Genomic DNA, 57,671 nt, shown 5'->3' with positions numbered 1-57,671 from the left:
ACATTTTCACAAGGAAGATGAGGTCCGTTTCTTCGTTGCTGGCTCGGGATTATTCACCGTGCACAGCGGCAACAAAGTCTATGAAATCGAATGCGTTAAAAACGATCTGATCGCAATACCCGATGGCACCCTGCACTGGTTTGATATGGGTGCCGCGCCCTACTTCGTCGCTATCCGCTTTTTTACCGAACCGGATGGCTGGGTTGGCCATTTCACCGGCACTGACATTGCACAACGCTTCCCCCGCTATATCCCCGAGGGCTGCCAAAGCGCGCACTGACAATGAGCATGCCTCAAGCAATTCTCACGGATATTGAAGGAACCACAAGCAGTCTTTCTTTCGTCAAAGAAGTGCTGTTTCCTTATGCACGCCGCGCCCTCCCCGACTTTGTCCGGGAACACCGTGAACACCCGGACGTGATGCCTTGGTTAGATCAAGTCGCCAACGAAACCGGCACAGCGTTCTCTGAAGAAGCTCTTGTAGCCACCTTGCAAACGTGGATCGACACGGATAGTAAGCACACCGCACTCAAAGCATTGCAAGGCATGATCTGGACATCCGGCTACCAGAACGGCGATTTCACCGCCCACCTCTACCCGGATGCAGTCCAACGGCTGCGCGCCTGGCATGCGGCCAACGTGCCGCTGTACGTGTACTCATCCGGCTCGGTACCGGCACAGCAACTGTTCTTCCGCCACAGTCATGCAGGCGATCTGAGCGGACTGTTCTCAGGTTGGTTCGATACCCAAATCGGTGGCAAGCGTGAGTCCACCAGCTATCAACGCATTGCGCAACACATTGGGATTGCGCCCGCCGGGATCGTCTTTCTATCGGATGTGATCGAAGAATTAAACGCCGCAGCACAAATCGGATTGAACACGGTATTGATTGATCGGCGTGACGATTATCCAACGCCACGTCATCTTAAAGACACCGACCGCCATCTGCATTTGGATAGCTTTGCCCAACTGCCCTTTTAAATCGGCGCGTTATTACCGTCATCCCGGCACCTCAATCCGCAACGACCGCCCAGCAGAACAACAATACCGCTGGCCCGTTGCATCCTGATAACGCGCTCAAAAAAAACAGCCGCATCTGGAAGCACTTCATCAACCCTCTGCAACGGCCCTGCTCGTCCTCATTGATTGTCCCGCCGGATGCATATAAGAAAAAAGACAACTGATGGATGCGCTCTTCGTGACCGATGCACTTGCAACCATAAAGCTGTACAACACGCTGGCATCAATGGGGCAATGGACTGCCCCCCTCACCAAACAACGCTGGCACCCATCAGTGAGATGACACATCAAGCACTCAGCCACGGCAACACTCCGCGCTGCGGGCAACACGCCATCGGCATTAACGATGCCGTGCCTCTAATACGGTAACGGCATCGGCAAGCGATAAACCACGGGCACGCAACAACACAATCAGGTGGTAAAGCAGGTCTGCTGATTCATCAAGGAGTGCATCATCAGCCTGGACCACGCCAGCCAATGCGGTCTCCACCCCTTCCTCACCGACCTTCTGCGCGATGCGGCGGACGCCCTGCTCAAACAATGCGGTGGTGTAACTGTCTTGTGGCCGCTCACGTTCGCGCTCCGCCACCAGCGCATCCAGCGCACCAAGAAACTGTCCAGGGGCTGCAGGAAAACAACTGGTCCTGCCCAGATGACACGTGGGTCCACGGGGTCGGGCCTGCACTAATAACGTATCGGCATCGCAATCGGCATCAATGGCCACCAGATGCAGCACATGCCCAGAACGCTCCCCCTTGGTCCATAAACGCTGCTTACTGCGGCTGTAAAACGTCACCAAGCGGCTGCGCTGCGTGACCTCTAATGCCTGGCTGTTCATATAGCCAAGCATCAGCACACGCAGCGTATCGGCGTCCTGCACGATCACGGGCAACAAGCCATCACCCTTGGCCCAATCCAGATCAGGCAATGCAACATCGCTCGTCGCAGGCTCATTACACATCGCGGACCTCAATTTGCTGCTCACGCAGAAACTGTTTTAAACCCGGAATCGAAATCGCGCCGCTATGGAATACGCTGGCCGCCAATGCACCATCAACATCAGCCTTGTGAAATACATCCGCAAAGTGCTGCATGTCCCCGGCGCCGCCAGAAGCCACCAAGGGCACCTGACACAATGCCCGCGCCTGAGACAGCTGTGCAATGTCATAACCACAGCGCACCCCGTCGCTGTCCATGCAATTTAATACGATCTCCCCTGCCCCTAGGCGCTGCGCCTCAACAATCCAATCCAGGGTGCGCAGCGGCAAGGCCTGGGTTTTGTCCGGATCACCGGTATTGCAGCGGACGCGCCACTGACCATCAGCCTCACGGATCGAGTCAATACCGACGACGACGCATTGCACCCCAAAGGCTTCGGCTAAGGCGCTAATCAGCGCAGGTTGGCGCAGTGCCGGTGAGTTGATCGAAATCTTATCGGCACCGGCATGCAAGACAGCACGGGCAGTCTCAACCTCGCCGATACCACCGGCCACACAGAATGGAATGTCGATCAGGCGCGCAACGCGTTCAACCCAACGGTAATCCACAGAACGCCCTTGTGGACTGGCGCCGATGTCATAAAACACCAACTCATCAGCGCCATGATCACGGTAACGCAAGGCCAGTTCGACGATATCGCCCATATCCACGTGGTCACGAAACTTCACGCCTTTCACCACACGTCCATCACGCACGTCCAAGCATGGAATAATGCGACGGCTCAACATGACCGCCTCTGCGCCTCTTGCTGCAAGTGGTCACGGTGTAGTGTGCAACGGCGATAGGGCCGCATCCGCCCATTGGCACATGGCGTCCCCGGCGGGAGATACACCGCAAGCATCACACTGATCTGTAGCGACATACTGGCTCCGTTAGTTCCCCGCAAGGCAAGGGATCGCCGGGATCGGCAACACTGCCATGCTGCACTGCCTCCTTGAGTGCAAGGCGGCCCTCCAACAGCGCTTTACCGAGGACAATACCCGCACAACCGGCCATCTTGGCGGCGACGACATCGGCCACATCCCGCGCCCCACCAGACACTTGGATCTGCACTGCAGGGACCAAGGCCCGCAGGTACGCATATACATCCATGTTGGGACCGGACAACATGCCGTCACGGGCAATGTCCGTACACAACAGATGGCGCAACCCGGCTGCTGCATACTGCTGCGCCAGCGCCTCCAACGTTGCCTCGGCAACCTCGGTCCAGCCATGAACCGGCAAGCGCCACACGCCACCGGCATCTTGACGCGTGTCCAATGCAACGGTGATCCGTTCAGGGCCGAAGGCCTGCAACCACTCAATGACACACGTCATCTGGCGCACCGCCAATGAACCGATCACCACACGTGCCGCGCCTGCGTCGAGAATCCGCGCAACATCATCACGGGAACGCACCCCGCCGCCGGTCTGCACCTGGAGTCCTGTTGCACGGGTAATCTGGCGCAACAAGGGTGCCAAGGTATACCCGCCCGCTTTGGCGGCATCCAGATCAACCAGATGCATCCACGTGGCGCCACTGTCGGCAAACGCCTGTGCGCGCGGCAATACCTGATCGTCATAGCGCGTCTGGCGCGCGTAATCCCCCTGCTGGAGACGCACCACAGCACCGTTACGGATGTCCAAGGCTGGATAGACAATGAAATTCATGCGGCATCCATTTCAAGAAAATTACGCAGGATACGTGCGCCTGTTTCGGCCGAACGCTCTGGATGGAATTGCGCGCCACAACGCACTCCCTGCTGCACAATCGCGGTAAACATGCCGCCGTGATCGCAGGCGGCCACCGCTGCCGTGGTCAAGGGCACTGCATAGCTATGCACAAAATAAGCGTTCGCCCCCTCGGGCACCTCCGCCAGCAATGGCGAAGCGCGCAGCGGCAACAAGCGATTCCAGCCCATGTGCGGCACACGGATGCTAGGAGCCGGCGTCAGGCGGCGGACGCGGCCAGGCAGCAATCCCAAGCAGGGCACATCGCCTTCCTCAGAGTGCTCAAACAACAATTGCATGCCCAGGCAGATCCCAATCAGCGGCACCTGTAGCCGGAGCAATGGCTCAATCAAGCCTTGATTGTTGAGCCGTGCCATCGCTTCAGGTGCGCTCCCGACCCCGGGGAGAATCACCCGCGCAGCCCCCTCCAGTCCGCGGGCATCGCACACTAAGCGCGGTTCTACCCCCAAACGCTGCAAGGCGTAGCGCACCGAACCAAGATTGGCACCACCGGCATCAATCAAAGCAACCTCGGTCATAACGCCCCCTTGGTAGAAGGAAGCACGTGGCCGTGGCGTTGTAACGCCTGACGCAATGCACGCGCCAGCGCCTTGAAACACGCTTCTACTTTGTGATGGTCGTTGTCGCCATGCACGCTCAAGTGCAAGTTCATCCCAGAGGCATCACACAGGGAGCGGAAAAAGTGCGGTACCAGTTCGGTGGGCATATCGCCGACACGCTCACGGACGAAGGTTCCTTCAAAGACAAAATACGGGCGGCCGCTGAAGTCCAACACAGCGCTGGCTTGGGTCTCATCCATCGGTAGGGTAAAGCCACCGTGTGCCGCCGCGCCGCTCACCTGCCACGGCAGCTGGGGCGGATCGAATCCATAGCGGCCAATACCGCGTTTATCCCCCAAGGCTTGGCGCACTGCCTGACCTAGCGCCAAGCCGGTATCTTCTATTGTGTGATGTTCGTCGATATGCAGATCCCCAACAGCGCTGATGTGTAGGGAAATGCCAGCATGTTTGGCGATCTGCTCGAGCATATGATCAAAAAACGGTAATCCGGTAGTGATCCGCGCCTGGGGTGCGCCATCCAAATCAATCTCGACACGGATGTTTGTCTCCTTGGTGTGACGCTGTACCACGGCGCGGCGCGGCGCATCGGCCAAGGTGTGAGCAATGCCGTCCCAATCCCAGTCACCACCAAATTGCGGGGTACGTAATTGGAATCCGCGAATGTTGAGATTCTCGGCAAATTGCAGATCTGTGGGGCGATCGCCCACCATTGCCGAGCGCGCCCAATCAATGTCGCGATCTTGAAGGTAGGCGACCATCAAGCCGATGCCTGGTTTACGAGTGGGCGCGTTGTCGGCCGGCCAGCTACGATCGATCAGCACATCGCGGAAGACGATGCCTTGGCTACTAAAAATCTGCAGCATCAACGCATTGGGGCCATCAAAGCTGGCTTGGGGATACGTGGGGCTGCCCAATCCATCTTGGTTGGTGACGATCACAAAGTGATAGCCGGCATCACGGAGCTTCAGCAATGCCGGGATCACGCCGTTGACAAGGCGCAGTTTTTCGTAGGCATCAATCTGAAAATCAGGCGGCTCTTCAATGAGCGTGCCGTCACGGTCAATAAACACGATGGGGGTCATGCGGGCACCGCCTGGATGTCACGCAACACGGCCAGGAGACGTGTGTTTTGTTCGGGGGTTCCCACGGTCAGCCGCAAGGCATCATGCAACTGCGGTGCGGCACGCTGGTCGCGCACGACGACGCCAGCGGCGTACAGCGCCTGAAACGCGGCCTCGGCATCATCAAAGCGCACCAGGAGGAAGTTCCCTTGGGAGGGATAGACGCGGCGCACGCCAGACAGACAGGCCAGGGCGGCACGCAGGCGCTCACGCTCAGCACGGATCTCGGCCACACGCTGCGCAGTGATCTGTAACGCGGCGGCTGACAGCCCCTGCTCAGCCAAGCTCACGCAGGGGGTGGGCAAGGGATACGGTGCTTGGCAGCGACGTAATACCGCGACTAAATGGGCATCGGCGATCACGCTGCCGATACGCACGGCAGCCAGGGCATGGGCTTTGGACAAGGTACGCAGCACGACAAGATGTGGGTAGCGGGCCAGCAGGGGCACCACGGAAGGGACATCGGAGAATTCTCCGTAAGCTTCATCCACCACGACAAGAGCAGTGCCGGCAAGTGTCTGCAAGATGGTCTCAATCTGCTGTAGCGGGATCGCGACACCGACCGGATTGGAGGGTGAGCACAAGAACACGAGTTTGGCGCGGGAAGTCTGTGCGGCAGTGATGATCGCAGGCACGTCGGCATGGAAGCCCGCGGCGTCATCAACCAAAGGGACTTGGATCAATGGGGCATTCTGCAACTGTGCGGAAACGGCATACATGCCGAACACCGGGGGGTGACCAGGACGGGATCACGTCTCGGTTCGCACACGGTACGCACCAGTAAATCGATCCCTTCATCACTGCCACGACCAATCAATAGTTGCTCGGGAAGACAGCCGTAGAGTGCCGCCAGCATCTGGCGCAACGTGGGCGGTTGCGGTTCTGGATAACGTCGCATGGTGGCGTGGGAGTCAGCGGGATTGGGCCAGGCCGATTCGTTGGCATTGAGCCAGAGGTCACCGGTCAAAGCGACACTGCGCGCGGAGGAATAGCCAGCAAAGTTGCGTAGTTCTTGACGTACCAGGTCAAGGACCGTAGGGGTCTGTGCGTTCATGGGGCTGTTGCCATCCGTAAGGCGACAGCATTGGCGTGTGCATCCAATCCTTCGGCACGCGCCAAGGTCAATGCACAGTCGCCAATTTCAGCAATACCGCTACGGCTAGCCGCTTGGACGCTGATCATGTTTTGGAAGCTGGAGACGCTCACGCCGCTATAGGCGCGGGCTGCACCACCGGTGGGCAAGACGTGGTTAGTACCGCTGCAATAGTCACCCAGGGCTTCGGGGGTGTAGTCGCCAAGGAAGACGGAACCGGCGGCTGCAACGCGGTGCAGCCAGGCACGCGGTTGGCGCAATGCCAAAATCAAATGTTCGGGCGCATAGCGGTTGCTGATGTCAAAGGCAGTCTCCAGGGTGGCCACTTTAATGAACCTGGAGTGCGCTAAGGCCTGACGCGCTATCTCGGCACGGGATAGCTGCTGCAATTGGAGAGCAAGGGCAGTCTGTACCGCTGTCATTAGTGCATCACTGTCAGACAACAGGAGGACTTGGGAATCCGGGCCGTGTTCTGCTTGGGAGAGGAGATCAGCAGCGATAAACGCAGGATTGGCGGCGGCATCAGCGATCACCAGGACCTCCGAGGGGCCTGCCGGCATGTCGATTGCGACGACGCCTGCTTGTGCAAGCTGTTGTTTGGCTTCGGTGACAAAGCTATTTCCAGGGCCAAACACTTTGTCACAGGTGGGAACGCTTGCGGTACCGTAAGCCATCGCCGCAATGGCCTGGGCGCCGCCCAGTGTGAAGACGCGTGTGACTCCGGTGAGACGTGCGGCCAGCAGGACCGCCGGATTGGCGCGGCCATCTTTAGAGGGTGGGGTACACAAGACGATTTCACGGCACCCCGCCAGGCGTGCGGGGACACCCAGCATTAAGGCCGTTGAAAATAACGGGGCGCTGCCGGCAGGGACGTACAAGCCCACGCGGGCGATCGGACGTACCAGGCGTTCACACACCACGCCGGGCGCCGTTTCCACACGATAGCCGTTGGTCATTCCGGCACGGTGGAAGGCTTCGATCCGGGCTGCGGCTGTCTGCATGGCGTGCTGTAGTTCTGGGGCAACGGCCGTGGCCGCAGCGGCCAGCTCGGCCGCAGTAACCTCAAACGTGGCCAGGTCAACACCATCAAAGCGGGCGGTGATGTCACGCAAGGCAGTATCACCGCCGCGACGCACTTGTTCAATTAAGGCGGTAACGGCCTCACGGGTTTGTGTGGCGATGGTCTGCGCGGGACGGGTCAGTGTCTGGGCCTGGGCCGCAGTATCAAGTTGGTTCCAATCAATGATTTTCATGCGAGGGATCGCTCTACTGTCAATACCATCAAGCCCTGAGCACCAGCACGTTCCAGTTCTTCCAAACGCTGCCAGGTGATGGTGCCATGACACATGGTCTGCACGCGTAGGGTGCCGCTGCCGTCATCGGGGAGCTGTACCAATGGGTCGGCATCGGGCAGTAAGCGGGTCAAGGCGTCCAGGTGTTCTTGGAAGGCACGGAACATCAGTAAGTTGCTGTCACACAGGTTGACCATGCCATCAATGCGCCGCAGCAGCATGGCCAAGAGTCCGGCACGGGCATCGGCAGGTTGGCAGATCATGCCGGCAAGCACGGCTTGGCTCTCCATGATCTGGATGACGGGTTTGAGTTGGTGAGCAGCCAATGTGGCGCCGGAGGACACTAAATCACAGATGAGGTCAGCGGTACCCAGGCGTGGGGCGATTTCGACCGAGCCGGAGAGTTCGACGATCTGTGCAGCAATGTGATGTGTCTGTAGCCAGTCGGCCAAGATGGCGGGGTAGCTGGTGGCGATGCGCTTGCCTGTTAATTGCGATATGTCTTGCCACTCCCATTCTTCAGGCACCGCAAGCATGAGTCGGCATTGGCCAAAGTGCAGTCCACGTAGGGTTTGGTAGGGAACGGGGAGGCCGTTGCGGCGCCGTGAGGCTGCCTGTTCATCCAGTTCATTACGACCCACGATGCCAAGGTCGCACACGCCCTGGGCAATCAAGCCGGGGATGTCGTCATCGCGCACCAACAATAGATCCACCGGCAGCGATTCACCGTAGCAAAACAGTTTGTCGCGGCTCTGACGCCAGCTCAGTCCGCAAGCCGTCAGGAGGCGGCGGGCCGGTTCTGTCAAACGCCCACTTTTTTGAATCGCAATACGCAGTCGATCGCGTACCGGTAATGCGGTGGACGCACTCATTGTGGTTTCTCAATGGAGCTGGCAGGAGGCATGGCCTGGGCCTGCAATACCGCTGCATAGCCGCCGGTACCGTGTTCAAGGCAACGCGCGACACGGCCGATGGTGGTGACGCTGATGCCGGTGTGGTCGTGGATGTCACGGTAGGGCCGGCCTTGGAGCAGCAAGGGCACGACGCGCCAGCGGTCGGCCAGCGCTTCCAACTCGGCTGGGGTACACAGGTCACGGAGAAAGGCAAGGACTGTGGCGCTGTTTCTAAGGCAGGCAAGGGCGTCGGCTAATGCCTGTAATGCAGCGGTGGTATCGGTTTGGGGACGGGGGATTGGACGTTGTTTCATCGGGGAATGGTATAGCGAACTATTACATTAGTACACAGGGGGATGGAGAGGATCCCATGAAATACGATGCGGGATAGATAACAGCAGGCTCCATGCTCTGCCCCGCTTGAACGTTGCGCCGCCAGGTCATATGGAGAACACGAGGGCACCCAGGCAGGTTCAGGGGAGGTGCGGTCGGGCCTGAGGCAAGGCGATGGATTCAGCAGTAGCCCAATACGCTGCACGTCAGTGATTGGGATCGTCTCTCATGCACCGCTTGGCCATGCGTCACAGGAGGACGATAGAAGCTCGTATGACGTGTTCGGCACTGCAGCCAGCAATGGCTGCGCTCCGGATCTCCTAGGGACGTGGTAGGAGCAGTGCATCATCGGCACTGTAAAGCCGATCTGCCCAGGGAGGCGGTGCACGCCGTGGACACATGTCAAGCTGGGGATGAGGGTTGAGCCAGTGGAAGCAGCACTCGGTGGCAGGCCTGCTGCGGCTCAAAGAGGGGCGGGTGTTCTCTGGGGGGGGCATGGGATGGGCTTGCCGCAGCGCGGAGGCGGTCACATAACCTTGGCTTGCTCCAGTTCGACTTGCAGGGTGCTCGCTAACTCTTCTCGTGGGATCTCAAATTGCTGTTCACGGGTCAGGTCTTTGACGGCAACCACGCCACGCGCGCGCTCATCGTCACCGGCCAGGACGACGAAACGGATCCCCGCACGGGAGGCATATTGGAATTGTTTGCTGAGCTTTTTTGCTTCCATCTGTACTTCGGTATTGATTCCGCCGATGCGCAGGCGACGGGCAATGTCCAAGGCATCGTCCAGTGTGGCTTCATCCATCAATACCACCATGGCTTGGACGCTGCTTTCTGCAATGCCATCTATCAAACCAGCATCACGCAGTTGCCAGAACAGGCGGGTTAAACCAATCGAGATGCCCACACCAGGCAATTTCGATTGGGTGTAATGATTGGCGAGGTTTTCGTAGCGCCCCCCGGAGCAGATGGAACCAATCTGGGGGTGATTGATCAGCGCGGTTTCGTACACCGTGCCGGTGTAGTAATCCAAACCGCGGGCAATGGAGAAGTTCAGGCGGTAGGCGTGTTCGGGGACACCCAGGACGTTGACCAGAGTCAGCACTTCACGCAATTCGGCAACACCTTGGCGCAGCATGTCGTGTGCCTCTGGCCCTGAGTCTTGGATCAGTGCATCCAGACGGGCCAATGCATCGGCATGGCTGGTGGAACGGGTGGCAACAAAAGTCAGGATATTTTCGACCTGCGCGGCAGGAATACCGAAGCCCTGCCCTATCAATGTATCTCTCACGTCAAGGACACCGCGTTTATCGAGCTTATCCACCTCGCGCAATACAGCCAATTGCAATTCGCCGTCACGCACTCCCTGGCTCTCAAGGAAGCCCCGCAATACTTTGCGGTTGTTTAACTGGACTTGGAAATCTCCGATCCCCAACTCAGAAAACACGGCATGGATGACCGCCAGGACCTCGGCATCGTAGCGAATGCTCAGGGTCTGTTTGCCAATGACATCAATATCGCATTGATAAAATTCACGGAAGCGGCCACGCTGGGCGCGCTCGCCGCGATAGACGCGCTGGATTTGGTAGCGTCGGAACGGAAAGGCCAAGACGTGCTCATATTCGGCGACATAGCGCGCCAGGGGCACGGTCAAATCAAAGCGCAATGCCAGTTCCGGTAGGCGGGTCGCTCCAGATTCAGCGGCATTGGCTAGGGTGCCGGTGGATTGCACGAAATAGACTTGACGCTCTGTCTCACCACCAGATTTGGTCAATAAGACATCAGACAGTTCAAACACCGGGGTTTCTACTGGTAAAAACCCGAAACGCTCATAGTTGCGGCGGATGACATCTAGCATGCGCTGGAAGGCAATCTGTTCGCGAGGTAGCAGTTCCAAGACGCCAGGCGGCGTGCGAGGTTTGATCACAAACGCAACTCCAAAGTAAACAGATAAAAGCAGGGCGCCATTCTACCGGCTGCAATCGCTTCCGGTGGCATGGCATCTGCGGGAAAACTCGAAATATCGCAACAATTTCGCAGCAACACTCGCAAACGGGGCCAGTCTCTGTCACGTGAAGTACGCCTGGGCAGCGTCTGTGGAAACACCGCTGCGGCGGCACTGGGGCATCTCAGGAGGACGGCACGGCACACGGCAATAGGCGCAGCGTTAGCGCTCTAGCCACTCAATAGGATCAGGGATCGGCTCAGATCCGCACTCATGCAGTGGCACACACATGCTGCGTTAGGTGGCCAGTAGCATGTGCCGCAATGCCGGGTACTCTGGGGCAAGCGGTTCGTCGCGCGCGGGACGTTGCAGGAGGCTATCCAGGGCCGCCGGCACGGGCACGGTGGTACCGATCAACGGTTCTACCACCTGCTCAAATTTGGCTGGATGCGCGGTCGCCACAACGGCCCAATCCCCAGCGACGCCCTGTGCACGCAAGTGCTCAAGCACAAACACCGCCGTAGCGGTATGGGGACAAAATATCTCGTCGTAGCGACGATGCCGTGCGGTGATGGTCTGGCGGATCGCGGTGTCGTCGACGGAATAGGCGGTAAAGGCGGCACGCAATGCGGCGTCATCGCCGCGATACAACCAGCGCAATCGTTCAAAATTACTGGGCGCTCCAACGTCCATTGCATTGGCCAACGTCGCCACACTGGGCTGGGGGCGGTAATGTGCTCCGGAAAAGTAATCAGGGAGTACGTGGTTGGCGTTTGTCGCCAACACAATCTGTCCTAAGGGTACTCCCAGGGCGCGCGCCAGAATCGCGGCCAAGGCATTGCCGAGGTTGCCGGTGGGCACAATGAGGTTCAGAGGGCGGCCCGTGCTGGCACGGTGGGTCAAGGCTGCATGGGCGTAGTAGCTCATCTGCGGCAGCAAGCGGCCCAGGCTGATGCTGTTGGCCGAACTCAGCGGCACGGCTGTTTGGAGGCTGGTATCGTTCAGGGCCTGCTTGACCATGGCTTGGCAGTCATCGAACACGCCAGCCACACGCAGTGTATGTATGTTGTCGCCAAAACAACCCAATTGGTGGGCCTGACGTGGCGATACACGGCCATCCGGGTACAGAACGACGACACGTAATCCGGGTTGCCGATGAAATGCCGCCGCCACCGCAGCACCCGTATCACCGGAGGTCGCCACCAGAATCGTCAAGGGACGTTCGACATCACGTCGTAGCCGGGTCAGGCAGGCCGCTAGAAAACGTGCGCCGAAATCCTTGAAGGCAGCAGTGGGGCCGTGAAATAACTCAAGGGCATAATCTTCAGGGGTGGCCAAGGGCAGCAGTGGTGCGGGGAGATCCAGCGCTTCGGCACAGATCGACGGCACATGCACTTCCAGCGGATCGCCCGCAAAGAAGGGGGTCAGTAGTGCGGTGGCGGTGTTGATGAAATCTGCGCTGTGGTCCAAGTCACCAAGGGGTGGCAAGCACTCGGGGACATATAAGCCGCCATCCGGTGCTAAGCCTGCAGCGATTGCCTGGCTGAGGGTGGTCGCCGGGGCTGTGGTGCGGGTGGAATGGAAGTTCATTTGAATAATAGATGGTGGAAAGAGAAAAAAATCGAAGGAGGCAACGGTCTCATAGCAGGCGCGCGCCTGGGCTGGTGAGTGGTGTCACCCAGGCTTGGCTATCAAAACCAGCCGCAGTGAAAGCAGCACGCACGGCTGGTGCGGCGGCTTCGGCGGCACTGCGTGTCTGGAACCAGGCAAATACGCTGGGTCCGGCACCAGAGATGCTTGCCCCCATCGCATCAGCCTGCAGTGCCGCCTGTTGGGCGGCAGTAAAGCCAGCAATCAGCGGGGCGCGGCGTGGTTCGATCAGTACATCACGCAGACCAGCACGCACCAGTTCGGCATCACCGTGGTAACACCCTGCCAAGACCAAGGCTAGGTTAGCGCTCTGGGTGACAATGTCGGGCAGTAGGTAAGGCTCTTTCAGAACCTCGCGTGCACGGCGGGTTTCTAGCAAGGTATCTGGATGGACAAGCAGGCTGTGCCAGGCAGCCGGTACGGCCACCGGCACCAGGCGTTCCAAGGTACACAGGACGAGGCCGCCCAGAAATAGGGGTCCCAGATTGTCGCCATGACGGCTACCGCTGGCGACCGCTTCGCCATCCAATGCATAGCGATACAGGTGTTCACGACGCAATGGTTCATCCAACAGTGCGTTGGCGGCCAGCAGTGCAGCAACGCAAGAGGCGGCCGAGCCGCCCATTCCGGAACTCAGCGGGATGCCTTTGTCGATCTCCAATTCAAAGCCAAAGGGCAGAGCTAAGTCACGATGCATGGAGAGTAAGGCGGCACCGGCTGTATTGCGTTCGGTCTGTAGTGGCAGCGGCTGGGCAATCCCACGGATTGCGGCAATACGTACCTGCGGGGTATCAATGCGCCGCACTGTCACGGTGTCGCCAACCTGGTCCATGGGGTAGCCGAGTAAGTCAAAACCAACGGCAACGTTCGCCACTGATGCCGGTGCGAAGGCGCGTGCCTGATGCGCTGTGGGCGCTGTTTGAGATGCACAGCTGTCTGGTTGCAAGGTCCGATTCACAAGCGTGCGCCCTCGCCCGCTGCAACTCGAAGTAAATCCGCAAAGACACCGGCTGCGGTGACCTCTGGACCGGCGCCCGGCCCCTGGACGACCAAGGGGTTTTCGGAATAACGGCGTGTTGTAAATTGCACTACGTTATCGGTCAAACGAAGGTTGACGAAGGCATGGTCAGAAGGCAATTCAATCAAGCTGACACTCGGGACGTGTCCAGGGGACAGTTGTGCGACGTAACGCAATACGCAACCGCGCTGTTTGGCCGCAGCCAAACGCTCTGCAAAGGTGGCATCAATTTCATTGAGTCGTTCCATGAAATCGGCAACGCTGAGTTGACACAATGTCTCCGGCACCAGGCTTTCTACCGCAACATCTTCTAGGCTGATATCACGCCCCGCATCGCGCGCCAGAATCACCAGCTTACGCGCCACGTCAACCCCAGACAGGTCATCGCGTGGATCCGGCTCGGTATATCCCATCGCTCGCGCCTGGGCGATCAATTGGGAGAATGGGACGCTGCCATCATATTTATTGAATAGCCACGCCAGAGTTCCGGAAAAGATCCCTTCAATTGAGGTGACGCTATCACCGGTATCCATCAAGTCACGCAATGTCGTAATCACCGGTAAGCCTGCGCCCACTGTGGCTTCATAGCGAAAGCGTGCGCCGCTGGCATCTGCTGCTGCACGAATCGCGTGGTAGCGATGCAGGGGGCCGGAGCCAGCCTGTTTATTCGGTGTCACGACATGGATACCGGCTGCCAGCCAGTCGGCATAGCGATCAGCCACCTCAGCACTGCCGCTACAGTCAATGATGACTGCATGAGGCAGATGGGCGGCCTGTAAGTGTGCGGTAAAGGCATCCAGATCGACCGCCTCTGGTGCGGCGGCGAAGGCGTGGCGCCAGTCACTCCCCAGGCCACGCTCATCCAATAACATACGCCGCCGTGAAACGATCGCACGCAAACGCAGATCCAGATTTGCCTTGGACAGTAATTGCTGCTGTGCAGCACATAGCTGGTCCAACAGGGCCTCACCAACGTGACCCGGACCAATCACACCAATCGAAAATGTCTGGGGTGATAACCAGAAAGCAGCGTGTGCAGCGCGCAGTGCCTTCGTCGCCTGCTGACTGTCGATTGCCACCGAAATATTGCGCTCTGAAGACCCCTGGGCAATGGCCAGGATGTTGACATGGGCGCGCCTTAAGGATTCAAACAAGCGCGCCGCTACACCCAGGTGACCAGCCATGCCGTCGCCAACCGCCGCCAATACGCTGATATTGTTGGTCAGTTGTACGCGCTGGACATGCCCTATGGCCAATTCATGGGCAAAGGCATACAACAACGCATCACGTGCACGCTCGGCCTCGGTTTGGTGCACGAGGCAGCAAATGGAATGCTCCGAAGATCCCTGTGAGATCATCACGACAGACAAACGTGCATTACGCAGGGCGGCAAACACGCGTTCAGCGGTACCAGGGACTCCGATCAGCCCCGTGCCTTCCAGGTTCAGCACGGCCAGTCCTGGACTCAGGGTCAGGCCTTTAACAGATCCACTCACCACGCTATCAGCGGTGATCCGAGTCCCTGGATGTCCGGGTTGGAAGGTGTTTCGAATGATGATCGGCACTCCGCGTTTCATCACCGGCGACATGGTTTGTGGATGCACTACCTTGGCGCCGAAATAGGCCAATTCACATGCTTCGTCGTAACTCAAGGCATCCAGTTGCACCGCATCCGGGACGACCCGGGGGTCGGCGGACATGACTCCATCAACATCTGTCCAGATGTGAAGCTCATCGGCCTCAAACAACGCCGCGAAGATGGCACCGGAATAATCACTGCCGTTGCGACCCAGGGTGATGGCGCGTCCAGTACGATCAGAGGCAACGAAACCGGTGACCACCACACGCCGCTGTGGATGCTGCATACGCCAATGGGCCAAGTGCTGGGCACTGGTTGCCCAATCGACTTCGGCGCCAAACTCACCAGGACTCACCACAAGGACTTGGCGGGCATCCAGAACGACACAATCCTCACCCTGGGATTGCAAATAATGCCCAAGCAACTGTGCGGAGTAGACCTCGCCCAAGCCTTGTAAGCGGTCCAGCACTTCAGATGGAAGCATCCCGATGACGGACAAGGCCACCAGCATTTCATGCAGTTCATTAAAACGGGTATTCAACCAATCTTGCAGCGTAGCGGCATGCTCTCCAAGCAATGCCTGAGCGGCGTCGCAATGACGCGTGCGGGTTTGCTGCCACAACACCTGCCAGTCGGGAGAATGATTGGCTGCCTGTTCGGCCAGTGCAATCAACGTATCAGTCACCCCTTTCATCGCAGAAACGATGGTGACCTGCACAGTCTCTTCGCGTGCTAATAGGAGACGCGTGACATGGCGATAGCAATCCGCATCGGCAACCGAAGTCCCACCGAATTTGTGAACGACGGTACGCGGAACGTAGACAGGAGTTTCAACGGTGGACAACCGGACAGCAGACGATGACATCAACAGACCTCATGATGGAGGCCCCATTCTCATCAGGCTGAGGGTTTGACCCGCAACCTGGAGTTCTGGTGCGGGGCCTTAGTATTCGGAAGTTACGCGAAGACGAAGGATCGCACTGGGCACAGGATGTTAGTGCGGATCGTGGCAATCATGCCGACTCTCCCAGCAACAGCAATGCGCCGCCAAACCACAGGCGTAGTAAGAATCAAATAACAGCCATACTTAAACATGAGGTGAAGAAACCGCAGCAACACTATCGCTGTCAAGAGGCGCTCCATATTTACCCCATATCACACGATCAGTGGCAGCATAAATCACAATCAGATCAATGAATTAAAATCCAGATTGCGAGCATAACCGTTACAATCGGAATCAAATACAGGCACAGGCAACGACACGGTTGCGCGGACACAGGCGGCTTACCATGCTCACAACGCCTAGAGATTGGCTATCTCAACCTCACACACGACGAAACTACGCAATACTTTCAGGCTCAACCCAGTAACGTCTCCAGCACGGCCATACGGACCATCACGCCATTGCTGGCTTGACGCAGGATCCATGACTGCGGGCCATCGGCCACCTCATCGGTAATCTCCACGCCGCGGTTGATTGGCCCAGGATGTAATACCACCGCATCCGGAGCTGCACGCGCCAGGCGCGCTGCGGTCAAACCATAGTTGGCATGGTAGTGCTCCAACGAGGGCACCAATCCTTCCTCCATACGCTCACGCTGTAGACGCAGCATCATCAGTACATCCACACCTTCAAGCATGGCATCAAAATCTTGACTGACAACACAACCAGAGAGGAGGCCGTCATGGGGCAATAATGCAGTCGGACCGCACACCCGGATCTGTCCTGCACCCAGGGTGCGCAACGCATGCAGGTTGGAGCGTGCAACGCGTGAATGTTTGATGTCACCGACAAAGAGTAGCTTTAGCTTGGAAAAATCGTTGCCCTTGGCCTGACATAAGGTCAGCATATCCAGCAGCCCCTGCGTCGGATGGGTACTACGGCCAGCACCGGCATTGATCAGCACGGTACCCTCACCAACGACTGCAGCCAACTGTGCGATGACGATCTCTTCAGGATGGCGCACTATAAAACCGCGCACCCCCATTGCCTCCAAATTCTTCAATGTGTCGCAGGCACTCTCACCCTTGCTCGTAGACGACATCGAAGCATCGAAATTTAATACATCCGCTCCCAAACGCTGCGCGGCCAGGTGGAATGAATGACGGGTACGCGTGGATGGTTCAAAAAAGAGTGTGCATACTGCCATACCAGCTAACACGTTGCGCTTGCCCATAGGGTCAACCCCGAGTGCACAGTTCTGGGCAGCACAGTCAAGTAACTGCAGCAGTGTGTGACGCGACAGTCCTTCCAAAGTGAGCAGGTGACGCAAACGTCCATTTGAATCAAATTGCATAAGAGTGATCGCTTTAAGGTTCAAAAAATCAAGGAAGTGATGTCGCCTGCATAGGATCGGCAAGCCAACGCTCAAGGATGACTGCGGCCGCTATCGCATCCAGGGTGTCAGCATCGCGGCGGCGCTTGTACCCAGCTGCACGGGCACCAGCGAAACGGCTTGCGGCTTCAACTGAACTGGAACGCTCGTCAACCAGTACCACAGGTAATCGATAGCGCTCACGTAACTGACACGCAAACGCATGGGCTTGTTTACGGATCGGCTGGTCATGGCCTTCCAAGGTGAGCGGATCACCGACCACCAAACCAACAGGCAGCCAATTGCGCTTCACACGATCCAGGGCATTCCAGTCCACGGCCACACCATGCACATCAATCACCGCCACCGCACGCGCGCCAGCCCCCAAGGCGCTACCCACAGCTACGCCAATCCGACGTGTGCCGACATCAAATCCAAGCACAATACCATCGGGGAAGGGGGAGGATGCCTCAGGCATGCCCGGTATAGTCTGTCAACCGAAACAAATCCACGCCAATGCGTCCAGCCGCACGCTGCCAACGCTGCTCTAGCGCAGTATCAAACAGCAATGAGGCATCAGCCGGCACCATCAACCAATTATTTTCGACCAACTCCAACTCCAGTTGTCCGGCAGCCCAACCCGCACAACCAAGCGCCACCAAAGCACGGGAAGGACCAGAGCCTTCCGCCATTGCTGCAAGGACGTCACGCGAGGTGGTCAGATACAAACCATCGCCAATCAGCAGACTTGGACCCCACACATGTTCGCTGTCATAAATGACAAAACCACGGTCTGGATGCACTGGGCCACCCGCCAACACCACCTGTTCCCGCAGTGTCTCAGAAGCGGTTTCAATCCCCATTTGAAATAACACCTCACCAAGCGTGTATTCAGAGGGCCGATTAAGCACCACCCCCATTGCCCCATTGCTGTCATGCTGGCAGATCAACGCGACGCCGCGCGCGAAATGCGGATCCGGCATCGACGGCAACGCAATCAACAATTGATTGACTAAGGTCATAGTCGGCATGGACATGAGCGCATTCTATCGTTCTTGCCGCAGCAGTGCCTCAGAAAATCATTCCGCATCTTACTCACACTGATTTTTATGCCTACACACATCAGATACTGATCTCCATGTGCGCTGCAATAGCTTCATGATCCACGGGGACACCCCATTAGGAGACGCCAAGAACTGTCACCGGGTATTCGATCATTCTGAACCTGTTCATTCCTGGCTTAGCGATGATGCGGCGATCCATGCGGATGAGATGATGGAGATGAACGGATCACGAATCCAACGCTCGTTAAATCAATTTTGGCAATCACCTACACCCGCGCTGCAACAAGCGCTAACAAACACAGTTACCTATAAATAGGCTGAGCCATTTCATCTTTCAGCCAAATACAATGAACCTGTCACACACACCATAAGCCGCTGATGGTGTGACAGGGAAAAGCGATGACATTATTTTGATCGCCAGGTCTGTTGATGTCGGTGTTTCTCACCGCGCAGGTCACTTAAGCTCCCACCACATCCAGAAGGCGTCCCATAGCCGCTTAAAGAATCCTCCCTTCTCGGCACCAGCCATTGCTGTCAACGGTGCCTGTGCGACGACCTTACCATCCAGTGTGACTTTCACCTTACCCACCGACTGTCCAGGTTTAATCGGTGCTTCAAGGTTACGTGGCACTTCGATACTGGGTTTAAGGTCGTTATAGCGACCACGCTGTACAGTGACAAATAGCGGACGAGGCACCCCTAACTGCACTTCGGAAACTTGCCCCTTCCATATCTTATGTTTGGTCACCACCTTGCCAGGCTCATAGAGGGTGTGAGTCTCGAAAAAGCGAAAGCCCCAGTTCAACAAGGCCAGGCTATCCTCAGCACGCTTTTTCTCGGAAACATCGCCCATCACAACGGTCAGGATGCGCTGATCACCACGCTTGGCCGAATTAATAATGCAATAGCCTGCCTCGGAAGTATGGCCTGTTTTAATACCATCCACAGAGGGATCTCGCCACAGGAGCAAATTGCGGTTGGACTGCTTGATTCCATTAACCACCAACTCCTTCACTTTGTTATAGGCGTAGGTTTCTGGGAAATCTCGAATCAACGCGCGACCAAGCAGTGCCATGTCATACGCACTGGAGTAATGCCCCTCAGCACTCAAGCCTGTCGCATCGACAAAGTGCGAGTTCTTCATTCCAATGCGCTGAGCGTAGCTATTCATCAACGAAGCAAATGCCTCCTCGCTACCAGCCACATGCTGAGCCAGCGCGATCGCAGCATCATTCCCCGACTGCACAATCATGCCCTGCTCCATATCCTCCAAGCGCGCAGTCTTGTTGACAGGAAAGCCACTATAACTGCCATCGGTGCCAGCGCCTCCCTTGCGCCAAGCATTTTCGGTCATCATCACCTGATCATCACGATGCACTTTGCCGTTCTTGATCTCAGCGGCAATCACATAGGAAGTCATCACCTTGGTCAGGCTGGCCGGAGCAAGATGCGTATGGATGTTCTCCCCTGCAAGCACCTGACCGGACGCATAGTCCATCACAACCCATGCTTTGGCTGAAGCAGGCGCTGGCGCCTTGGGAATGGGTATTGCAGGAGCTGGAGCAGGGACAGGCTGCGGAACCTGCGCAACAGCCGAACTCACCGCACACATGAAAGTAGCAACAGTCGCAAACAGGAATTTCACCGAGATATTCCCCCTGAGACACCTAACCGTGGTAACTGTAAAATTGTAATAGACTTCACTTAATTTCTGAGGCGTTTATTGAAGGAAGATTCATTCTTCTCGAAGATGTTTCCACGAGCAAATATAAAACTGTCTATAGGCTGAATAATCAACGGGGGACACCTGCATCACCTCCGATGAAGTGATGCCATCCATTCTCTATGATCTGTATACCATCGGAATACTTAAAAACTCGGAATGTCACTGGATGAATCACAAAATTGACCTTTACCCCTCCCCCTTCGTTCAATGATGTGCCGCATCACACCAACAAACTTCCCGTGCCAATAACACAAGCGCTGTAAGAAAAAAGAAGCGCTGCCAGCAGCAGCGACCATGCTGCAAAACCCACCCAAGTTGGATAGCCACTACTCCACAGACCAAGACGGAATGAAAACGACAGTACAACCCATGCTGTTGTCCCAAAATGCGCGCGCAACAACACATGTCAGCGTGAACACCATTGCTGTACTGGTCAAAGAGACCAACCAATGGCCGTCATTGCACATCATCGGGCAGTAGGGATAGATACGTTGGGCGTACGCGATGTAACACCGCGCACGCCAGGATCATCACACCAAATCAAAGCGATCCAAATGCATAACTTTACTCCAAGCTGCGACAAAATCGCGTACAAACTTCTCTTGAGCATCCACCGCGGCATAGACTTCTGCTAGCGCACGTAACAGTGAATTGGAGCCAAAGACCAGATCAACACGGGTACCCGTCCATTTCAGCGCACCGGTGCGACGATCACGTCCTTCGAACAAATGACGCTCTTTGGAAACGGGAGCCCACTCCGTCCCCATGTCGAGTAGATTGATAAAGAAATCGTTACTCAACGTCCCCAGACGATCTGTAAACACACCGTGCTTCACACCGCCAACGTTGGCACCCAAGACCCGCAAACCGCCGATCAATACCGTCATCTCCGGTGCAGTCAATGTCAGTAACTGGGCACGATCAATCAAAAGATGCTCAGACGGAACAACACAACCTTCCTTGACATAGTTCCGGAATCCATCAGCAAACGGCTCCAGAGGAGCAAATGAACTGACATCAGTTTGCTCCTGCAAAGCGTCGGTACGTCCCGGCACAAAAGGGACCTCCAGCACGATACCGGCACGCTTCGCCGCCTGCTCCACGCCTACACCGCCAGCCAATACAATCAAATCTGCCAAAGAAATGCGTTTGTCTCCCGCTTGCGCGTTAAATTCAGCCTGGACACGCCGCAATGTTTCCAGCACCACACTCAGTTGCTGCGGCTGATTGACCTCCCACTGGCTTTGCGGAGCCAAGCAAAGACGCCCCCCATTGGCGCCGCCGCGCTTATCCGAGCCACGGAACGTGGAGGCCGATGCCCAAGCCGTCGAAACGAGCTGAGAGATTCCTAACCCAGAAGCAGAAATTTTCTGCTTCAACGCAAGAAGGTCCTGCGCATCAACTAACACATGGCTGACCTTAGGAACTGGGTCCTGCCAAATCAATTCTTCAGCCGGAACCTCTGGGCCAAGGTAACGGACACGCGGCCCCATATCACGGTGCGTCAACTTAAACCAAGCCCGAGCAAACGCATCGGCGAACTGGTCTGGATGCGCATGGAAATGCCGCGAAATCTTTTCGTAGACTGGATCAAAACGCAACGCTAAATCCGATGTCAGCATCATCGGCAGTAATTTCTTCGACGGATCGTGCGCATGCGGGATCGTCGCTGCAGCATTCTTAGCCACCCACTGATAGGCGCCAGCAGGACTTTTGGTCAACTCCCATTCGTAACCAAACAAGTGCTCAAAAAAATCGTTGCTCCATTGTGTTGGAGTCTTAGTCCATGTCACCTCCAAACCGCTTGTAATCGTATCCCCCGCCTTGCCACTACCGAAGCGGTTGTGCCACCCCAAGCCCTGCTGCTCCAACTCCCCGGCTTCCGGCTCAGGACCGACGTTGTCTGCTGGAGCCGCACCGTGTGTTTTACCGAAGGTGTGGCCACCGGCGATCAACGCCACAGTCTCCTCATCATTCATTGCCATGCGAGCAAACGTTTCGCGAATGTCGCGAGCAGAAGCGAGCGGATCTGGACAGCCATCCGGACCTTCAGGATTGACATAAATCAATCCCATCTGCACAGCAGCCAACGGATTTTCCAACACACGCAAGTCGCTATTCTTGGCAGCCTTCTCCTTTGCTCCCCTGTGTTCATCTGGATGGTTTACACCTTCCGAGACAGCTCCATAACGAACATCCCCACCAAGCCAGGTCGTCTCCCGGCCCCAATACACATCCTGATCAGGTTCCCAAGTATCCACACGACCACCAGCGAAACCAAAGGTTTTAAACCCCATTGATTCCAACGCAACGTTACCGGCAAGCACAATCAGATCGGCCCAAGAAATCTGCTGACCATACTTTTTCTTGATCGGCCAAAGCAGACGACGTGCCTTGTCCAAGCTGACATTATCCGGCCAGCTATTGAGCGGCGCGAAGCGCTGCTGGCCACGACCAGCACCACCACGACCATCACCGATACGATAGGTGCCGGCACTATGCCAAGCCATACGGATAAACAAACCGCCGTAATGACCAAAGTCAGCAGGCCACCAATCCTGCGAATCAGTCATCAATGCATGTAAATCACGCTTCAACGCAGCGTAATCGAGTTTCTGGAACTCTTTGGCGTAATCGAACGTTTCACCCAGTGGATTGGACTTATTCGAATGCTGATGCAGTAAATCCACACGTAACTGATTGGGCCACCAATCTTTATTGTGAGTCCCTTCAACCGCTGTCCTATTGAAAGGACACTTCACGGCAGAAGTCGTTTCTGGAGATGATGCACGCATATCACGCATATAAGGACAACCTTTATAAATAAGGGATACAAACAGTGTATGGAAAAATAATGATTTATATAAATAATATATATATAAAAATACGATAGTTATTCACTATGAATCTTATGCCGTACCCAATCGCCATTCATTGCGGTACAAATCAATGAAATATATTTCGCTACAACAATTGCCAGGCCATCACCGTCCTAACGTATACCACTCTTGGCTTGCCATTAGACACACAAAGATCCGATGAACCGTACAAGCCAAATCACTTTCACCACACAAGATGCAAGCATATTGACGGCAGGTGCGGGTTTTCCATCCGCTCTGAAAAAGAATGCAACACCTGCCCTCAATATCCGGAAGAAAATCCTAAAACAAGTATTTACTGCGTGAGTGCACTTCGGAAAATGACTATCAAGGGAACTATTCTCCAATGATCGTTAAAAAACCCCTGAAATAATCCGAGGCCTCCTGTTCAATGCCCCTCATTCGAACAGACCCACAGATGGTATGTTCAAACCTTCTCGCCAAACGCTTTGGCAAGCGCCCGATATGCCTTGCGCTGTGTCTCGTTTGTAGCTAAAGGAGCAGTGATTTCCAACTCAACGATCTGGTCTCCTGGCGGAGGACCAGGCAAACCACGACCGCGCAGACGCAACTTGCGTCCCGCATCGGAATCCGGTGGCACCTTCAGCTCCACAGATCCACCGAGAGTCGGCACGCTGATCGAAGTCCCCAATGCAGCCTGCCATGGCGTCACTTGCACAGTGTGCAGAATATTGTGCCCATCAACTTCAAATTGCGGATGCGGAGCATATTCGATCTCTAACAAGAGATGACGAGCGTAGCTCCCCTGTCCGTTCAACCGAATCACCTTGCCAGGTTGGATACCTTTAGGCACACGCACATCAAGCTGACGCCCATTGACCGTGACCCGCACACTTCCCCCGCTGTAAATGGCTTCCAGTGGCACAGTCAACTTGGAACGCGTATCACCGTGTTGCGATTTGGCGCCACCCCCTGGACCTGCATGACGACCACCAGCACGGGCTCCAGCAAATAAGCTCTCAAAGAAATCGCTGAAATGCCCCCCCGACGCATTGCCAAACACCTCTTCAAAGTTAAAACCATGCTCACCACCAAAATTAGGAGGAGCATGGAATTCATCTCCAGGCCGGTACCCTTGTGCACGGAGCTGGTCATAAGCCGCACGCTTGTTCGGATCGCGTAATGCCTCATAAGCCTCGTTGACGGCCTTGAATCTCTCCTCCGCCCCCGGCTCCTGACTGACGTCAGGATGATATTTGCGCGCTAGCCGACGGTAAGCGGTCTTGATCTCAGCCTCACCCGCACTCGGTTCAACACCTAAAGTCGCGTAATAGTCCTTGAATTGCATCCGTCGTCACCTCTTACACAAGGAAAAGCCCGCAGCATCAAAGCCACGGGCCAGCCGAATCTGGCCGAAACGCGCGCTGACCCAATATCACAGCGACCAATAAGCATCCAACGAAGACTTGGATCTGCGCGCGCCCACCGAACATCACATTGATTGCAACGCAACATCGCTGGAAACAGCGTTACCAACCTGAATACGCCGTGGTGTCGTCGCCGCTTGTTTCGGGATCAAGATCCTCAACACACCATGACTACCACTGGCCGTAATGCCATCAGCATCGGCACTGTCTGGCAATGCAAAGCGACGATGGAAACTGCCATAACGACGCTCAATGCGCGAGAAATGTTCTGTTTGACTAGAGGACTCGGTTTTACGCTCACCTTTAATGGAAAGAATGCCCTTATCCATTTGCACCTCAATGTCAGCTGGATCGATCCCAGGCAAATCGGCATACAACACAAACTGGTTAGGTTCTTCCTTAATATCTACGCGCGGCACCCACTGCGCGGTCACCACTGCAGACTCATCGGTATCACCGTTATGTTCGAAAAAACGGTCGAACACCTGTTTAATCTCATTCTGCAACGCAGCCTGACCAGGCCAAGGGGTATAACGAACAACGTTCATCGATAACCTCCGGACACGATTGATTGATAGACGGGTTGAGGCACCTCTAAAACACAGTGCCTTTAGTCCTACAGATAAGCACGGCGACGCTATTTTCAAGGACCCGAAGGTATTCTTTTTTATCTACTTCCCTGTGCTATTGATCTAAAAAAATAGGCATTCGTTCCAATAAACCCATTCACCAAAGCGCGGAAGAAACAACACATTGAAACAAAAGACGAGCACTCCCTCCCCCCATTGCCGAGATGGAATGAAAACACTTTGCATCACACCTACTTAACGTAAAACGCGGAACTGCATCCTGTTCCAAGCACCATCCTCAGCCAACGCAGTCAAGATATACGTCCCTGGTTCTGGGAAATCACGCTGAAAGGTCTGTCCCCCCACAGTTTGAGCAATCCAGCGCCCATCCAAGAGCCAGTCGATCCGTGTTTCACTGCCCAATGCACGCAACTGCAGATGTACCGGCTTGGTACTACCAGGTGGACGCTGCAATGTGGCACCTTCAACGAGACCATCAATGTACAGCACCCCAGCATCAGCACGATCATCCTCAGAACAGTCTGAGGCCAGCCGAGGCAGATGCGTCGCACGACGCTCCACAGCATCAAGCCATGGGATCACCAACGTCGGCCAACGTGCAATCTGCTGCTCCCTGATCAGATGCGGCAGACGACAATCAGGCCTAACACGCAAACCACTACGCACATCGACCTGGAATCGTTCCAAACCGCTACGCCACAATTTCGCATCACGCTCAGCGAAGGTCGGCGGCACCACCCCATCCAATACGTAGGCACTGTAGCGCCGTCGGCACAATTCCGGCGGCGTGCTAGCAGCAGCAAAACCCAGCGGCCAACAGATATCAACCTGCTCCACACTGGCTGGCATCGGCTCCGGCACAGCATCACCAGGCGCGCGTGGTAACACATCAATCACATCAAACAACAACGGTAATGCCGTAATCGCACCATACTGACCCGGCAGCGGGGTACCATCCGGACGCCCAACCCAAACACCCACTGTGTAGCGGCGGGTACTCCCCAGCGCCCAAGCATCACGGAAGCCATAGCTGGTACCAGTCTTCCAAGCCACGGACGGACGCATCGCAGTATCGAACGTGCCCCTGCCATACCCAGGGCGCGGGTTAGCAGCAAGAATCTCGCGCACAATCCAAGCCGCACCAGGGGAGATCAAACGACGCTCAATACGCGGATCCTCCGGGGTATAACGCACCCGTCCTGCCACGCCACCGCGGTTGAACACCGAGAAGGCACCCACCAGCTCCTGCAACTGTGCCCCTGCACCCCCGAGGATCAACGCCAAATTCGGGGTGGCACCGCGTGGGAAACGCAACTGCACCCCTGCATGCGCCAGACGCGTCGCAAACCGAGCCGGCCCAATCCGTTCCAACAAATCGACTGCAGGCACGTTCAACGACTGTCGCAATGCACTGGACGCACCAATAGGGCCAGTGAACGCAGCATCGAAATTACCCGGACGATAATCACCAAAATGCTGTGGCGCATCGACCAACAAACTCTCAGAATGAATCAAGCCCTGATCCAACGCCATTCCATAAAGAAACGGTTTAAGTGTGGAACCCGGCGAACGCCAAGCCCGCACCATATCCACGTGACCCAACCGCTTGGCATCACCGAATGTCACCGAACCAACGTAGGCACGTGCTTCCAGGCTTTGATTATCCATCACCAGCACCGCAGCAGAAGTGCGCTCAGGTAACGGTGAGAAATAGGTACTCACTCTTTCCTCAAGAGTACGCTGCAAATCAATGTCCAACGTGGTCACAATGCGTGCAGCATGTGGCCGTTGCACACGCAGACGCTGCGCCAACAACGCCGCGTACATGGGTGGCTGCAATGCACGTGCAACCACCGGCTCCAGCCGCGCATCTTTCACCTCTTCATCAGACCAGACACCAAGCACTGCCATGCGTGCCAGCACCTTATCGCGTGCTTGCCGTGCCAACTGCGGATTACGGTCCGGACGCAACCGGCTTGGCGACTGCGGCAATACCGCCAGCAACGCCGCCTCAGCATGCGATAAGCGTGCCGCCGACTTGCCAAGATAAGCCCAGCTTGCCGCCTCAACGCCCTGGATCGTCCCTCCGTAAGGGGCACGTTCCAAATACAACTGCAAAATCTGGCGCTTACTCAAATGGACTTCTAACTGTACTGCACGCAACAACTGCTTGAGTTTGCCCCAAGGAGTACGGCCATGCGGCTCAAGAATCCGTGCCGCCTGCATTGTCAACGTCGAGCCACCGGAAACGACATGACCATAACGCAGCCACAGGCCCCCAGCACGTAACAACGCCCAAGGATTCACCCCCGGATGGCGCCAGAACATACGGTCCTCATAGGTCAACAGAGCCTGCACATACAACGGCGACACCTGTCCCAACTGCGCCGGGTAGCGCCATACACCATCAGCATCAGGGAAGGCACGCAATGGAGTACCATCTCGAGCAACCACCAGCAAAGCCATATCGTGCGAGGTCGGTAATGGCAATGGGCAAAGCACATCCAACAGAAGAAGCAGCGAAAGCAGTCCAGCACAACTCCAGCGCAGCCAAGTCAATGCACGATCATCGCGCAAACGACCAAACATGGAGGCCGACAATGATGGAAGCACGAACATACTCACTGCTGGACGGGATGGCTATTGTGCCTGCTCCGCCAAGATCTCATAAAATCAAAGCCTTATGGGAAGTTAACGAGCGATCATGCGCTTCGGTCACTCTGCATAGGTGCGCATCACACTTCAAACATATGATCTTGAAAATCATAAAGTGCGTCAGGGCAATGGATTCACCAACGCGACCGCTAGCCTATTTCAGTACGCCGATCCAACACAAAGCCATCTTCAACAACACAAGCGCTAGGGCGCAAAACAACCTTGGTTTTTTGATTATCAATGATCAGTGACACAACAAATCGGTACACCAATACACGATCCTCAATGCAACGCCACATCAAATCAACACCTAAAACACCTATAAAAAGTATTGTCAGTAAATACCGCCCATCATTTAACGCGCTAGAGTGCATCACCCAATGACAGCACATAAGCACTGTAACGGGATCATCTTCGGATACCATGCTCATGGTGTACTGCTAGCTTCTATGATGCTATGTAGAAAGCAGCATCAGGACGATATTCGAACATCTGCATTCACCGCATTTTTGTGCGAACTGCAACGCAAAAAACATTCACGTATAGAGCAATTTCTCTGATTCTCCACACGCAGATATTGCAGGGCCCTTATATTTTCTCCGATTACCCTGCATTCTCCTTGCTTCTTTATTTATGTTAGTTAATCATTAAACCGGCGTGTTCGAAGTACTGTGCAGGCCATTCATTGTCATCCCTCACCCCATATCTTCTGGCGACTGCCGAAGAGCCTTGCCAGGTCGGTATTTTCTACGATTGATCAAGACACTCTGCGGCATTTCAGAGAGAGTAAACAGAAATGAAATTTAAGCCCGATATACCGCATCGCTTGCTCGTCGTATCACTCGCTATTGCGATCGCTACGTTCGCCACCCCCAGCATCGTGTTCGCCCAAGAAAAGGATACAAGTGCTGCTGCCATACTGGATGCGGTCAATGTGACCGGCACTCGACTGAAAAGCCAATCAATGACCGCTTCAAGTCCAGTAGCCGAGATTAATGCTGAAGAATTCCAGTACAGCGGAGCAACCAAGGTTGAAGATTTGGTCAACCAATATCCGCAGTTGTCTTTAAATTTCGATGGCTTTACCAACAATGGCTCGGATGGTTACGCCACCGTCGATCTGCGCGGCCTTGGGGCTAAGCGCACCCTGACTCTCGTCAATGGCAGACGCATTCCTAAGGGCATTATAGAGACCCCAGACATCACCATTATCCCCACAGCCATTGTTAAACGTGTCGATTTACTTACGGGCGGCGCATCCGCAGTGTACGGTTCAGATGCGATTGCTGGCGTGGTTAACTTTGTCCTTGATGACGCGTTTCATGGCATCAGTGTCAACGCCGGTTACTCGGCGTATCAGCACAACAATGACAACACCTACATGCGTGGCTTGATGGACAAAGCCGGCTACCCTTATCCCAAAGGGGGATCTGGCTTTGACGGTGTTTCCCGAAATATCGACTTGGCAATCGGTGGCAATTTCGGAGAAAGCGGCCACGCCACGACTTGGGTCACTTGGCGCCAGAACGATGGGCTATTACAGGGGCAGCGTGACTATTCTTCGTGTGCACTCAAGCCCAATGGTACCGGCTGTGGCGGCTCGCTCACCGCTAACCCACCTAATTTCAACATCGTGGCACCAACGGCCGGCACGTTTTTCGTGCTTCCTTCAGCCAATGGGACGTGGTCCAAAACGGACACCCCCAACCTGTACAACTATGCACCGGTCAATTACTACCAACGTCCAGATACCCGCTACACCGCTGGTACTAACATCCAGTATGAAATCAATAGCCATTTCAAACCGTATGTTGAAGCGTTGTTTGTTAATCACCGCAGCTCAACACAAATAGCCCCCTCAGGTACATTTTTTAATGAATTAAAAGTGAATTGCAGTACCGCCGTCATCGGTAGCCTGTGCAACGATGTGGGCATTACTGACAGCGCATTTAGTGTCTATGTTGCCAAGCGCAACATTGAAGGTGGACCACGCAGCACCAACACCGACACGAGTAGTGGCAGCATCACCGCCGGCACTGGTGGCAACCTCATCGGTAACTGGTCCTACGACGCTTCATTCACCTACAACCGCAGTGCTACAAAGTCAGAAAGTTTCAATGACTTTATAACCACACGGGTACACGACGCGTTATTGGGCTGCCCAACTGGGTCGTTCGACGGCTGCGTTCCTTACAACGTGTGGACAAACAACATCAGTGCAGCCGCTGCGCAATCACTACAGGGCGTGGGTATTGTCAATTACACCACCTCAATGAAAGTGTTCAACGCCTACGTTACTGGTGACTTCGGCTATGCGCTGCCCTGGGCAAACAACAAGCCAATCAATTTAGTCGCCGGCTACGAGTGGCGCACCGAAGGCTACACCCGTACTGCCGACAGCAATACACAGGCTGGCAATTTTGCTGGATCAGGCGGCCCTACCTCCAACGTAGATAATAGTATTAGCGTCAAAGAGCTTTTCCTGGAGAGCGCAGTCCCGTTGCTTGCCAATACTGGCATTCTGAAAGAGCTTGATTTGCAGTTCGGGTATCGCCGTTCTAAGTACGATGTTTCCGGGAGCACCAACACTTATAAAGCAGGTTTTGGTGCCAGTTTCGCTGAGGGCCAGTACTTACTGCGCGGTGGCTGGAACCGTGCAATCCGCGCACCAAGCATCACCGAGCTGTATGAACCCAATACGATTGCACTCTGGGATGGTAGCGATCCTTGTGCAGGGACCTCTCCAACGTTCACTCAGGCACAGTGTGCTAACACTGGCGTGACTGCTGCTCGATACGGAAACATCACTGCAAACCCAAGCGGTCAGTACAACGAGATCAGTGGTGGTAACAAAAACCTCAAGCCGGAAATCGCTGATACCTGGACCCTTGGATTCGCCGCTACACCGATCAAAAACCTTGATCTGAGCGCCGATTATTACAGCATCAAAATAAAGGATACGATCCGCACGATCGGTGCATCAAATATCCTAGCGGCCTGCGCTCTGACAAACGATGCCAATCTGTGCAGCCGCATCCGCCGTAATAGCGCCACTGGGGACTTGTTCCTCGGAAGCGATCCAGCTACCTCCGGCCTGGTATTGAACTCGCGGGGCAACTTCGGTGCATTGCAGTTCCGTGGTATCGACTTAACAGCTTCATATGCCTGGAACGTCGGCCCAGGGCGGTTGACCACCAACATGATCGGCAACTACGTGATCAAGCAGGACTATCAACCCGTCCCCGGTATCAGTGACAACAATTACAGTTGCGCTGGCATTGTCAATACCGCTTGCGGCAACACTAACGGCACTAAGGGAGGGACCTCAAAGTGGCGTCACATGGTGAATGTGCGCTACGGTTTTGACCGCTACACGATGGGTCTGCGCTGGCGCTATATTGGAAAGATGAATTACGAGGACACGGATGGAACACCAGGTTCGACCGATAAATTAGTGGTCAACGGCGGAAATCGAGTTTCAGCCTACAACTACCTGGATTTGACCGGGTCAATACAACTGGATAATGACATCACCTGGACGATGGGACTGAACAATGTGTTCGACCGTGAACCTCCTCTGGTCGGCAGTTCGTTGAGCTATAACGGCAATGCGCTGAAGGGCTATGACCAAGCCGGACGCTATTTCTTCACCAGCATAGGGTTGAAGTTCTAATTGCAACGTTAATCGGTACGCATTGATACAAGCGACGGCGGGGGCAACCCCGCCGTTTACATTCAGGCGATTCGTTCGAACCAGTGATCCACGCAACACTGATGCATCCAACCAGAACGCGATGCAAAAAGGTCACCACAACGCCATTGCAAAACCTTCCAAAATATCGGTAGTAACTACCAACGAAGATCACAACCACATCAAATACGTCTGCATCAACCACCACGGCGACGTGGAGGCAAACTACCAGTGGGTTAAGCCGCAACAACATCAGCCTGCATCTCACGTCACTCAAAACTTGCTACTGCTGCGGCATCTCTCACTTTTGCGTTTGCTTTCTCTGCCAAGCATAGAAGTCTTGGTCATCCTTGTTACCACGCTGATCTGGCTGTAGGGATATAACGTCACCAAGCGCTACACGTTAAGAATCACCCCACAAATGCATCAACAGGATCAACGAAGAACGCATCATCAACAACGCATCAACGTTTCATTATGGCTTACAAGAAAAAATGCATATCAAATGACGCACCATCAAAAACGCCAGCGAACGTAATGACCACTTCACCCGATTACACATCCACATGCGTTGCCAGCGCCTCATCTCATCACGACGTATAGCGCAGGATAATGACCATGAAACGCTTGAATTGTGATCTGTTGATACGTTTATCTACCCATCATCACGCGTTTATACCCGCGAATGAGTGAACGCACACCATCAAACCCTGAGAACATGAGCCAACCATCAACTGCTGGCATCACGAAGCTGGTTATCATCAGGAGGATGTTTCCTTGACGTCAACCCCGACAGATGATCGACTACGGCCAGCCAGATAGGTGATACGTTAACGTAGTGCTGTTATTACTAACAAAAAGCGTTGAACTTTATTTGTCACACTGCATGGCTACAGCGGCCTATTTCGTTCGGCTCACTCAGGAGTACGGCCCGATATGGCCGAAACAAAACAACCTCAGTCCCTAGATATCGAATTGGTTCGGCGCGTGCAGTGCGGTGAATACGCTGCATTCGATACCTTAGTACGCAAATACCAACATCGAGTCATTGCCCTGATCGGACGCTACATCGCCGATTGGAGTGAATGTCAGGACGTAGCCCAGGAAACATTTGTACGCGCCTATCGTGGGATCTGCAATTTTCGCGGCGACGCTCAGTTTTCGACCTGGTTACATCGTATCGCCGTGAATACCGCCAAGAACCACCTCGCCGCACGCAACCGTTCCCGGCTGAGCAATGAGGCCGAAATTGAAGAGGCTGAACAGTTTAATCACAGCTCGCACTTAAGTGACACCAACACACCAGAACGAGAACTCATGCGCCAGGAGTTGGAACAAATCGTGATGAGCGCGGTCCAAGCACTGCCTGAAGAATTTAGAACTGCCTTTACTCTGTGCGAGATGGAAGGGTTGAGCTACCAAGAGATCGCACAACGGATGGATTGCCCAATCGGAACCGTACGTTCACGTATTTTCCGGGCGCGCGAAGCGATAGACATAGAATTACGACCTTTTCTAGAGACCAACAACATTACCCGCAAACGATATCGTGTATGAGCAACCATCTGTCCGAAACTGCTGACAAGTTCGAACTGCACACCCGACTGCAATTGTCCCAACTGATTGATAGTGAACTACCGATGGACGAAGCACGCTTTCTTCTACGTCGGTTGCAACACAATGAAGAATTAGCCAACTGCCAGGAACGTTGGCAACTGTATGGTGATGTGCTGCGTGGCGTTGCACTGGCTCCCGCCCCGACAGACTTTACGCTACGGGTACAAGCTGCAGTGGCGGCGGAAGCAACACCTGTACGCACTAAACACCGCTGGCGCGGTGGGACCGCGTTAATCGCCTCCGTTGCCGCAATCATCTTACTAACACTACACGGGTGGCCACCGATGGCACCGCCGTTAACAGAAACAGAAATGGTATTTGCAACCACCGCACAACTACTTAAGCCTCCTGTATCGCCAAAGATTGCTGCAATCTCCGAGTTGCAACACGGAGACGTTGGCATAACACAACGGGGCAAAACGACACACAACCAACAGGCTGCACCAGAACATACACTCGCTACGATTCCGGTAACACAAGACCCAGCTCGTCTGAACCTATTCACACATTACGACACGATACAAACCAAACCCTGGCCGCGTGCTGTTCTCTCTGCTCAGGCACCGTTTAACGCAAACCTGCCGGACACCGCTGTACGTCATGCGTTCTATCCATTCGAACCACCACTCCCAGAATCGCAACCTATGTCCTCACAGGAGTAAGACCACCTCCTCACGGACTTCACGATGTCCCTTACCACTCACCGGTGTCGTTACCCCGGTTTGACTCACTTTGTTTCGCAATCAGGAGATTGATCTGATGAATTCACGTATCCATACACGATGCTTCGGCCTACTCGCCATCACCTTGCCGTTAGCTGCCTGTGGCGCGCAACACAACAACAGCCCCACTCCCACTGCACACTCCACCCCCATTGTGACCCCCAGCACCACCCCAGCACCACAGCTCGTGGCTGGGTTGCCAGATTTCACCCAACTGGTCGACCAAGTAGGGCCTGGTGTGGTCAACATTGAAACCGTCATTACCCGTAAGAAAGTCGGCAAACGTCGCGGTATACCGCTTGACAACGATATACCCGAGTTTTTCCGGCGTTTCTTTGGCCCAGATTTCCAGATGCCGAACCAACCTCGTGGCGGCCAGGATGACGAGGGAGGTATCGCTGGTCGGGGAATGGGCTCTGGCTTCATCATTTCCAAAGACGGCTACATACTCACCAACCATCACGTCATCACTGGCGCAAGCGAGGTCACAATCAAATTGACTGATCGCCGCGAATTCAAAGCAAAAGTCATCGGTAGCGACGAACAGTACGATGTTGCTTTACTCAAAATAGATGCAAAAAATCTACCCACCGTGCGTATCGGCGACTCCAGTTCACTTAAACCTGGTCAGTGGGTCGTTGCGATCGGCTCCCCCTTCGGATTAGATCACTCAGTCACTGCAGGGATAGTCAGCGCACTGGGACGCAGCACCAGTGACGATCAACGCTATGTCCCATTTATCCAAACCGACGTACCCATTAACCAGGGAAATTCTGGTGGTCCATTGCTGAATACCCGAGGTGAAGTGATTGGTATCAACTCGCAAATATTTTCCGCCTCAGGCGGCTACATGGGTATTAGCTTTGCCATTCCAATCAATTTGGCAATCAACGCTGCCGAACAAATCCGTAAAACAGGCAAAGTGCAACGCAGTATGCTCGGTGTTGAAATCGGCCCTATCGACGCACTCAAAGCTCAAGGCCTAGGCTTACCGGACAGCCGAGGCGCACTGGTCAATAACATTCCACCCCACAGCCCGGCCGCCAAAGCAGGGATTGAAGTCGGTGACGTCATCCGCTCAGTGAACGGCAAAGTAATCAGTAGCTTCAGCGATCTGCCTCCACTGATCGGCATGATGCCGCCAGGCACCAAAGCCACCCTGGGTATTATCCGTGACGGCAAATCGCTTGAGATCGTCGTCACTCTTTCGGCACTCAATCAGGATGCAACAGTCAGCGAAGATGAAGACGACACATCACCTTCCAAACCAGAAACCTCTGCCAATGTCGAACTGCTCGGCCTTCAAGTCGAAAACCTGAGCGCTGCTGAGCGCGAACGCCTGGCCTCATCGCAAAACGCGAAGGGAGGAGTCCGTATCACGGCAGTCACAGCGCCGTGGGCACGCAACGCCAACCCGCCATTAGTGGAAGGTTTATTTATCCTAAGGATCGGCCGCACTCCGGTTAGCAATGTGGCAGAACTGAACCGTGCCCTAGGAAATTATAAGAAGGGAGATGTCATCATGCTCCTGGTGACCAACGGCCGTGGCACGTTCTACAGTGCGTTGAAAGCAGGCGGCTAAGCAGTCACACACCAGACAACACACACTGCATCCACCAATGCGTCTGGGCGTCCCGTCATTCCTCGTCGGCAACGGGACACCCAGACCGAACTTCATCAATACTCAAGTATTCCTGAGTACGCTCACTCTGAACCATGCGATAATCCTGCGCTATCCCGACGATGGTTCCGGTGCCCCATCTCCATGTCATCCGATCCGATGAGGAACATTCGCAACTTTTCTATCATTGCCCATGTCGACCATGGCAAGTCCACCCTGGCCGACCGCATCATTCAGTTGTGCGGTGGCCTAGAGGCACGTGAGATGGAAGCGCAAGTGCTCGACTCCAACCCAATCGAACGGGAACGTGGCATCACTATCAAAGCCCAGTCCGTATCGCTGCTGTATAAAGCACAGGACGGACAAAACTACCATCTGAACTTAATTGACACCCCCGGACACGTCGATTTCTCCTACGAAGTCAGCCGCTCATTAGCAGCCTGTGAAGGTGCATTGCTGGTCGTGGATGCGTCTCAAGGTGTGGAAGCGCAATCCGTCGCCAACTGTTACACCGCAGTGGAACAAGGGCTAGAAGTCGTACCCATTCTGAACAAAATCGACCTACCCACCGCCGATACTGAACGGGCTAAGGCAGAAATCGAAACAGTGATTGGTATTGACGCCAGCGAAGCAGTCGCCGTGAGTGCCAAGACCGGCCTTTACGTGGAGCAAGTGCTAGAAGCCATCGTACAGCGCATCCCAGCACCACAACCACGTGATACGGAGAAGTTGCAAGCTCTTATCATTGACTCCTGGTTCGACAACTACCTAGGTGTGGTTTCACTGGTACGTGTTATGCAGGGCGAGATCACACCTGGCAACAAACTGTTAGTGATGTCCACAGGACGCAGCCACCAAGTGGACGCAGTCGGCGTCTTCACACCTAAACGCAAGACACTGGCAAAGCTGACCGCCGGTGAAGTTGGTTGGGTCACCGCATCAATCAAAGATGTACACGGCGCGCCCGTCGGGGACACACTGACTCTTACCAGCGATCCGGCACCCAAACCACTGCCAGGTTTCCAAGAGGTACAGCCACGCGTGTTCGCCGGCTTATTTCCGGTCGATGCTGAGGACTATCCCGACCTACGCGAAGCACTGGAAAAACTGCGCCTGAACGATGCGGCACTACGCTTTGAACCTGAAAATTCAGAAGCAATGGGCTTCGGCTTCCGTTGCGGCTTTCTAGGCATGCTGCACATGGAAATCGTACAAGAGCGTCTAGAACGTGAGTACGATCTGAACCTCATCACCACTGCACCGACAGTCATCTATGAAGTACTTAAAAACGACGGCACCCTCGTTGCAATGGACAACCCGGCAAAGATGCCTCCCATCAATCAAATTAACGAGATCCGTGAACCGATTATCCGTTCCAATATCTTGACCCCGCCAGATTATGTGGGTGCAGTAATCACACTGTGCGAGGAGAAACGGGGCAGCCAAATCAGCATCACCTACTTAGGAAATCAGGTGCAAGTGGCCTACGAGCTGCCAATGGCAGAGGTCGTGTTGGACTTCTTCGATAAACTCAAGTCAGTCACTCGTGGTTACGCCTCATTGGATTACCACTTCTTACGCTTCCAGGAAGGACCGTTTGTTCGGGTGGACACACTGATCAATGGTGACCGGGTGGATGCACTGAGTGTCATCGTGCATCGTCATCAAGCCGAACGCCGTGGCCGTGAATTGTGCGAAAAAATGAAAGACTTAATACCGCGGCAGATGTTCGACGTCGCAATACAGGCCGCTATAGGATCGCAAATCATCTCACGCTCAACCGTCAAGGCGATGCGAAAAAATGTGCTGGCTAAATGCTACGGTGGCGATATCAGTCGTAAGAAAAAACTGCTTGAGAAACAGAAAGAAGGCAAAAAACGGATGAAACAAATTGGTCGGGTGGAAATCCCACAAGAAGCATTTTTAGCCGTACTACAGATAGACAATAAATAAACTGGGACTGGTTCAAGGAACCAAGCAGTAATGACATGACTACTCCACGTCGCTTCTGCCCACTTACTTGCACCATTCCCTATTCCCATCGTACTAAGGAATGCGAATGAAATGGTTTGAAATCATCTTAGTAGTACTGACTCTAGGAACAGGCATCATCTCATTGCTGGACAAGCTATTTCTGGCTAAACGCAGGGCCGCACGCGCCGGCTTGCTTGACACCGAACCGCCGATCATTGACTACTGCCGTTCATTTTTTCCAGTACTAGCAGCCGTGCTCATCCTGCGCAGCTTCATCGCAGAGCCTTACAAAATTCCCTCAAGCTCAATGATGCCGAACTTGCTGATCGGCGACTTCATTTTGGTCAATAAATTTGCCTATGGCCTGCGCTTGCCAATCACCAACACCAAAATCATTCCAATCAGCAAACCGAACCGTGGCGACGTGGCCGTATTCAAACCACCACATAAACCTGACGAGAATTGGATCAAACGCGTCATTGGTCTACCAGGAGATCGCATCGGGTTCCATGGCGACACCCTGTACATCAACGGCGAACCCGTTAAATACATATTAAAAGGCCAATACACCGGCAAAAATGCTGGCGTACCGGATCCGACCCTACTCGTCGAAGAGCTACCAAACCATCCACACACCATCCTGGAATCAATCGGTCGTGGCCGTGAAGAAGGAGAAGGCGAGTGGGTCGTTCCTCCGGGCCAGTACTTTGTGATGGGTGACAATCGTGACAACAGCGAGGACAGCAGATTTTGGATAAAAACACATTTTCTTCCAGAACAGAACCTGCGCGGCAAAGCCTTCCTGATTTGGCTCAACTGCGAAAATTGGCTCTGCAAGGGAAGCTTTGATCCATCAAGAATCGGAACCGTCATTCGTTGAATGAAAGATTGGTTATTACCAAGGAAAATCTAGTGAAACGCACGCAATATGGAATCACACTGAGATCCACCTTAATTTTTACGATCATCATATTTTTTACAGTACATTTCGCTATCCATGCCTTTCTGGTGTACCAGAAATACTACTCCCTCCAGACTGCTATGAAGAGCTTGAAAAAAGAGCTTGGCAACAGCGATCTAGATCCATCCACGATCGAGGAATTGTTCCTAAAACGCATCAATATTGACTCTTTTGACAATGTGAAAAAAGAAAACATCAAGTTTGAAAAAATCAGAGATGGCTGGAAAATGAAGGTCAACTTTGAAATCCTCCGCAAGCGGATTGGGAATATGGACCTGGTCGGCACATTCGATAGCGAGCAGGACTTGACATCACGTGATATCAAGTAAGGCCAGCGATTACCAACAGCGGATCGGCTATGTGTTTACCGATCCATCTCTGCTGCTGCAAGCACTGCGTCACCGTAGTGCCGGCACCCCGCACAATGAGCGCCTGGAGTTCCTCGGCGACAGCGTGGTTAACTTGCTGATCGCCGAAGCGCTTTTCCAACGCTGGCCACGTGCTGACGAAGGAGCATTAACCCGTGCCCGTTCCGAACTAGTGCGTGAAACATCTCTGGCCTCGATTGCACGCACCATGCAATTAGGGGAGCAACTCATCCTTGGACCAGGTGAACTCAAATCTGGAGGACACCGCCGCGACTCCATCCTCGCCGATGCAGTAGAAGCAGTGATTGCAGCCATTTATCTCGACGCCGATTTAGCAACGTGCCGTACTGTGGTGTTACCGTGGTTTGAAACAGCACTCACCGCATTGCCTGTTGGCAAACCCGAAAAAGACCCGAAAACTCGACTCCAAGAATGGCTACAAGCACGCCAGTGGTCATTACCCGTGTATGAATTGATCTTCGAGAGCGGCGATCCTCATACCAAGCACTTCCGAGTGAGTTGCACTCTGGGTGAACTAAAACTGCGCACCGAAGGCGAAGGCAGCTCACGCCGTCTCGCCGAGCAAGACGCTGCCTCTCACGCCATCGACCAACTGGATTCAAACAAGTGACTCAGACTGTCCCGTATCGTTGCGGCCGCATCGCCGTGATAGGCCGCCCCAACGTCGGCAAGTCCACACTGACCAATGCACTGGTCGGAACGAAAATCAGCATCGTCTCCAACCGTCCGCAAACGACCCGGCACCGGTTACTTGGCATCGCAACCTTTCCTGAGGGCCAAATCATCCTGGTCGATACACCAGGCTTACACCGTGAACAAAAGCATCCAATGAACCGGCTCATGAACAGAACCGCACGCGGCTCGCTCGAAGACGTGGATGCAGCACTGTTAGTAACCGAATCCACACACTGGAATGAAGAAGACACCCTGGCTTACAACCTACTCAATGACACGGGTATTCCTGTCGTACTCGTCATCAACAAAATTGACCGCTTTAAAGACAAGAGCGCATTGTTACCCTTCCTCACACACATCAATGAAAACCATACCTTCGCCACAATACATCCAGTTTCAGCACTGAAACGGAAGGGACTGAAAACACTGGTGAGCGACCTACTCGCACTGTTGCCCGAAGGTGGCCCCATGTTCAGCGAAGACGAGATCACCGACCGAAGCCAGCGTTTCCTGGCCAGCGAACTCGTCCGCGAACAAGTCATGCGCCAACTGGGTAAAGAATTGCCCTACGCAACCACCGTAGAGATCGAGTACTTCACTGAAAATACCGGATTATTTCGCATTGGTGCACTCATCTGGGTTGAACGCGAAAGTCAAAAAGCAATCGTCATCGGCAAAGGCGGTGTCCGGCTCAAAGAGATTGGCGTTAAAGCAAGACAACAGATGGAACGCTTATTCCAAACCAAAGTATTCCTAGAAACATGGGTACGTGTCCGTAAAGACTGGTCCAATAATGAAGCAGCACTAAAAACATTCGGCTACGAATAACCCCATCGCAACAAACAACAGTTTGAATTGACCCAATGTGGCTCATCATTCCGTTTTACACTCCCCCGGATACCTAATCGCATCCTGAAATCACAAAACGCATCCATGCCTGCATACGCGATGACAGTGCTTACAATCGCATCTAAACAAAGCTGCAAGATCCCAATCACTGCCCGGGCATCCCCTTTCTATTCCTGATCTTTCCATGCTGATCGAACATGAAGTCGCCTTCGTCCTGCATGTACGTCCCTGGCGCGAAACCAGTTTACTGGTCGAAGTACTGACCCAGGCATATGGGCGTCTTGGCTTGATCGCACGTGGTGTACAAGGACTGAAAAAACAAACATTACGTGCAGCGTTGCAACCGCTACAGTGGATCCGATTCAGTGCGATACAACGTGGCGAACTTGGCCAATTACGCCAAGCCGAAGCACTGGACACTGCCCCACGCCTCAAAGGCGAAACCATGTTAGCCAGTTTCTACATTAACGAATTGCTATTGCGCTTAGTGCCACGCCACGCCCCAGTCAACGAACTGTATCTTGCCTATTCACAGACACGGGAACGCCTACGCACCAATGATTCCTTAGCCTGGTCACTTCGCCTTTTTGAACTCGACATACTCGAAACACTAGGCGTTGGCTTCAACCTAGAATGCGATGCAAACGGTACACCACTTGACCCCGCCGCCCGCTATGTTCTTGATCCATTAGAAGGGCCACGCCTTCTACTCAGCGAACACAACAACGCTGAGCGACGCGACACTGCCACCGGACACGTACTCCTGGCATTAGCGCACAAGCAAATACCAAATACCAATGATTTGGCTGGCCTACGCCGCAGCATGCGTGCAGTCCTGTTACACCACCTGGGCGGCCGCGGCCTGAAGTCGTGGGAAATGATCGCTGCATTCAGACACCAGGACACATCACCGTAAATTTCCAATCACCGCAACGCTGCGCGGATCTCCCCGCACAACCACAGCGCAGCAGCGATGCACTCACACAACCACCCTGCGGGACACGCCTGCATGACCAGATATTAATGATCGTCGTACAGCTCAATTACAGAAGATGAAACAGAAACAGTACTGAGCTCAACTCACCGCACTCAGCGGATGGTTCTGCACCGCCAAATCAGGCCAACGACTTAACAGCGCAGCGTACACACCAGCCGCATCAATACCCGCCTCAGCCAGTAAATCCTCACGGGAAGCGTGCTGCTGGAACGCATCTGGAAGACCAAGATGCACAATCGGCAAAACGATGCCTTCAGCGTTAAGTAATTCCGCAACCCCTGAGCCAGCTCCGCCAGCAACTACATTATCTTCAATCGTGACAAACACTTCGTGAGTACGCGCCAACTCCAACAGCAACGTTCGATCCAACGGTTTGATAAAACGCATATTGACCACAGTCAAACCAAGCCTACGCCCCACCTGTTCAGCAGGAGCAACGCACACCCCAAAACCAAGTAGAGCGATCCGTGTACCAGAATGACGTAACTGCGCCACACCAACCGGCAACACATCCAACTCAGCGGACGGAACCACCCCAGGACCCGTCCCACGCGGATAACGCACCGCTACTGGCCCAGAATAGTGGAAACCGGTACTCAACATCTTCCGGCACTCTGCCTCATCGGCAGGAGCCATCAACATCATGTTTGGCACGCAACGCAGGAAACTGAGATCCAAATTACCCGCATGCGTCGCACCATCTGGACCAACCACACCACCGCGATCTACTGCAAAAAGCACATCCAACTTCTGCAACGCAACATCGTGAACCAATTGATCGTAACCACGCTGCAAAAAGGTCGAGTAAATCGCCACCACAGGCTTAGCACCTTGAGTCGCCATACCAGCCGCCAACGTTATCGCGTGCTGCTCAGCAATGGCCACATCAAAATAACGCTGCGGATACTCCTGACTAAAACGCACCAACCCCGATCCCTCACGCATCGCCGGTGTAATAGCCAGCAAACGTGGTTCCACCGCTGCCATATCACACAACCACTCACTAAACACGTCCGTATATGTTTGCTTCTTTGCTCCCGCCTTAATCAGACCCTTTTGCGGATCAAACGGGGCGACGGCGTGGTAACCAATCTGGTCTCCCTCAGCCAGCTCATACCCCTTCCCTTTGGTTGTGATCACATGCAACAACTGTGGACCCTTCAACGTACGCAACGTCTTCAACGCACCAAGAAGGGCCGGCAAATCATGGCCATCAATCGGGCCGGTATAATGGAACCCCATCTCTTCGAACAACGTCGACGGCACAAACATCCCCTTCCAATGCTCCTCCCAACGACGTAAAAAACGCGCAGTTGCATTGGTTTTCTTATCCCCAAAAATTCTCTTGCCACCCTCACGGATCGCATTCAATGCTTTGCTGCCAGTCGCACGACCAAGCATCTTGGTAAGCCCACCGACCGCTTCGGAAATCGACATACGATTGTCGTTAAGAATCACAAGAAGATTCGGTGCAGGACTCATCCCGCCAGCATGATTAAGCGCCTCATAAGCCATCCCCGCTGTCATCGCACCATCGCCGATGATGGCCACCACCTTACGCTCATCCCCATTACGCTGCGCCACAATCGCCATCCCAAGCGCAGCTGAAATAGAAGTAGAAGAATGACCGACACCGAACGTGTCATAGATACTCTCCTCACGCTTAGGAAACGGTGCCAAACCACCTTGATGCTTAACCGTACTAATCTTGTCACGGCGACCGGTCAATATCTTATGCGGATACGTTTGATGACCCACGTCCCAGACAAGCTGATCAATAGGAGTGCAGTACAAATAATGCAAAGCGATCGTCAATTCGACCACACCCAACCCAGCAGCAAAGTGACCACCACTGAGGCCTACTGATTCGATCAGATAATTCCGCAACTCATCGGCAACCGCACGCAACTCCGACTCCTGAAAAGCGCGGAGATCCTCTGGAGTTTGGATACGCGACAAACGTGGATAACAAGTGAAATCAATCATCGTCTTGGCATTCCAACGGAACCACCATTGTCCTCCCCATAATGGACCCGAGCAAGCAATCTAGTGAAGCATAAAGATGACATTGATGACTTACCTACTGCGCAACACCGGAATCTCAAAAACAACAACACTTCAGAAAATGTTAGACACATCCCCCGCATATCCTGACGTCGCCAAACACCCTTCAAACACCCCTAACGTCAACTGATATTTCAAAACCACTCACAACAACGCATTCAAAATCCAATCCACTGCGACTCTCATGTTAAGAACCTTCACACACTCGATACGACCCCTATCGGATTGATGCCATCCACTGAACATCACACACTCACACTGTCCGATTTGTGTTCATTGAAAAATGCTGCTTGTACAGCAATACAGCAATACAGCAATACAGCAATACAGCAATACAGCAATACAGCAATACAGCAATACAGCAATACAGCAGAATTAAACCATCAATCCACATTGATTGATAAACATCCAGACATCTAACTCGTCCTCCATTTTCCGCAACAATGCTCCATTAATACTTCAAATACAGCCGCCAACGACTCGCATCAATCGACACCAACTCCTAACCCAAACAATCCGTACACAAGGTCGCAGACACTCCAACGCCGTACATCTTTTAATGCTAAGCGAATCAATTGGGTGACATTTTGGAAGCACCTAATCCAGTTTCAGCACGTACCTGCTGCGCCTTAAACGCAACGCGCTCCTTCGCCGCCCGGCCACTACGATCCAGCACCGAAAACAACCAAATACCGACAAACCCTATGGTCATGGAAAACAATGCCGGCGACGTGTAAGGGAATCGCACCGAATCCACCGAATGACCCAACGTATCGACCCACACCGAAGGTGATAACACCGTCAACACCAACGAAGAAATCAAACCGAGAAAACCACCGATTACCGCACCCCTCGTCGTACAATTCTTCCAAAACAGCGACAGAACCAGTACAGGGAAATTAGCCGACGCTGCAATCGCAAATGCTAATGACACCATGAACGCAACATTCTGCTTCTGAAACACGATCCCCAGCAACACCGCAACCACACCTAATACTGCCGTGGTCACACGCGAGACCAACAACTCAGTATCCGAAGATGGCTTACCCTGCTTAATCACCATCGCATACACATCATGTGACACCGCCGATGCACCAGACAACGCCAACCCTGCTACCACCGCCAGAATCGTCGCAAATGCCACAGCAGAGACAAACCCCATGAACACATTACCCCCGACTACTTTGGCGACAAGCACCGCAGCCATATTGGCTGCACCCTGACCACCGCGGATGGTGCCAGAAGCGATATCGGCATACTGCGGATTCGCTAACACAAGCACAATCGCACCGAATCCAATGATAAACATCAAGATGTAGCAATAACCGATCCAGGTAATCGCCCACAACACCGAATGACGCGCCTGTCTGGCGTCAGGCACGGTGAAGAAGCGCATTAAAATATGTGGTAACCCCGCAGTACCGAATACCAATGCGATGCCTAATGAAATCGCCGAAATTGGATCCTTGATAAAACTACCCGGCGCCATGATCGATAGCCCTAACGCTTTAGCCTCCTCCCCAGATTTACCGCCCGCCATCGCAATTTGAGTCTTGACCTCCACCGCACTCGCAAACAACCCCTCAAAATTAAAACCGAACCTGCGCATGATCATGACTGCCATGAAAGTCGCACCAATCAGCAACAGCACCGCCTTAATAATCTGTACCCAGGTGGTTGCAGCCATCCCACCAAACAACACGTACACCATCATCAGTCCGCCAACCAGCACCATTGCAACCCAATAATCTAAACCAAACAACAACCTAATCAGCGCACCGGCCCCAACCATCTGTGCAATCAGATAACACAACACCACCACCAACGTACTAACGGAAGCAAACAACCGAACTGACGTCGCCGCAAAACGGTAAGCCACCACATCAGCAAAAGTATATTTGCCAAGATTGCGCAGCCGCTCAGCAATCAAAAAAGTCAGAATCGGCCAACCAACTAAAAAGCCAATTGCATAGAGCATTCCATCATAGCCATTGGCCATCACTGCCGAAGTAATACCAAGAAACGAAGCAGCGGACACGTAGTCACCGGCAATCGCTAAACCATTTTGGAAACCGGTGACTGTCCCCCCAGCCGTATAAAAGTCCGCAGATGATCGCGTCTTCTTCGCGGCCCACTGAGTGATCCATAACGTAATCAGCACAAAAACAGCGAACATGGTGATCGCCACCCAATTTACCGGCTGCTTATCGACAACACTTATCGCATCTGCAGCAAACCCCAATCTCACCGGCAACCACCCAAACAACACCAACAAAAGATGCCTGCCTATGTTCATTTACAGGCATCCTCAAGAATGTTACGACTTAATTTGTCGTAGACAATGTTGGAAAAAAAAACATAAACCGCAGTAACAATAATGGCGAACAGCATCACCCCAATTGCAATCGGAATACCGCGTGTCGTGACCCCGCTAGCGAGCGGCACAGCAAGAAACGCCTTGTTGAAAGCAATGAGACCGATAAAACCAAAATAAACAACCAGCATCAATAAAGTTAGCAACCAACTCAGCACATTACGTTGCCGCTTCAAAGCATGATATTTACGATTAGCAACAATCTTCTCGACGATTAAATCGCCATTAGAAACGTTCATGCATACTCTCTCCAAAATAATGATGCCGGTTCTCCCTAAATCATAGAAATAATCCGGCACATAGGGGCCTCAAAACTACCTAGAACAATGCATCAGCGTCAAAAGATGCATTGAGTCACGCATTACACATCTATTTCGTACTACAAAAGCCATGAAGCAATAAGAATTAACAACAAAAAAGCACAACAACGACTGCAAGCATGACAACACATACTGAAATTGTTCACCTGAACCTTAACCAGATTTGGATTTATTAGTCATCGCCATACACCCGTGTAACAGTGTGGAAACGATACGGCACACTGCACACCTGTAAGCCGGCACCAGAACGCCAGCCCATTCCCATCGCATTGACAACACAACTGAGAATCCCATGTCTGACCTGTACACCATTGATCCGATGTTGGCCAAAGATGCGCACATAGACCGTGCGCACTACAAAACACTTTACCACGAATCCATCGAACAACCAGAAGCATTCTGGAACAAAGTCTCACAGCGCCTGGAGTGGTTTAAAGCGCCGACCAAAATCAAAAATGTCAGCTACCAACTGGAAGATGTTCACATCCGTTGGTTCGAAGACGGTGAACTCAATGCCAGCGTCAACTGCCTGGACCGCCATCTCACCTTACGTGGCGACAAAACAGCACTCCTGTTTGAACCTGACGCCCCAGACGCCCCATCCTCACGCATCACCTACCGTGAACTATACGAGCGCGTCTGCCAACTCGGTAACGCACTGCGTCACCTCGGCATCGAAAAGGGCGACCGCGTCACCATCTACTTACCAATGATTCCAGATGCAGTCGTCGCCATCCTCGCTTGCGCACGCATTGGAGCAATCCACTCCGTCGTCTTCGGCGGTTTTGCAGCAAACTCCATTGCCGACCGAGTGAATGACTGCGGTAGCAAACTCATCATCACCGCAGATGAAGGCCTGCGTGGTGGCAGAAAAATTCCATTGAAAGCCAATGTCGATGCCGCATTAAAAATCCACGGAACCCAGTCCGTCGAAACCGTACTCGTCGTGCGTCACACCGGCAGTACGATCAACATGCATACCCCGCGCGACCGCTGGTTCCATGACCTCGTCGACATCCAAGCAACCGAATGCGCCCCAGAACGCATGAACGCTGAAGACTCCCTTTTCATCCTCTATACCTCCGGCTCCACAGGCAAACCCAAAGGAGTCCTGCACACCACCGGCGGCTACCTGGTGTACACCAGCTACACTCATGAAACCGTGTTTGACCTACGCGAAAACGACATCTACTGGTGCACTGCCGACATCGGCTGGATTACTGGTCACAGCTACATCGTTTACGGCCCCCTAGCCAATGGCACCACCGTCTTGCTGTTTGAAGGCACCCCCCACTACCCAACCGTGTCGCGCTTCTGGGAAGTGATCGACAAACATCACGTCACCCTCTTCTACACCGCGCCGACCGCAATCCGTGCATTGATGCGCGAAGGCGACACTCCTGTAAAAAAAACCTCCCGCAAAAGCTTGCGGTTACTTGGCAGCGTTGGCGAACCCATCAACCCCGAAGCCTGGCACTGGTACTACACCATCGTTGGCAACGGACGTTGTCCCATTGTCGACACCTGGTGGCAAACCGAGACAGGAGGAATCCTCATCACCCCACTGATCGGTGCAACCGACCTTAAACCAGGCTCAGTCACCCTCCCCTTCTTCGGCATACGCCCCGCCCTAGTGGATACCAACGGACAAACACTGGATGGCCCCGCAGCAGGTAACCTAGTCCTGCTCGATTCCTGGCCGGGTCAAATGCGTACCCTCTACGGTGACCACCAACGTTTTATAGACACTTACTTTCGCACCTACCCCAATACTTACTTCACCGGCGACGGCTGCCGCCGCGATGCCGACGGCTATTACTGGATCACTGGACGTGTTGATGACGTCATCAACATCTCCGGCCATCGCATCGGCACCGCCGAAATCGAAAGCACACTCGTCGCTCACCCCAAAGTGGCTGAAGCCGCGGTCGTCGGCTTCCCTCACCCGATCAAAGGCCAGGGCATCTACGCATACGTGACATTAATTACCGGCGAGACACCCAGCGAAGCACTGCACCAAGAACTGCTCACCTGGGTACGCAAAGAAATCGGAGCAATCGCCATACCCGATCACGTGCAATGGGCATCCAACCTCCCCAAAACCCGCTCCGGAAAGATCATGCGCCGCATCCTGCGCAAAATTGCAGAAAACGCACCAGACCAACTCGGTGACACCTCCACACTAGCTGATCCGTCTATCGTCGACTTATTGCTCAACGAACGACTGAAACACTGACACACAAGCCCCACCCGGGATGGGGTCATACACCATGTCCTCATCCCAGAATAAACCTCCCAACATCTCCCCTTACACCATCTCATTATCTTTGCATCCCCATCGCAGAGACAGACACCTTCACCAAATAACGCATCAAGATACGATCGTCCACAGCATCGCTATAGCTATAAAAGTATGAAAAAAACACCACTACCTAATAAAGACACCGCACTAAGAAATGAATCAACCCACAAACATAACACCCCAATTGCACCCACATCACAACCACACAAATGCCCTCATTTCACATGGCTGCGTAACGTTCTAACAGCGCCGTAACCCTCTCTCACATCAAAACGCATAGCCCCAGCTATATATAAAAGTCAGATCAAGATTCACATTTCATCGAAAACATTGATTACCACGACCGCACTGCTACACTGCCTTCCCCTTGGGGAGTAGCCTGCTTCCACACATCTGGAAGCGCTCGCGTCAACACACTCGGTACATATCCGTGGCGCAGCAACCATCGTGGTTTGGCGAGACCAACGGCTCGTGTACGCAATGCTGGTTGGGCGTGAACACGGACCGTTGCTCAGCGCCCGACCCACGAGAAATCCCCATGTCCCCTATTACAACCCTATTAATCGGTATTGCAATGTCGACAGACGCTTTTGCCGCTGCAATCGGCAAAGGTGCGGCAATTGGTAAACCCCGCCTGCGCGATGCACTGTACGTTGCGGTGATTTTCGGCGTGATCGAAACCGCCACTCCAATCGCAGGTTGGCTACTTGGTCAAGTTGCATCGCACTATATCGCCACCTTCGATCACTGGATCGCCTTCGGCCTCCTCGGCGGCCTGGGTATACACATGATCGTTAACGGACTCAAAAACAATGGCAACACCTGCAAAGACAATGCAGATACCCACAATCGTAACAGTAGATGGCTGACCCTAGCCGCCACGGCTCTAGCAACCAGCATTGATGCAGCCGCAATTGGAATCAGTATGGCGTTCCTGGATATACATATTGGCATCGTCGCCGCGGTAATCGGCCTATGCACATTCACCATGGTGATCTTCGGTGTAATGCTAGGGCGTGTCCTAGGCACATTTGTAGGCAACCGTGCTGAGATTGTCGGCGGCATCATCCTCATCATCGTCGGCAGCACCATCCTGTACGAACATCTAAGCAACACTGGTTAAGATTGGTATTCAATACATAAAAAACCATACCAATCTAAAGATATACCCCACCAATATTACTCAAGCTTATTAATTCAATTTATTTAATTATTTTTAATTGCAAAGAAATTCTTTTTATAAATTCTCACATCATCACCATTACATAACACATAAACCATTCAAATATCCACACAATACATTTATATAATTACCGCAAAAAAGAAAACTCAAATGGTTAAAATAAAGTTATTTCAAAATCATTAATAGTTAGAAGCCATCAGTGGATTACAATCAATAGAGAATCATTAACAGAGATCATCATCTCAAAATGAATATTAATTACGGAACATTAGAGTTGCTTGAAGTGAATATTTTCACACATTCAGAATGGAAGAAAGAGCCATGAAGAAAAAATTCTCATTAAAAAGAAAAATTCCGGTCATCATATTTTTTATCACGGCCACCATCTCCTATTTCATGATAATATCAAATGAAACAAAAGTTGGTGTCGACTATCAAGCGGATGCTATTTCAAAATCTACCCTACAGACACTCGTATCTATGTCATGGGCGAAAGGAAAAGATTTAGATTTTTCAATGAAAAGCTTAAGCAACTCTTTAAGTCAACATATATTATCCAATCAATGCACATCAGAAAAATGCTTAGAAAAACTTGGTTTTAATAAATGCACCCATTCCGAAGAAAAAATAAAATGCGAATATAAAGCTAAAGTATTATTAGTAAACAATGATTATTCACACAGCAATAAGAAGGAAGATGAAGTCATCATCAACATTGAATCCAACTTATCTGAAAATAAATTAACTTCCTCAATACATCATTACGAAAATGCACGACCTTTTAATTAACCCATGGAAGCTAGCCAATAAGAACTAAAATTTCATGGGTATTTATTGAAATTCAATCAAAAAACCACCCTACGCAAAATAAATCTACATTAAATCATTACATTAATTTTCTCATAATCTCACAACTAGAAACCTCAAAAATAAATTAAAAATACATGAGACTTTCAAACTAGCATCGCGACAAAAAAAGTAAGCAATTTCTCATAAAAATTTTATCTATCGATCTGCTCGATAAAAATAATCAAATTCTCCGAATAATTAGAATTACATCTCATTATTTATCAATAAATAAACGATAAAACGTGATCGCACACACGTATTATTTATCGAGAAATTTCACTATCCAAAATGTTACATAAACAACACCTAATCGCCTGCTGGCATCAGATCGCTCTACCTGTTTATCTTGAATTTATGGACACCGTGGGGAGGAGGGGGGGGGAATCCAACTTCAACCGTATTTATTAACATGAGAATGAATAAAATTATGAAAATACAACGACACAGGTTTAGATTAAGCAGACTTACTACCGTAATGTTACCCCTCCTGCTAATCGCCCCCCCCTGCTCCCTGCTTGCTACACAAAATTCCCTCTCGAACCACATCATCCAATCCAACCTAAACACTGCTTTCCCCACCGGAGACTCCTGGCTTACTGCTGGTGGAGGCCTGCTGAACACCAATTTTCAACCGGATGGATGGCTGATTGATTCAAGCAACATCACACAACTGCAAATGCAATGGAGCCTGTCCACACAGGGCGGACTCCCAGCATCCTCAACCATCGACAATCATTCCCTATACGTATCAAGCTCCAACGGTACATTAAACAAGATCGATGCCCAGACAGGCAGCCTCCTCTGGTCGATTCCACTCTCCAACTACACCGGAAACCCTCATTCACTCTCACTTAAAAGCACAGCGATTGCTCCCCAAAGTATCGTCGTCGGCGACCAAAACAGCGGCACTTTACTTGCATTGAACAAAACCTCCGGGACACTGCTATGGAAAACCACGATTGAACCCAACCTAAACGCAAAAATCACTTCCCCACCAACTATCTACGAAGATCGAGTCTACGTCGGCGTCTACTCCGGAAAATCACAAAGCAACATCGCAGCACTGGATCTAAAGACTGGTCAACCGCTGTGGCAATCCAACAGCGTTCCAAACGGCGCTGTGATTAATGGTCCCCTCACCATTAACCCATCAAAAAAACGTCTCTATGCCCTAACAAGCAACAGCGGCCAAGCATCGCCATTGCACAACCACACCGACACCTTACTGGTATTGGACATGAAAAATGGCGCATTGCTGTTGAAGCAGAGCCTGAAAGAATCAACGGATCCCAATACCGACAACGCCAATAAAAACGGCGCCATTTTATTCACATTGAACATCAATGGCACAACACGAGACGTCGTGGCTATCCCAGAGGCACAAGGCCACTATCAAGTGTTGGACGCAAACAACGGCACTATCCTATGGTCAACTGACATCACCCCAGGGAGCACAAACCGCATTGTTGCAAGCTCCTTCAATCCTTACAAATCACAAATCTACGTCATATCCAACGCCAACAACGCACAGATACACAATGGCTATTACTTAACAGCGTTGGATGCAAAGACCGGAACAATACTCTGGAATACGAAAGTGCATGGAAACAAACCTATCAACGCCAAACTCAATACCGGAGGTGGAATCGCATCATCACCGGACATCATCTACACCACCTCCCCCAACGGCAAAATCACCATGCTGGAAGCAAACACCGGGAAAATACTGTGGTCGTTCGATACCCACGCATCAATCATCAGCGCCCCTGTGATGACCAATGATGCGCTGTACGTAGGTGCAACATTCACTCACAACACCGGAAAGCTGTACAAATTCACAACACAAGAACACCTGCAAATAAATAACCTCCAGCACAACCAGCAACACTCTCTGATCAATCACATCTCGGAACAAAAGGAAACAAACGGCAATAGCGACAGCCATGGTGACAGCCATTCAGGCGAAGGCAGCTGGAGTGAAAGTGGCAGTGGCAGCTGGAGCTACAGTCACCCTAGTGGTGGTGGTGGCGGTGGTGGTGGCGGTGGTGGTGGCGGTGGCGGCGGTGGTGGCGGCGGCGGCGGCAGTAGTTACGGCAGTAGTTACGGCAGTAGTTACGGCAGCGGTTACGGCAGCGGTTACGGCAGCGGTTACGGCAGCGGTTACGGCAGCGGTCAGGGTAGTGGTGGTGGTTACAGCAGTGGCAACGGTCAAAACAGCGGCGGCGTCAATTACGGCAGTGGCAGTGATAGCCGTTACGGCGCTAACACTACTCGTTAGCCTGACGACTACAGTGATAACTACGGTAACAGTGACTCAACGCCAGGCGCAGCAGTAAAGTCCGCACTTGTGAGGCAGAGACACCCTGCCTCACAAACCGCAAACCTGCTTTCAGAGGAGCGTACGTCGCAGCAGGCAATGCACAGCAAGAAGAAACGTACCCACGTCAATATCACTAGTAGCAAACCACATCGCTTCTACCCAGCTTTCTGACTACAACATTGGCCGCCTACCCGCTGATCACCTCAAGAAAAAGCACGCTGACCATGACGGAGCCGCCCACACTGCTGATACTGGAATACCTGATCACTCACTCTCGACTACCTGCTTCATGCTCTGGGTACCTACATCGTCACCCAACGTGTCATTGACCAATGTACTTCTTGAGCCAAGCATTCACCGTGTCATGCCATTGAATACTGTTCTGAGGGTTAAGCACCCAATGATTCTCATCATGGAAGTACAGCAACTTGGACTCAATGCCCTTACGCTGTAATGCCCCAAACGCAGCCAACCCCTGCTCAACAGGAATGCGGAAATCCTTCTGGCCGTGAATCACCAACATCGGCACCCGCCACTTGTCAACATGCAACACCGGATTGAATTGCTCATAGCCAGCAGGATTCTCCCACGGCGTTCCACCGTTTTCCCACTCACTGAACCACAACTCCTCTGTGGCATAACCCATCATCCGGTTATCAAACACACCATCATGATCAACCAAGCATTTCCACGGTTGATTCCAATGACCGGCGATCCAATACACCATATAGCCGCCATAACTGGCACCTAATGCACAGGCCTTATCACCGTTAAGAAATGGGTACTGCTGCTGCGCTGCGGCCCAGCCTTTTTGCAAATCTTCCAGCGGACGATCTCCCCAGTGCTGACTGATGGCGTCGGTAAACGCCTGGCCATACCCCGTGGAGCCGTGGAAATCGATCATCACCACCGCATACCCCTGGCCCGCATAGGTTTGCGGATTCCAACGGTAGCCCCAACTGTTTCCAAAACTACCCTGTGGACCACCATGAATCAGGAAAGCCACCGGATACTTTTTACCCGGCTGATAATCATACGGTTTGACCACATAACCATACACCGTCTCATCATTCCAGCCTTTGAAACTAAACTGCTCGAAATCACCTAAACGTACCTGCTGGAGTACCTCCCCGGTTGCCGAAGTGATCGCCTGCAACGGCTCCCGTGCCACCGCATCCGTCACGAAGATCTGGTCAGCGCTCTTGAGAGAATTACGAGCGAAAGCCAACTTCCCACCAGCCAACACCGGCGCATGCACACTGCCTTCACCCACCCACTTCTCTACCTTGCCCGAAACAATGTCGACCTTAAACAAAGGATGCTCCCCATGATCATCGGCATTGACATACAGCGCCTTACCATCGGCTGAAAGTGCAATTTCATCGGCAGAACGATCCCAATGCGGAGCAATCTCACGCACCTTACCGCTCTGCACCTCCATTTCCATCAGCCCGAAACGATCCGCCTCAAAACCAGGACGCCGCATCGCGCGGTAATACAACATCTTGCCATCAGCACTGAACATCGGCGTTGCATCCCACGCTGGATTGGCCACTGTCAAATTGACCGGCGTATCATGGCCAGACACATCAAAGCGATACAAATCAAAGTTAGTCGACCAAGGTTCTTGACGACCGGCCACACGGATACTTGCCACCACACTGTGTCCATCTGGTGACCACACAAAGTGATCGGCACCACCGAACGGCTTTGACGGAACATCCCCATCAAGCATTGCACTCATCGCCGACACAGCACTCACCGGCTTGGCACGACCCCTCGGCAACGACGCAATGAACAGCGTGTTACGGCGCCCATCATTCCAAGTATCCCAATGGCGTACAAACAACTGTTCAAACACCACACCACTGGCCTTGGAGTTTTCCTTCTCATCCAACTTCCGCTTAGTACAACTCAGATCTGAACCACAAACCTGAAACACACTGGCACTGAACACAACGCGATCACCCTGCGGAGAAAGCTTATAACTATCAATATCCACAGCCAGATTGGTTAACTGCCGCGGCGTCCCGCCACTCACCGGCAACACGTACAACTGATTACTTCCCGACTTGGCACTGAGAAAATACACAGCCTTCCCATCACGGGAAAAAGCCGGTGCACTCACATCCCATCCCAAGGGAGTAAGACGCACTGGCGCAGCCGGTGCACCTGCCTGCAACCATTTCACCCACACACTGGTACTGGCCTTGATGTTCTTAGCGTCCATCTGGCGTTTAGCAAACACCAGCACAGCACCATCAGGACTCAACTCTGGCGAGGACACTCGATCTAAGGCCACCATATCGCGCACATCAAAACCGCGGGCCGCGGCAAGTACGGGCAAAACAAACAACAAACACAGCGGCAAAGCATAACGAAGCTTCATCAACGCTCTCGCAATGGGAAAGCGGCGATAGTAGTCCGATCTACCAACAACTACCAACAAGACGCAAAGACACACCCCAATACGCACACCGCCTGTGCATCACCCAAGATGCATGCGATGCAAAACAACATCAGCATAAACCCGAAAGAACGACAGAGCGTGATCCCTATTTCACTCCATGCAGCAACGCCATTCACCGACACTGCCGCAGCAAACGCTAAGTAACTGATGCAGAAAATTCCCGATGAAATACGCAGCAGTAGTGCAGTACAGAACGCGGTTGTATTTCAACAAAAGTACCTTCTGTTCCACTGCACACACCTAAATACTTCAAACATCACAACCAACAGAGCACTGCACCTACACACGACGCTTACTCACCCGATACAACAGCCATCCCACAAACGCCAATACCGCCAACCCAAACCACTGATTGCACTGGAAAGCCTCAGGTAATGCCAGCACATCAGGATGACCAGAAATCACGATTGGTACTGCAATCAAAATCCCCATCAGTGCCTCCCCTGTAATCAAACCCGCAGAAAACAGCACTCCGGGACGATGCAAACGGTCACGCTCAGCCTCATCACCGCGACGCACCTTGTGAGCACGCTCCACACCATATGACAACACACCCCCCAAGAAAATTGGCACCATCAACTCCAACGGCAAATAGATACCAATCGCTGCGGCCAGCACCGGAACACGGAAACGTGCACCACGCACCTTGAGCCACTCATCAATCCCAATGATGAAAGCGCCAATCAACACACCCGCCCCAATCATCGTCCATGGTAACTGGCCGCCAAACAGACCACGCGCCACCGACGCCATCAACGTTGCCTGCGGAGCACTCAGCGCATTCGGATGCTGCGGTGTCGCTGGACCAATCCCATACGCATGTGCCAACAAATTCAGCACCGGTGCCATGATCAGAGCACACGAGAACGTGCCAATCCCCATCATCACCTGTTGCTTCCACGGCGTAGCACCCACCAAATAACCTGCCTTGAGATCCTGCAAATTATCCCCGCCCACCGCTGCCGCACAGCACACCACCGCACCAATCATAATCGCAGCCACGGCACCCAACGGCGCACCACCACTCCCGATCGGCACCAACCCATTGCGGCCCAGCAGCAAGACCAATACCGCAGAAGCAAACAAGATCGTAGAAATCGTGATACCAGACACTGGATTATTAGAAGAACCCACCATGCCAGCCAAATATCCCGATACCGACACAAACAAAAAACCAGCCACGATCATAATCATCGTCATCGGCACCGACACCTGCCATTGCTGCACGATCGACTGATACAACAGCAGCAACGGCAACGTAAACACCGCCAGCGCCACCAACATCCACGTCATCGGCAAATCGCGCTCGGTATGTGACACCACCTGACCGCCCCCCTTACGCGCCGCAGCAAAACCGCTTTTAATCCCCCTCAGCAACGACTTACGCAGTGAAAACAGCGTCCATACACCGCCAATCAGCATCGTACCCACACCGAGATAACGGATCTTTTCCCCCCAGACACTAAACGCCGCTTCGGCAGCCGTCACCGTCGCCAGACGCTGTGCCAACTCCGGATCACTCCCCATGAAAAACTGCTGATAGAGCGGAATGGCCACATGCCAAGACAGAATTGAACCTGACAACACCACAATCCCCACATTCAGACCCACAATGTAACCAACCCCCAGCAGTGCAGGCGACAAATTGGTACCGATATACCCCACCACCTTGCTGCTCCCCAGATAGGCCGCCTGCGACCAAGTATCTGGAATCAACTTCAAACCACTGGCAGCAGCTAACTTCACTAAAGCACCTATCCCGCCAGACAGCGCCAAAATTTTAAGCCCTGGCCCAGGATTCTCACCCGCCTTCAACACCTCGGCCGCGGCCTTGCCTTCAGGGAACGGCAGCGGCTCCTCGACAATCATCGAACGCCGTAATGGCACCGAAAACAGCACACCCAGCAAACCACCCAGACCCGCAATACCAAGCACCCACCAGTATTTAAAGTCCGGCCAGTACCCCATGATGACCAACGCCGGAATAGTGAAGATCACCCCAGCAGCAACCGACGAACCAGCCGAAGCGCCGGTCTGGACAATATTGTTTTCCAAGATCGAACTGCCACCCAATACACGCAGCACCCCCATCGATACCACCGCCGCCGGGATTGCTGTCGCAATGGTCAAACCGGCAAACAACCCCAGATACGCGTTAGCCGCAGACAGCACAACCGCCAACACAACCGCGAGCACCACAGCACGGAAGGTAAGTTGACGGGGAGAAATATCGTTATTCATCCAAAACCCACGTAATCCGCAAAAAACCGAGCCACGCTAGCGCTTCAGCCCCAGCAAGTCCAGCCATACACTCATCTTGGAAAACATCCAACACAACGATCTGACTCAAAAATTTTTTGAATCACAGCACGATGCGGCAACTCCATATCCGGACCTGACCGGCAGAGACAACTCCACTCAGACAAACAACAACCACACCAA

General features: G+C 53.3%; 47 protein-coding genes and 1 pseudogene (2 of these 48 running past the window's edge). 20 read left to right on the top strand and 28 right to left on the bottom strand.

The window, feature by feature from the left end; translation table 11 throughout:
• Both F7G16_RS05815 and mtnC read left to right on the top strand, forming a co-directional pair.
• Nucleotides 1-280, top strand: the end of a protein-coding gene (locus F7G16_RS05815) for a 1,2-dihydroxy-3-keto-5-methylthiopentene dioxygenase (RefSeq protein WP_004088322.1). 287 nt of this gene lie to the left of the window's left edge; the window shows 280 of its 567 coding nt (coding positions 288-567); its start codon lies off the left edge, out of view; it ends in the stop codon at nt 278-280.
• 2 nt (nt 281-282) lie between these two features.
• Nucleotides 283-981, top strand: a complete 699-nt coding sequence (gene mtnC / locus F7G16_RS05810) for an acireductone synthase (RefSeq protein WP_004088321.1) — start codon at nt 283-285, stop codon at nt 979-981.
• A gap of 379 nt (nt 982-1,360) precedes the next feature.
• Here the strand turns inward: mtnC and hisIE are convergent, their stop codons facing one another.
• From hisIE to F7G16_RS05725, 17 genes and pseudogenes are all read right to left on the bottom strand, one after another.
• Nucleotides 1,361-1,981: a bifunctional phosphoribosyl-AMP cyclohydrolase/phosphoribosyl-ATP diphosphatase HisIE gene (gene hisIE, locus F7G16_RS05805; protein ID WP_004088320.1), complete on the bottom strand. Its 621-nt coding sequence runs from the start codon at nt 1,979-1,981 to the stop codon at nt 1,361-1,363.
• A complete protein-coding gene (gene hisF / locus F7G16_RS05800) occupies nt 1,974-2,747 on the bottom strand; it encodes an imidazole glycerol phosphate synthase subunit HisF (RefSeq protein ID WP_004088319.1) in 774 nt (257 codons plus the stop codon). The genes hisIE and hisF overlap by 8 nt, the downstream gene beginning before the upstream one ends.
• Nucleotides 2,748-2,859: 112 nt before the next feature.
• Nucleotides 2,860-3,669: a 1-(5-phosphoribosyl)-5-[(5-phosphoribosylamino)methylideneamino]imidazole-4-carboxamide isomerase gene (gene hisA, locus F7G16_RS05795; protein ID WP_004088318.1), complete on the bottom strand. Its 810-nt coding sequence runs from the start codon at nt 3,667-3,669 to the stop codon at nt 2,860-2,862.
• Entirely contained in the window at nt 3,666-4,268 is a 603-nt protein-coding gene (hisH, locus tag F7G16_RS05790) for an imidazole glycerol phosphate synthase subunit HisH (RefSeq protein ID WP_004088317.1), read from the bottom strand. Before hisH ends, hisA begins: the two co-directional genes overlap by 4 nt.
• Entirely contained in the window at nt 4,265-5,392 is a 1,128-nt protein-coding gene (hisB, locus tag F7G16_RS05785; protein ID WP_004088316.1) for a bifunctional histidinol-phosphatase/imidazoleglycerol-phosphate dehydratase HisB, read from the bottom strand. Before hisB ends, hisH begins: the two co-directional genes overlap by 4 nt.
• Nucleotides 5,389-6,485: pseudogene (hisC, locus tag F7G16_RS05780) on the bottom strand (histidinol-phosphate transaminase). Before hisC ends, hisB begins: the two are co-directional and overlap by 4 nt.
• Nucleotides 6,482-7,777 (bottom strand): histidinol dehydrogenase, encoded by a 1,296-nt coding sequence (gene hisD, locus F7G16_RS05775; RefSeq protein WP_004088314.1) that lies wholly within the window; start codon nt 7,775-7,777, stop codon nt 6,482-6,484. Before hisD ends, hisC begins: the two are co-directional and overlap by 4 nt.
• Nucleotides 7,774-8,688: an ATP phosphoribosyltransferase gene (gene hisG / locus F7G16_RS05770; RefSeq protein ID WP_004088313.1), complete on the bottom strand. Its 915-nt coding sequence runs from the start codon at nt 8,686-8,688 to the stop codon at nt 7,774-7,776. Before hisG ends, hisD begins: the two co-directional genes overlap by 4 nt.
• Nucleotides 8,685-9,023, bottom strand: coding sequence for a YerC/YecD family TrpR-related protein (locus F7G16_RS05765; protein ID WP_004088312.1), 339 nt, complete (start codon nt 9,021-9,023; stop codon nt 8,685-8,687). The genes hisG and F7G16_RS05765 overlap by 4 nt, the downstream gene beginning before the upstream one ends.
• 545 nt (nt 9,024-9,568) lie before the next feature.
• Nucleotides 9,569-10,969 (bottom strand): histidine--tRNA ligase, encoded by a 1,401-nt coding sequence (gene hisS, locus F7G16_RS05760; RefSeq protein ID WP_011098026.1) that lies wholly within the window; start codon nt 10,967-10,969, stop codon nt 9,569-9,571.
• A gap of 315 nt (nt 10,970-11,284) precedes the next feature.
• Entirely contained in the window at nt 11,285-12,577 is a 1,293-nt protein-coding gene (thrC, locus tag F7G16_RS05755) for a threonine synthase (protein WP_004088310.1), read from the bottom strand.
• A gap of 49 nt (nt 12,578-12,626) precedes the next feature.
• Nucleotides 12,627-13,595 (bottom strand): homoserine kinase, encoded by a 969-nt coding sequence (locus F7G16_RS05750; RefSeq protein WP_038231717.1) that lies wholly within the window; start codon nt 13,593-13,595, stop codon nt 12,627-12,629.
• Nucleotides 13,592-16,099 (bottom strand): bifunctional aspartate kinase/homoserine dehydrogenase I, encoded by a 2,508-nt coding sequence (gene thrA / locus F7G16_RS05745; protein WP_004088308.1) that lies wholly within the window; start codon nt 16,097-16,099, stop codon nt 13,592-13,594. Before thrA ends, F7G16_RS05750 begins: the two co-directional genes overlap by 4 nt.
• A gap of 493 nt (nt 16,100-16,592) precedes the next feature.
• On the bottom strand, nt 16,593-17,540 hold the full coding sequence (locus F7G16_RS05740) for an aspartate carbamoyltransferase catalytic subunit (RefSeq protein ID WP_038231721.1): 948 nt from the start codon (nt 17,538-17,540) through the stop codon (nt 16,593-16,595).
• Between the two features lie 19 nt (nt 17,541-17,559).
• Nucleotides 17,560-18,027, bottom strand: a complete 468-nt coding sequence (ruvX, locus tag F7G16_RS05735) for a Holliday junction resolvase RuvX (RefSeq protein WP_004088306.1) — start codon at nt 18,025-18,027, stop codon at nt 17,560-17,562.
• The gene (locus F7G16_RS05730; protein WP_011098030.1) at nt 18,020-18,586 is read right to left on the bottom strand and encodes a YqgE/AlgH family protein; all 567 of its coding nucleotides are present in this window, start codon (nt 18,584-18,586) and stop codon (nt 18,020-18,022) included. Before F7G16_RS05730 ends, ruvX begins: the two co-directional genes overlap by 8 nt.
• 481 nt (nt 18,587-19,067) lie before the next feature.
• Nucleotides 19,068-20,225 carry a D-alanyl-D-alanine carboxypeptidase family protein gene (locus F7G16_RS05725; RefSeq protein ID WP_042466467.1) on the bottom strand — a complete coding sequence of 386 codons (1,158 nt, stop codon included), beginning with the start codon at nt 20,223-20,225 and terminating at the stop codon, nt 19,068-19,070.
• A 408-nt stretch (nt 20,226-20,633) separates the two neighbouring features.
• Between F7G16_RS05725 and F7G16_RS05720 the strand changes: the two genes are divergently transcribed.
• A complete protein-coding gene (locus F7G16_RS05720; protein ID WP_014607349.1) occupies nt 20,634-20,819 on the top strand; it encodes a hypothetical protein in 186 nt (61 codons plus the stop codon).
• A gap of 50 nt (nt 20,820-20,869) precedes the next feature.
• Here F7G16_RS05720 and katG read toward each other — a convergent pair whose 3' ends face one another.
• On the bottom strand, nt 20,870-23,143 hold the full coding sequence (katG, locus tag F7G16_RS05715; RefSeq protein WP_004088302.1) for a catalase/peroxidase HPI: 2,274 nt from the start codon (nt 23,141-23,143) through the stop codon (nt 20,870-20,872).
• Nucleotides 23,144-23,377: 234 nt separating this feature from the next.
• Between katG and F7G16_RS12020 the strand changes: the two genes are divergently transcribed.
• Nucleotides 23,378-23,524: a hypothetical protein gene (locus F7G16_RS12020; RefSeq protein WP_155266595.1), complete on the top strand. Its 147-nt coding sequence runs from the start codon at nt 23,378-23,380 to the stop codon at nt 23,522-23,524.
• A 121-nt stretch (nt 23,525-23,645) separates the two neighbouring features.
• Here F7G16_RS12020 and F7G16_RS05710 read toward each other — a convergent pair whose 3' ends face one another.
• From F7G16_RS05710 to F7G16_RS05695, 4 genes are all read right to left on the bottom strand, one after another.
• On the bottom strand, nt 23,646-24,527 hold the full coding sequence (locus tag F7G16_RS05710) for a DnaJ C-terminal domain-containing protein (protein WP_038228321.1): 882 nt from the start codon (nt 24,525-24,527) through the stop codon (nt 23,646-23,648).
• A gap of 144 nt (nt 24,528-24,671) precedes the next feature.
• Nucleotides 24,672-25,154, bottom strand: a complete 483-nt coding sequence (locus F7G16_RS05705) for an Hsp20/alpha crystallin family protein (protein WP_004083422.1) — start codon at nt 25,152-25,154, stop codon at nt 24,672-24,674.
• 276 nt (nt 25,155-25,430) lie between these two features.
• Nucleotides 25,431-27,815 carry a penicillin-binding protein 1C gene (gene pbpC, locus F7G16_RS05700; RefSeq protein ID WP_012382661.1) on the bottom strand — a complete coding sequence of 795 codons (2,385 nt, stop codon included), beginning with the start codon at nt 27,813-27,815 and terminating at the stop codon, nt 25,431-25,433.
• 185 nt (nt 27,816-28,000) lie between these two features.
• A complete protein-coding gene (locus tag F7G16_RS05695; RefSeq protein ID WP_004088299.1) occupies nt 28,001-28,282 on the bottom strand; it encodes a hypothetical protein in 282 nt (93 codons plus the stop codon).
• Nucleotides 28,283-28,647: 365 nt separating this feature from the next.
• Here F7G16_RS05695 and F7G16_RS05690 point away from each other — a divergent pair, with 365 nt between their 5' ends.
• From F7G16_RS05690 to F7G16_RS05670, 5 genes are all read left to right on the top strand, one after another.
• Nucleotides 28,648-31,524 (top strand): TonB-dependent receptor, encoded by a 2,877-nt coding sequence (locus F7G16_RS05690; RefSeq protein ID WP_038233117.1) that lies wholly within the window; start codon nt 28,648-28,650, stop codon nt 31,522-31,524.
• A 121-nt stretch (nt 31,525-31,645) separates the two neighbouring features.
• Nucleotides 31,646-31,918, top strand: a complete 273-nt coding sequence (locus F7G16_RS05685; protein ID WP_038228315.1) for a hypothetical protein — start codon at nt 31,646-31,648, stop codon at nt 31,916-31,918.
• A 560-nt stretch (nt 31,919-32,478) separates the two neighbouring features.
• Nucleotides 32,479-33,099: an RNA polymerase sigma factor RpoE gene (rpoE, locus tag F7G16_RS05680; protein WP_038228313.1), complete on the top strand. Its 621-nt coding sequence runs from the start codon at nt 32,479-32,481 to the stop codon at nt 33,097-33,099.
• Nucleotides 33,096-33,821, top strand: coding sequence for a sigma-E factor negative regulatory protein (locus F7G16_RS05675; RefSeq protein ID WP_004088296.1), 726 nt, complete (start codon nt 33,096-33,098; stop codon nt 33,819-33,821). Before rpoE ends, F7G16_RS05675 begins: the two co-directional genes overlap by 4 nt.
• 97 nt (nt 33,822-33,918) lie before the next feature.
• Complete coding sequence (locus F7G16_RS05670; RefSeq protein ID WP_004088295.1) at nt 33,919-35,463, top strand: DegQ family serine endoprotease; 1,545 nt, start codon at nt 33,919-33,921, stop codon at nt 35,461-35,463.
• A gap of 55 nt (nt 35,464-35,518) precedes the next feature.
• Here F7G16_RS05670 and F7G16_RS12545 read toward each other — a convergent pair whose 3' ends face one another.
• Nucleotides 35,519-35,653 (bottom strand): hypothetical protein, encoded by a 135-nt coding sequence (locus F7G16_RS12545; RefSeq protein ID WP_256626251.1) that lies wholly within the window; start codon nt 35,651-35,653, stop codon nt 35,519-35,521.
• Here F7G16_RS12545 and lepA point away from each other — a divergent pair.
• The 6 genes from lepA (at nt 35,647) to recO (ending at nt 41,266) form a co-directional block, all read left to right on the top strand.
• Nucleotides 35,647-37,455 carry a translation elongation factor 4 gene (lepA, locus tag F7G16_RS05665; RefSeq protein ID WP_004088294.1) on the top strand — a complete coding sequence of 603 codons (1,809 nt, stop codon included), beginning with the start codon at nt 35,647-35,649 and terminating at the stop codon, nt 37,453-37,455. The two genes, F7G16_RS12545 and lepA, sit on opposite strands and share 7 nt — an antisense overlap.
• Before the next feature lie 106 nt (nt 37,456-37,561).
• Nucleotides 37,562-38,356, top strand: coding sequence for a signal peptidase I (lepB, locus tag F7G16_RS05660; protein WP_004088293.1), 795 nt, complete (start codon nt 37,562-37,564; stop codon nt 38,354-38,356).
• Between the two features lie 32 nt (nt 38,357-38,388).
• Nucleotides 38,389-38,766, top strand: a complete 378-nt coding sequence (locus tag F7G16_RS05655; protein ID WP_004083430.1) for a DUF4845 domain-containing protein — start codon at nt 38,389-38,391, stop codon at nt 38,764-38,766.
• Nucleotides 38,753-39,436 carry a ribonuclease III gene (gene rnc / locus F7G16_RS05650; protein ID WP_004088291.1) on the top strand — a complete coding sequence of 228 codons (684 nt, stop codon included), beginning with the start codon at nt 38,753-38,755 and terminating at the stop codon, nt 39,434-39,436. The genes F7G16_RS05655 and rnc overlap by 14 nt, the downstream gene beginning before the upstream one ends.
• Entirely contained in the window at nt 39,433-40,329 is an 897-nt protein-coding gene (gene era / locus F7G16_RS05645; protein ID WP_011098038.1) for a GTPase Era, read from the top strand. The genes rnc and era overlap by 4 nt, the downstream gene beginning before the upstream one ends.
• A gap of 205 nt (nt 40,330-40,534) precedes the next feature.
• Nucleotides 40,535-41,266 (top strand): DNA repair protein RecO, encoded by a 732-nt coding sequence (gene recO, locus F7G16_RS05640; protein ID WP_004088289.1) that lies wholly within the window; start codon nt 40,535-40,537, stop codon nt 41,264-41,266.
• A gap of 159 nt (nt 41,267-41,425) precedes the next feature.
• Here recO and dxs read toward each other — a convergent pair whose 3' ends face one another.
• The 3 genes from dxs to F7G16_RS05625 all read right to left on the bottom strand — a co-directional run bounded on the left by dxs (nt 41,426) and on the right by F7G16_RS05625 (nt 46,024).
• Nucleotides 41,426-43,333 carry a 1-deoxy-D-xylulose-5-phosphate synthase gene (gene dxs / locus F7G16_RS05635; protein WP_004088288.1) on the bottom strand — a complete coding sequence of 636 codons (1,908 nt, stop codon included), beginning with the start codon at nt 43,331-43,333 and terminating at the stop codon, nt 41,426-41,428.
• A 649-nt stretch (nt 43,334-43,982) separates the two neighbouring features.
• Nucleotides 43,983-45,707 carry a cation acetate symporter gene (locus F7G16_RS05630; RefSeq protein ID WP_004088287.1) on the bottom strand — a complete coding sequence of 575 codons (1,725 nt, stop codon included), beginning with the start codon at nt 45,705-45,707 and terminating at the stop codon, nt 43,983-43,985.
• A complete protein-coding gene (locus tag F7G16_RS05625) occupies nt 45,704-46,024 on the bottom strand; it encodes a DUF485 domain-containing protein (protein WP_004088286.1) in 321 nt (106 codons plus the stop codon). Before F7G16_RS05625 ends, F7G16_RS05630 begins: the two co-directional genes overlap by 4 nt.
• A gap of 373 nt (nt 46,025-46,397) precedes the next feature.
• On the opposite strand from F7G16_RS05625, the gene acs reads away from it, so the two are divergent.
• The 4 genes from acs (at nt 46,398) to F7G16_RS12540 (ending at nt 52,717) form a co-directional block, all read left to right on the top strand.
• Nucleotides 46,398-48,341, top strand: a complete 1,944-nt coding sequence (gene acs, locus F7G16_RS05620; RefSeq protein ID WP_004088285.1) for an acetate--CoA ligase — start codon at nt 46,398-46,400, stop codon at nt 48,339-48,341.
• Between the two features lie 604 nt (nt 48,342-48,945).
• On the top strand, nt 48,946-49,530 hold the full coding sequence (locus F7G16_RS05615) for a manganese efflux pump MntP (protein ID WP_004088284.1): 585 nt from the start codon (nt 48,946-48,948) through the stop codon (nt 49,528-49,530).
• A gap of 381 nt (nt 49,531-49,911) precedes the next feature.
• Complete coding sequence (locus tag F7G16_RS12140) at nt 49,912-50,379, top strand: hypothetical protein (protein ID WP_012382662.1); 468 nt, start codon at nt 49,912-49,914, stop codon at nt 50,377-50,379.
• Nucleotides 50,380-51,115: 736 nt separating this feature from the next.
• Complete coding sequence (locus tag F7G16_RS12540) at nt 51,116-52,717, top strand: outer membrane protein assembly factor BamB (protein WP_072866348.1); 1,602 nt, start codon at nt 51,116-51,118, stop codon at nt 52,715-52,717.
• Nucleotides 52,718-53,081: 364 nt separating this feature from the next.
• Here the strand turns inward: F7G16_RS12540 and F7G16_RS05600 are convergent, their stop codons facing one another.
• Together F7G16_RS05600 and F7G16_RS05595 are read right to left on the bottom strand one after the other, a co-directional pair.
• Nucleotides 53,082-55,235, bottom strand: a complete 2,154-nt coding sequence (locus F7G16_RS05600) for a S9 family peptidase (RefSeq protein ID WP_370447388.1) — start codon at nt 55,233-55,235, stop codon at nt 53,082-53,084.
• A gap of 273 nt (nt 55,236-55,508) precedes the next feature.
• Nucleotides 55,509-57,470: an OPT family oligopeptide transporter gene (locus F7G16_RS05595; protein WP_004088280.1), complete on the bottom strand. Its 1,962-nt coding sequence runs from the start codon at nt 57,468-57,470 to the stop codon at nt 55,509-55,511.
• Nucleotides 57,471-57,546: 76 nt separating this feature from the next.
• Here F7G16_RS05595 and F7G16_RS11925 point away from each other — a divergent pair, with 76 nt between their 5' ends.
• Nucleotides 57,547-57,671: the 5' portion of a hypothetical protein gene (locus tag F7G16_RS11925; RefSeq protein WP_172632645.1), read on the top strand. 205 nt of this gene lie beyond the right edge of the window; 125 of the gene's 330 nt are visible here — the first part of the coding sequence; its start codon is at nt 57,547-57,549; its stop codon lies off the right edge, out of view.

It is taken from the genome of Xylella fastidiosa, assembly GCF_011801475.1.
Classification (GTDB): Bacteria; Pseudomonadota; Gammaproteobacteria; order Xanthomonadales; family Xanthomonadaceae; genus Xylella; species Xylella fastidiosa.
The sequence above is the reverse complement of the archived record's forward strand: the minus strand, read 5'-3'. Positions and strand labels throughout refer to the sequence as shown.

Excerpts from the sequence above, each read along its gene's own strand:
- mtnC (WP_004088321.1), top strand. The coding sequence starts at position 283 with ATGAGCATGCCTCAAGCAATTCTCACGGATATTGAAGGAACCACAAGC.
- hisIE (WP_004088320.1), bottom strand. The coding sequence starts at position 1,981 with ATGTGTAATGAGCCTGCGACGAGCGATGTTGCATTGCCTGATCTGGAT.
- hisF (WP_004088319.1), bottom strand. The coding sequence starts at position 2,747 with ATGTTGAGCCGTCGCATTATTCCATGCTTGGACGTGCGTGATGGACGT.
- hisA (WP_004088318.1), bottom strand. The coding sequence starts at position 3,669 with ATGAATTTCATTGTCTATCCAGCCTTGGACATCCGTAACGGTGCTGTG.
- hisH (WP_004088317.1), bottom strand. The coding sequence starts at position 4,268 with ATGACCGAGGTTGCTTTGATTGATGCCGGTGGTGCCAATCTTGGTTCG.
- hisB (WP_004088316.1), bottom strand. The coding sequence starts at position 5,392 with ATGACCCCCATCGTGTTTATTGACCGTGACGGCACGCTCATTGAAGAG.
- hisD (WP_004088314.1), bottom strand. The coding sequence starts at position 7,777 with ATGAAAATCATTGATTGGAACCAACTTGATACTGCGGCCCAGGCCCAG.
- hisG (WP_004088313.1), bottom strand. The coding sequence starts at position 8,688 with ATGAGTGCGTCCACCGCATTACCGGTACGCGATCGACTGCGTATTGCG.
- F7G16_RS05765 (WP_004088312.1), bottom strand. The coding sequence starts at position 9,023 with ATGAAACAACGTCCAATCCCCCGTCCCCAAACCGATACCACCGCTGCA.
- thrC (WP_004088310.1), bottom strand. The coding sequence starts at position 12,577 with ATGAACTTCCATTCCACCCGCACCACAGCCCCGGCGACCACCCTCAGC.
- thrA (WP_004088308.1), bottom strand. The coding sequence starts at position 16,099 with ATGTCATCGTCTGCTGTCCGGTTGTCCACCGTTGAAACTCCTGTCTAC.
- ruvX (WP_004088306.1), bottom strand. The coding sequence starts at position 18,027 with ATGCCTGAGGCATCCTCCCCCTTCCCCGATGGTATTGTGCTTGGATTT.
- F7G16_RS05730 (WP_011098030.1), bottom strand. The coding sequence starts at position 18,586 with ATGTCCATGCCGACTATGACCTTAGTCAATCAATTGTTGATTGCGTTG.
- F7G16_RS05725 (WP_042466467.1), bottom strand. The coding sequence starts at position 20,225 with ATGTGTGCGGTGAGTTCGGCTGTTGCGCAGGTTCCGCAGCCTGTCCCT.
- F7G16_RS05720 (WP_014607349.1), top strand. The coding sequence starts at position 20,634 with ATGCTGCAAAACCCACCCAAGTTGGATAGCCACTACTCCACAGACCAA.
- katG (WP_004088302.1), bottom strand. The coding sequence starts at position 23,143 with ATGCGTGATATGCGTGCATCATCTCCAGAAACGACTTCTGCCGTGAAG.
- F7G16_RS12020 (WP_155266595.1), top strand. The coding sequence starts at position 23,378 with ATGAACCGTACAAGCCAAATCACTTTCACCACACAAGATGCAAGCATA.
- F7G16_RS05710 (WP_038228321.1), bottom strand. The coding sequence starts at position 24,527 with ATGCAATTCAAGGACTATTACGCGACTTTAGGTGTTGAACCGAGTGCG.
- F7G16_RS05705 (WP_004083422.1), bottom strand. The coding sequence starts at position 25,154 with ATGAACGTTGTTCGTTATACCCCTTGGCCTGGTCAGGCTGCGTTGCAG.
- pbpC (WP_012382661.1), bottom strand. The coding sequence starts at position 27,815 with ATGTTCGTGCTTCCATCATTGTCGGCCTCCATGTTTGGTCGTTTGCGC.
- F7G16_RS05695 (WP_004088299.1), bottom strand. The coding sequence starts at position 28,282 with ATGAGCATGGTATCCGAAGATGATCCCGTTACAGTGCTTATGTGCTGT.
- F7G16_RS05690 (WP_038233117.1), top strand. The coding sequence starts at position 28,648 with ATGAAATTTAAGCCCGATATACCGCATCGCTTGCTCGTCGTATCACTC.
- F7G16_RS05685 (WP_038228315.1), top strand. The coding sequence starts at position 31,646 with ATGCAAAAAGGTCACCACAACGCCATTGCAAAACCTTCCAAAATATCG.
- rpoE (WP_038228313.1), top strand. The coding sequence starts at position 32,479 with ATGGCCGAAACAAAACAACCTCAGTCCCTAGATATCGAATTGGTTCGG.
- F7G16_RS05675 (WP_004088296.1), top strand. The coding sequence starts at position 33,096 with ATGAGCAACCATCTGTCCGAAACTGCTGACAAGTTCGAACTGCACACC.
- F7G16_RS05670 (WP_004088295.1), top strand. The coding sequence starts at position 33,919 with ATGAATTCACGTATCCATACACGATGCTTCGGCCTACTCGCCATCACC.
- lepA (WP_004088294.1), top strand. The coding sequence starts at position 35,647 with ATGTCATCCGATCCGATGAGGAACATTCGCAACTTTTCTATCATTGCC.
- F7G16_RS12545 (WP_256626251.1), bottom strand. The coding sequence starts at position 35,653 with ATGACATGGAGATGGGGCACCGGAACCATCGTCGGGATAGCGCAGGAT.
- lepB (WP_004088293.1), top strand. The coding sequence starts at position 37,562 with ATGAAATGGTTTGAAATCATCTTAGTAGTACTGACTCTAGGAACAGGC.
- recO (WP_004088289.1), top strand. The coding sequence starts at position 40,535 with ATGCTGATCGAACATGAAGTCGCCTTCGTCCTGCATGTACGTCCCTGG.
- dxs (WP_004088288.1), bottom strand. The coding sequence starts at position 43,333 with ATGATTGATTTCACTTGTTATCCACGTTTGTCGCGTATCCAAACTCCA.
- F7G16_RS05630 (WP_004088287.1), bottom strand. The coding sequence starts at position 45,707 with ATGAACATAGGCAGGCATCTTTTGTTGGTGTTGTTTGGGTGGTTGCCG.
- F7G16_RS05625 (WP_004088286.1), bottom strand. The coding sequence starts at position 46,024 with ATGAACGTTTCTAATGGCGATTTAATCGTCGAGAAGATTGTTGCTAAT.
- acs (WP_004088285.1), top strand. The coding sequence starts at position 46,398 with ATGTCTGACCTGTACACCATTGATCCGATGTTGGCCAAAGATGCGCAC.
- F7G16_RS05615 (WP_004088284.1), top strand. The coding sequence starts at position 48,946 with ATGTCCCCTATTACAACCCTATTAATCGGTATTGCAATGTCGACAGAC.
- F7G16_RS12140 (WP_012382662.1), top strand. The coding sequence starts at position 49,912 with ATGAAGAAAAAATTCTCATTAAAAAGAAAAATTCCGGTCATCATATTT.
- F7G16_RS12540 (WP_072866348.1), top strand. The coding sequence starts at position 51,116 with ATGCAATGGAGCCTGTCCACACAGGGCGGACTCCCAGCATCCTCAACC.
- F7G16_RS05595 (WP_004088280.1), bottom strand. The coding sequence starts at position 57,470 with ATGAATAACGATATTTCTCCCCGTCAACTTACCTTCCGTGCTGTGGTG.